41 protein-coding genes are annotated in these 45,131 nt (G+C 73.7%); 16 read left to right on the top strand and 25 right to left on the bottom strand.

Annotated elements, in window-relative coordinates:
- The 15 genes from ABZ479_RS37260 to ABZ479_RS37190 form a co-directional block, all read right to left on the bottom strand.
- A partial coding sequence (locus tag ABZ479_RS37260; RefSeq protein WP_500465693.1) for a flavodoxin-dependent (E)-4-hydroxy-3-methylbut-2-enyl-diphosphate synthase occupies positions 1-587 on the bottom strand: 587 nt, incomplete at its 3' end.
- A gap of 7 nt (positions 588-594) precedes the next feature.
- Positions 595-1,623, bottom strand: coding sequence for an adenosyl-hopene transferase HpnH (gene hpnH, locus ABZ479_RS37255; RefSeq protein WP_500465692.1), 1,029 nt, complete (start codon positions 1,621-1,623; stop codon positions 595-597).
- Positions 1,624-1,628: 5 nt separating this feature from the next.
- Positions 1,629-2,231, bottom strand: coding sequence for a phosphorylase family protein (locus ABZ479_RS37250; RefSeq protein ID WP_499604293.1), 603 nt, complete (start codon positions 2,229-2,231; stop codon positions 1,629-1,631).
- Positions 2,231-4,255, bottom strand: coding sequence for a squalene--hopene cyclase (shc, locus tag ABZ479_RS37245; protein ID WP_500465691.1), 2,025 nt, complete (start codon positions 4,253-4,255; stop codon positions 2,231-2,233). Before shc ends, ABZ479_RS37250 begins: the two co-directional genes overlap by 1 nt.
- A gap of 98 nt (positions 4,256-4,353) precedes the next feature.
- Positions 4,354-5,475, bottom strand: a complete 1,122-nt coding sequence (locus tag ABZ479_RS37240) for a polyprenyl synthetase family protein (protein WP_500465690.1) — start codon at positions 5,473-5,475, stop codon at positions 4,354-4,356.
- Positions 5,472-6,917, bottom strand: coding sequence for a hydroxysqualene dehydroxylase HpnE (gene hpnE, locus ABZ479_RS37235; protein WP_500465689.1), 1,446 nt, complete (start codon positions 6,915-6,917; stop codon positions 5,472-5,474). Before hpnE ends, ABZ479_RS37240 begins: the two co-directional genes overlap by 4 nt.
- 186 nt (positions 6,918-7,103) lie before the next feature.
- The gene (gene hpnD / locus ABZ479_RS37230) at positions 7,104-8,012 is read right to left on the bottom strand and encodes a presqualene diphosphate synthase HpnD (RefSeq protein ID WP_500465688.1); all 909 of its coding nucleotides are present in this window, start codon (positions 8,010-8,012) and stop codon (positions 7,104-7,106) included.
- Between the two features lie 26 nt (positions 8,013-8,038).
- Positions 8,039-8,968 (bottom strand): squalene synthase HpnC, encoded by a 930-nt coding sequence (gene hpnC / locus ABZ479_RS37225; RefSeq protein ID WP_500465687.1) that lies wholly within the window; start codon positions 8,966-8,968, stop codon positions 8,039-8,041.
- Between the two features lie 598 nt (positions 8,969-9,566).
- Positions 9,567-10,361: an ABC transporter ATP-binding protein gene (locus ABZ479_RS37220; protein WP_500465686.1), complete on the bottom strand. Its 795-nt coding sequence runs from the start codon at positions 10,359-10,361 to the stop codon at positions 9,567-9,569.
- Positions 10,354-11,277, bottom strand: coding sequence for an ABC transporter permease (locus ABZ479_RS37215; protein WP_500465685.1), 924 nt, complete (start codon positions 11,275-11,277; stop codon positions 10,354-10,356). The genes ABZ479_RS37220 and ABZ479_RS37215 overlap by 8 nt, the downstream gene beginning before the upstream one ends.
- A 74-nt stretch (positions 11,278-11,351) precedes the next feature.
- Positions 11,352-12,197 (bottom strand): glycosyltransferase family 2 protein, encoded by an 846-nt coding sequence (locus ABZ479_RS37210; RefSeq protein WP_500465697.1) that lies wholly within the window; start codon positions 12,195-12,197, stop codon positions 11,352-11,354.
- 53 nt (positions 12,198-12,250) lie between these two features.
- A complete protein-coding gene (locus ABZ479_RS37205) occupies positions 12,251-13,036 on the bottom strand; it encodes a CDP-alcohol phosphatidyltransferase family protein (RefSeq protein ID WP_500465684.1) in 786 nt (261 codons plus the stop codon).
- Positions 13,014-14,075 (bottom strand): iron-containing alcohol dehydrogenase family protein, encoded by a 1,062-nt coding sequence (locus tag ABZ479_RS37200; RefSeq protein ID WP_500465683.1) that lies wholly within the window; start codon positions 14,073-14,075, stop codon positions 13,014-13,016. Before ABZ479_RS37200 ends, ABZ479_RS37205 begins: the two co-directional genes overlap by 23 nt.
- Complete coding sequence (locus ABZ479_RS37195) at positions 14,063-14,812, bottom strand: phosphocholine cytidylyltransferase family protein (protein WP_500465682.1); 750 nt, start codon at positions 14,810-14,812, stop codon at positions 14,063-14,065. Before ABZ479_RS37195 ends, ABZ479_RS37200 begins: the two co-directional genes overlap by 13 nt.
- Positions 14,809-16,587 carry a DUF5941 domain-containing protein gene (locus ABZ479_RS37190; protein WP_500465696.1) on the bottom strand — a complete coding sequence of 593 codons (1,779 nt, stop codon included), beginning with the start codon at positions 16,585-16,587 and terminating at the stop codon, positions 14,809-14,811. The genes ABZ479_RS37195 and ABZ479_RS37190 overlap by 4 nt, the downstream gene beginning before the upstream one ends.
- A 935-nt stretch (positions 16,588-17,522) precedes the next feature.
- Here ABZ479_RS37190 and galE point away from each other — a divergent pair.
- From galE to idi, 3 genes are all read left to right on the top strand, one after another.
- Positions 17,523-18,509 carry a UDP-glucose 4-epimerase GalE gene (gene galE, locus ABZ479_RS37185; RefSeq protein ID WP_500465681.1) on the top strand — a complete coding sequence of 329 codons (987 nt, stop codon included), beginning with the start codon at positions 17,523-17,525 and terminating at the stop codon, positions 18,507-18,509.
- A gap of 174 nt (positions 18,510-18,683) precedes the next feature.
- Complete coding sequence (locus ABZ479_RS37180) at positions 18,684-19,634, top strand: cation diffusion facilitator family transporter (RefSeq protein ID WP_500465680.1); 951 nt, start codon at positions 18,684-18,686, stop codon at positions 19,632-19,634.
- A gap of 111 nt (positions 19,635-19,745) precedes the next feature.
- A complete protein-coding gene (gene idi, locus ABZ479_RS37175; protein WP_499604273.1) occupies positions 19,746-20,354 on the top strand; it encodes an isopentenyl-diphosphate Delta-isomerase in 609 nt (202 codons plus the stop codon).
- 32 nt (positions 20,355-20,386) lie between these two features.
- On the opposite strand, the gene ABZ479_RS37170 is transcribed toward idi, so the two are convergent.
- Together ABZ479_RS37170 and ABZ479_RS37165 are read right to left on the bottom strand one after the other, a co-directional pair.
- Positions 20,387-20,878, bottom strand: coding sequence for an ATP-binding protein (locus ABZ479_RS37170; RefSeq protein ID WP_499604271.1), 492 nt, complete (start codon positions 20,876-20,878; stop codon positions 20,387-20,389).
- A gap of 211 nt (positions 20,879-21,089) precedes the next feature.
- Positions 21,090-21,698: an HdeD family acid-resistance protein gene (locus ABZ479_RS37165; RefSeq protein WP_499604269.1), complete on the bottom strand. Its 609-nt coding sequence runs from the start codon at positions 21,696-21,698 to the stop codon at positions 21,090-21,092.
- 152 nt (positions 21,699-21,850) lie between these two features.
- On the opposite strand from ABZ479_RS37165, the gene ABZ479_RS37160 reads away from it, so the two are divergent.
- Positions 21,851-22,630, top strand: coding sequence for an enoyl-CoA hydratase/isomerase family protein (locus tag ABZ479_RS37160; protein WP_500465679.1), 780 nt, complete (start codon positions 21,851-21,853; stop codon positions 22,628-22,630).
- A gap of 293 nt (positions 22,631-22,923) precedes the next feature.
- Here ABZ479_RS37160 and ABZ479_RS37155 read toward each other — a convergent pair whose 3' ends face one another.
- On the bottom strand, positions 22,924-23,580 hold the full coding sequence (locus ABZ479_RS37155) for a pyridoxamine 5'-phosphate oxidase family protein (protein WP_500465678.1): 657 nt from the start codon (positions 23,578-23,580) through the stop codon (positions 22,924-22,926).
- Positions 23,581-23,774: 194 nt separating this feature from the next.
- On the opposite strand from ABZ479_RS37155, the gene ABZ479_RS37150 reads away from it, so the two are divergent.
- Positions 23,775-24,656 (top strand): SCO6745 family protein, encoded by an 882-nt coding sequence (locus ABZ479_RS37150; protein WP_500465677.1) that lies wholly within the window; start codon positions 23,775-23,777, stop codon positions 24,654-24,656.
- 77 nt (positions 24,657-24,733) lie between these two features.
- On the opposite strand, the gene ABZ479_RS37145 is transcribed toward ABZ479_RS37150, so the two are convergent.
- A complete protein-coding gene (locus tag ABZ479_RS37145) occupies positions 24,734-25,633 on the bottom strand; it encodes an EamA family transporter (RefSeq protein WP_500465676.1) in 900 nt (299 codons plus the stop codon).
- 118 nt (positions 25,634-25,751) lie between these two features.
- On the opposite strand from ABZ479_RS37145, the gene ABZ479_RS37140 reads away from it, so the two are divergent.
- On the top strand, positions 25,752-26,672 hold the full coding sequence (locus ABZ479_RS37140) for a LysR family transcriptional regulator (protein ID WP_500465675.1): 921 nt from the start codon (positions 25,752-25,754) through the stop codon (positions 26,670-26,672).
- A 35-nt stretch (positions 26,673-26,707) separates the two neighbouring features.
- Here the strand turns inward: ABZ479_RS37140 and ABZ479_RS37135 are convergent, their stop codons facing one another.
- The 5 genes from ABZ479_RS37135 to ABZ479_RS37115 form a co-directional block, all read right to left on the bottom strand.
- Positions 26,708-27,628 carry a DMT family transporter gene (locus ABZ479_RS37135; RefSeq protein WP_500465674.1) on the bottom strand — a complete coding sequence of 307 codons (921 nt, stop codon included), beginning with the start codon at positions 27,626-27,628 and terminating at the stop codon, positions 26,708-26,710.
- A 44-nt stretch (positions 27,629-27,672) separates the two neighbouring features.
- Positions 27,673-29,739 (bottom strand): FUSC family protein, encoded by a 2,067-nt coding sequence (locus tag ABZ479_RS37130; RefSeq protein ID WP_500465695.1) that lies wholly within the window; start codon positions 29,737-29,739, stop codon positions 27,673-27,675.
- A gap of 260 nt (positions 29,740-29,999) precedes the next feature.
- Positions 30,000-30,707 carry a L,D-transpeptidase family protein gene (locus ABZ479_RS37125; protein ID WP_500465673.1) on the bottom strand — a complete coding sequence of 236 codons (708 nt, stop codon included), beginning with the start codon at positions 30,705-30,707 and terminating at the stop codon, positions 30,000-30,002.
- Positions 30,704-31,192: a glutathione peroxidase gene (locus ABZ479_RS37120; protein ID WP_500465672.1), complete on the bottom strand. Its 489-nt coding sequence runs from the start codon at positions 31,190-31,192 to the stop codon at positions 30,704-30,706. The genes ABZ479_RS37125 and ABZ479_RS37120 overlap by 4 nt, the downstream gene beginning before the upstream one ends.
- 119 nt (positions 31,193-31,311) lie before the next feature.
- Positions 31,312-32,952, bottom strand: coding sequence for an ABC-F family ATP-binding cassette domain-containing protein (locus ABZ479_RS37115; RefSeq protein WP_500465671.1), 1,641 nt, complete (start codon positions 32,950-32,952; stop codon positions 31,312-31,314).
- A gap of 115 nt (positions 32,953-33,067) precedes the next feature.
- On the opposite strand from ABZ479_RS37115, the gene ddaH reads away from it, so the two are divergent.
- Both ddaH and ABZ479_RS37105 read left to right on the top strand, forming a co-directional pair.
- Positions 33,068-33,844 carry a dimethylargininase gene (gene ddaH / locus ABZ479_RS37110; RefSeq protein ID WP_500465670.1) on the top strand — a complete coding sequence of 259 codons (777 nt, stop codon included), beginning with the start codon at positions 33,068-33,070 and terminating at the stop codon, positions 33,842-33,844.
- A gap of 89 nt (positions 33,845-33,933) precedes the next feature.
- Positions 33,934-34,899: an acyl-ACP desaturase gene (locus ABZ479_RS37105; protein ID WP_500465669.1), complete on the top strand. Its 966-nt coding sequence runs from the start codon at positions 33,934-33,936 to the stop codon at positions 34,897-34,899.
- 55 nt (positions 34,900-34,954) lie between these two features.
- On the opposite strand, the gene ABZ479_RS37100 is transcribed toward ABZ479_RS37105, so the two are convergent.
- Complete coding sequence (locus ABZ479_RS37100; RefSeq protein WP_500465668.1) at positions 34,955-35,416, bottom strand: GNAT family N-acetyltransferase; 462 nt, start codon at positions 35,414-35,416, stop codon at positions 34,955-34,957.
- 283 nt (positions 35,417-35,699) lie between these two features.
- On the opposite strand from ABZ479_RS37100, the gene ABZ479_RS37095 reads away from it, so the two are divergent.
- The 8 genes from ABZ479_RS37095 to ABZ479_RS37060 form a co-directional block, all read left to right on the top strand.
- Positions 35,700-36,497: a TIGR03084 family metal-binding protein gene (locus ABZ479_RS37095; protein ID WP_500465667.1), complete on the top strand. Its 798-nt coding sequence runs from the start codon at positions 35,700-35,702 to the stop codon at positions 36,495-36,497.
- A gap of 20 nt (positions 36,498-36,517) precedes the next feature.
- Complete coding sequence (locus ABZ479_RS37090) at positions 36,518-38,056, top strand: acyl-CoA carboxylase subunit beta (RefSeq protein WP_500465694.1); 1,539 nt, start codon at positions 36,518-36,520, stop codon at positions 38,054-38,056.
- 13 nt (positions 38,057-38,069) lie between these two features.
- Positions 38,070-39,986 (top strand): acetyl/propionyl/methylcrotonyl-CoA carboxylase subunit alpha, encoded by a 1,917-nt coding sequence (locus tag ABZ479_RS37085; protein WP_500465666.1) that lies wholly within the window; start codon positions 38,070-38,072, stop codon positions 39,984-39,986.
- Positions 39,983-41,185, top strand: a complete 1,203-nt coding sequence (locus ABZ479_RS37080; RefSeq protein WP_500465665.1) for an acyl-CoA dehydrogenase family protein — start codon at positions 39,983-39,985, stop codon at positions 41,183-41,185. The genes ABZ479_RS37085 and ABZ479_RS37080 overlap by 4 nt, the downstream gene beginning before the upstream one ends.
- A 30-nt stretch (positions 41,186-41,215) precedes the next feature.
- Positions 41,216-42,796 carry a 4-coumarate--CoA ligase family protein gene (locus tag ABZ479_RS37075; RefSeq protein WP_500465664.1) on the top strand — a complete coding sequence of 527 codons (1,581 nt, stop codon included), beginning with the start codon at positions 41,216-41,218 and terminating at the stop codon, positions 42,794-42,796.
- A complete protein-coding gene (locus ABZ479_RS37070) occupies positions 42,796-43,545 on the top strand; it encodes an enoyl-CoA hydratase family protein (protein ID WP_500465663.1) in 750 nt (249 codons plus the stop codon). The genes ABZ479_RS37075 and ABZ479_RS37070 overlap by 1 nt, the downstream gene beginning before the upstream one ends.
- Positions 43,533-44,153: a TetR/AcrR family transcriptional regulator gene (locus ABZ479_RS37065; protein WP_500465662.1), complete on the top strand. Its 621-nt coding sequence runs from the start codon at positions 43,533-43,535 to the stop codon at positions 44,151-44,153. The genes ABZ479_RS37070 and ABZ479_RS37065 overlap by 13 nt, the downstream gene beginning before the upstream one ends.
- A 37-nt stretch (positions 44,154-44,190) precedes the next feature.
- On the top strand, positions 44,191-45,131 hold a 941-nt coding region (locus ABZ479_RS37060; protein WP_500465661.1), incomplete at its 3' end, for a hypothetical protein.

Raw genomic sequence — 45,131 nt, 5'->3', positions numbered from 1 at the left:
TGCTTCACCGAGATCTTGATGTCCCGGAAGCCGTGCTCCTCGAACAGCGAGCACTCCCACAGCGCCGACTCCACCAGCGCCTCGGGGGTGGCCTTCCCGTACTTCTCCAGCAGCCGCCGGTCCAGCGACCCGGCGTTCACACCGATCCGGATCGGCACACCCGCCCCGGAGGCCGCCCTGGCGATCTCCTTCACCTTGTCGTCGAACTGCCGGATGTTGCCCGGATTCACCCGCACCGCCGCACACCCCGCGTCGATCGCCGCGAACACGTACTTCGGCTGGAAGTGGATGTCCGCGATCACCGGGATCTGCGACTTCCGCGCGATCTGCGGCAGCGCGTCGGCGTCGTCCTGCGAGGGACAGGCCACCCGGACGATCTGGCAGCCGGACGCCGTCAGTTCGGCGATCTGCTGCAGGGTCGCGTTGACGTCGGCGGTGAGCGTCGTCGTCATGGACTGGACCGAGACGGGGGCGTCGCCGCCCACCGCCACCGGCCCGACCTGGATGCGCCGCGAACGGCGGCGCTCCGCGAGCGGCCGGGCCGGTACGGAGGGCAGGCCGAGCGCAACGGGCTCGACAGCTGTCATCGCGACGTCACTTCCCGCGGTTGCCCGTGACGGTCTCCCGGGTGGCCCTGATGGACTCCTTGAGGGAGGTCATCGTGGCCAGGACGGCGGTCGGCTCGTAGCCGCAGTGCGCCATGCAGTTGGCGCAGCGCGGGTCCTTGCCGCGGCCGTACTTGCTCCAGTCGGTGTCCTCGACGAGCTCCTTGTACGTGGTCACGTATCCGTCGCTCATGAGGTAGCAGGGGCGCTGCCAGCCGAACAGGGAGTAGTTGGGGATCGCCCAGGCGGTGCAGGGGAAGTCGACCTTCCCCTCGAGGAAGTCCAGGAAGAGGGGGCTGTGGTTGAGCCGCCACTTCTTCCGGTTGCCCCCGGAGAAGGCCTTCTTGAACAATTCGCGGGTCTGTTCCACGCCCAGGAAGTGCTCCTGGTCGGGAGCCTTCTCGTAGGCGTACGCCGGCGAGATCATCATCTCGTCGACGTGCAGGTCGTCATTGAGGAAGTTGAGCACCTCGATGACCGTCTGCGGGGTGTCGGTGTTGAAGAAGGTCGAATTGGTGGTGACCCGGAAACCGCGCCGCTTGGCCTCCTTGATCGCCTCCACCGCCTCGTCGAACACGCCTTCCTTCGCGACCGACTCGTCGTGCCGCTCGCGCAGTCCGTCGATGTGCACGGCGAAGGCGAAGTACGGCGAGGGGGTGAACTTCTCCATCTTCTTGCGCAGCAGCATGGCGTTGGTGCAGAGGAAGACGTACTTCTTCTTCGCCACCAGCTGCCGCACGATCTCGTCGATCTGCGGGTGCATCAGGGGTTCGCCGCCGGCGATCGACACCATCGGCGCGCCCGATTCCAGGACGGCTCCCACCGCCTGGGCCACCGGCATGCGCTGCTTCAGCACGCCCGCCGGGTGCTGGATCTTCCCGCACCCCTCGCATTTCAGGTTGCACGCGAAGAGTGGCTCGAGTTCGACGATGAGCGGGAACTTCTCACGCCTGCGGAGCATTTTCTGTTCGAAGAGATAGGTGCCGACCCTGATGGACTGTCGGAGCGGCATGGCCATCTAGCTCACCTCCAGGGGAGCGCAGTAGAGCGGTGCCAATCGAGAAAGGCAGGAAGAAGGTCCCTCAGCACGCGGAAGGCCTTGATCCCCGTGCGGAGCGTGCCGACCCGCACGAGCTCGAACTCGGGCGTGTCGACGACCACACGGGCCGCGGCGACCGGGCGTGGACCCCGGGCGAGCGCGGCCCGCATCATCGCCGCCGACTCCATGTCGACGGCAACGGCACCGGTGGCCCGGAGCGCCGCCCGCTCCGGGCCCCGTACGACGTGGTCCGACTCCGCGAGCCGGCCCACGTGCACGGTGTGTCCCGCCGCCTTGAGGGCGGCGGCGAGTGATTCCCCGTCGTGCGGCTCGTCGGCGACGACCACGTCGCCGGGCCGCATGCCGGGGGCCAGCCCGGCGCAGAAGCCGGTCGTGAGGACCGCCGCACGGTCGAGGGCGGGGTCGCGCAGCGCGGCGGTGACGGCGCGTTCCGCGGCCTGCGGCCCCATGCCCGTGCGGACGAAGGCGACCGGGCCGGCGGCGTGGCTGCGGTCGCCGCCGCGCAGGGCGAACCGTTCCACCCGCAGCGCGCAGACGATGAGCAGAGGTGGGCCGGAAGGCCCCATCAGGCCCCCTTCCGTAGCCCGCCGAACGGCTCGCCGCGCACGTAGCGCCCGAGGGCGGTGAGCGGGAAGACCATCCGGTAGAGGTGGTAGTTGATGGAGAAGTCCCTGGGGAAGCCGGTGCCGGTGAAGTACGGCTCGTCCCAGGACCCGTCCTCCTTCTGGGTCCGGGCCAGCCAGTGCACCCCGCGCCGCACCGCCTCGCCGTCGCGTTCCCCGGCCGCCAGCAGCGCCAGCAGCGCCCAGGCCGTCTGGGAGGCGGTGGACTCGCCCCGCCCGATCCACTCGTCGAAGGAGTACGAGCGCAGGTCCTCGCCCCAGCCCCCGTCCTCGTTCTGCACGGTCTCCAGCCACGCCACGGCCCGCCGGATCGCGGGGTGGCCCGCCGGGAGGCCGGCCGCCACGAGGGCCGGGACCACCGATCCGGTGCCGTAGATGTAGTTGACGCCCCAGCGGCCGAACCAGGCGCCGTTGCGCTCCTGTTCGGCGAGCAGCCAGTCGATCCCGCGCCGGGTGTGCGGGGCGTGCTCCAGGCCGAGGGCGGCCAGCATCTCGACCACGTGGGCCGTGACGTCGGCCGACGGCGGGTCGATGACCTCGCCGAAGTCGCAGAAGGGCAGCCGGTTGGGGAAGGCGCTGGTGTTGTCGGCGTCGAAGGCGCCCCAGGCGCCGTTCTTCGACTGCATCCCGACGTTCCAGCGCACCCCGCGGTCGACCGAGGCCTTCATCCGTTCCGGGTCCGGGTGGTCGACCCTGAGCAGGGCGAGGACGACCTCCGCGGTGTCGTCGATGTCGGGGTAGGTGTCGTTCTGGAACTCGAACGCCCAGCCGCCGGAGGGCAGCCCCGGCCGCTGCACGGCCCAGTCGCCGGACTTGGTGATCTGCTCCCCCAGCATCCACTCCGCCGCCTTGACCAGGGCCGGGTCGTCGGCGGGCACGCCCGCGTCGGCCAGCGCGATGGTGGCCAGGCAGGTGTCCCAGACCGGGGACTGGCACGCCTCGATCATCCGCGTGTCCTTGTCCGGCCATACCGCGAACTCGTCCAGCGCCTTGAGCCCGGCGCGCAGCACGGGGTGGTCGAGGTCGTAGCCGAGCAGGTGGAGCGCGATGACGGAGTACACGGCGGGCGGCTGGATGCCGCCGAAGCAGCCGTCGTTCTCCTGGCGTTCGATGATCCAGCGCGCCGCCGAACGCATCGCGGCCCGCCGCAGCGGGCGCACGCTGACCTTGCGGTAGGCGTGCAGGGCCCGGTCGACCCGCTGGAAGAACCCGTCCCAGCTGGACAGCGGCGCCAGGGGGAGGGACGGGTTGGGCCGCGCGGGGTCGGTGTGCAGCTCGTCGAGGACGAACGGGGCGGGCCGTACCGGCCGGTGGGCGGCCACGATGGTCAGCGGCACGATGGTCTGCCGGGCCCAGCTGGCGAAGGAGTAGATGTTGAGCGGGACCCACTTGGGCAGGTAGATGAGCTCGGGCGGCAGTTCCGGCAGGTCCTCCCAGCGCCACCAGCCGAAGAGCGCGAGCCAGATCCGGGTGAAGACCCGTGCGCGGGCGATGCCGCCGCGCTCGCGGACGTGGGCCGCCGCGGCGGCCATCCACGGCTCCTCCGGGGCGTCGCCGGCGAGCCGCAGCGCGACGTAGGCCTCGACGGTGGCCGACAGGTCCGCGGGGCCGCCGTGGAAGGTGGGCCAGGCCCCGTCCTCGCGCTGCTGGGACCTGATCCAGCGGGCGGCGGCCTCGGTGACCCTCTCGTCCTGGATGCCGAGGAACTGACGGAGCAGCAGGTCCTCGGCGTCCATCGTGACGTTGGTCTCGAGGTCGCCCTTCCACCAGCCGTCAGGATGCTGACGGGCCAGCAGGTGGCCGGTGGCCCGGCGCGCGGCCTCCGCCGCGAGCTCCTCGGTCCGGCCGGTGAGGCCGGGCCCGGCGCCTGACGCCGGTTCCGGGATCGCGCCCGCGGTCTTCGTTCTGGCCGAGGGTGTCCCGCGGGCCGCCTCGCCCCCGGGACCGCCGTCGGTCGTCGCTGTCATGGCTTCCCCTTTGCACAGTCGTTCTGTCTGCGGTGTTGGGGCTGCCGTCGGCCGTCACGCGCGCCCGGCCGGCGACGTACTGCGCTCCAGTTGTGTCGTTACTTCTCGCGAACCACCACGAAATCCGCCAGGCCCACGAGCTTACGGTGAACTTCTCCCGGCATGTCCATTTTGTCGAGTGCGGCGATGGCGGTGGCGTACTGCCGGCGGGCTTCCCGCGAGGTCCACTCCCGGCCGCCGGCCTCCTCGATCAACGCCGCGCGCGTCGCGAACTCTTCCTCGTCGAAGGACTCGATGTCATTACGGTCGGAGGAATCCGCGGCCTTCGCGTCCGCGGCGAGGAGTTCGGCCAGGCGCTGCGAGGCGGAGCCTCCCGCGGCCAGCGCCGCGACCACCGGGAGGGACTTCTTGCGCTGGCGCAGGTCGCTCCAGGTCTGCTTGCCGGTGGCGGCCGGGTCGCCCCAGATGCCGAGCAGGTCGTCGATGGCCTGGAAGGCCAGGCCGAGGTGGTAACCGTACTCCTCCAGGGCGTCGGCGTCGGCCTCGGAGGCCCCGCCGAGCACCGCCCCGATGGAGGAGGCGCAGGCCAGGAGGGCGCCGGTCTTGTTGCCCTCCATCTCCAGGCACTCATCGACGGTGACCCGCTCGCGGTGCTCGAAGGAGATGTCCTGGGCCTGACCGTCGATCAGCTTCCGGGTGGCGGTGGTGATCCGGCGGGTGGCCCGGCCGGCCTCGACGGTGCCCTGCTCCAGCAGGATCTCGTTGGCGAGGGCGAAGAGCGCGTCGCCGACCAGGATGGCCTGGGCGGGGCCGTGCACCTTCCACACGGTGTCGCGGTGGCGGCGCTGCTCGTCACCGTCCATCAGGTCGTCGTGCAGCAGCGAGAAGTTGTGCACCAGTTCCACGGCGACCGCGCCGGGGACGCCCACCTCGGGGGCGGCGCCCGCCGCCTCGGCGGACAGCAGTGCGAGTGCGGGACGTACGGCCTTGCCGCTGTCGCCGTGGGTCGGGTTGCCCGCGGCGTCGATCCATCCGAAGTGGTAGGCGGCGACGGTGTCCATCGGGGGTGCGAGGCGGTCCACGGCGGCGCGCAGCACCGGCGTGGACAGCTCCCGGCCGCGCTCCAGGAGCGCGGTCACGGTCCCTCTGTCGACGCCCGCGGTCATCTGCTCGTTGCCAGCGGTCACATTCTCTCCTCTGGTTGCACTGGTCATGCTCATACCGGCTCCAGGCCTTCGATTGCGAAGGTACGTGGGTCGAAGGGATGGCGGAGGGCGGTCAAAGCTGCTCGGGAGGCCTGCAAACCGCTGCGGACCGCGCTTTCCATCGTCGCGGGCCAGCCGGTGGCGGTCCACGCGCCGGCGAGCCAGACGCCTTCCGCCCGGGTGCGGGAACCCGGGCGGAGGGCGCCGACACCGGGGGCGGGCGCGAAGGTCGCGGTCCGTTCCCTGGTGACGAAGAAGTCCAGTACGGCGGCTTCGCGCGCGGCCGGGAGCAGGCGCTCCAGCTCCGGCAGGTAGCGCTCCCGCAGCTCGGCCACGGGGAGGTCGATCTCCTCCTGGGCCGCCGACTGGGACAGGGCGACGTACTGGCCGCCGCCGGTCAGGCCGGAGTGCTCCGTGCGGTCGAAGACCCACTGCACGGGGCTGCCGAGGGCGGCGAAGAAGGGCTGCCGCATGACCTGGCGGTCGTACACCACGTGGACGTTGAGGATCGGCGCGGTGCCGATGCGCAGCAGCGCGTCCGGGTCGGCAAGGGCGCCGGCGGGCAGCAGGCCGTGGGCCTCCTGCTGCGGCACCGCGAGGACGACGGCGTCGGCGGTGAAGCGTTCGGCGCGCCCCGGTCCGGTCTCGGCCTCGACCTCCCAGACCGGGCCGTCGTCGCCGCGGCCGCCGCCGCCGGACCGTACCGGCTCGGGCGCGTCCGTGCGGGTGAGCGAGGTGACGCGGGCGCGCAGCAGGGTGCGCACGCCCGCCTTGTCCAGGGCGGTGCGGGCACGGTCGTCGTGCAGTTCGCCGAGCGGCCGGGCGGCCCAGCCGATGTCCGCGGCGCCCGGTGCGGAGAGCAGACCGGTCTTGAAGACCTTGGCGGCCAGGGCCAGTGACGCCTCGCCCGCCGTGGCGTTGAGCGTGGCCACGCCGACCAGGTCCCACAGCGCCTCGACGGTCCGGTCCGACTGGCCGTGCTCGCGCAGCCAGGTACCGAAGTCCACGTCGTCGAGCGCCGGGTCGGCGGGGTCGAGCGAGCGCAGCGCGAGCGCGGCCCGCCCGACGGACGCCCGCTCGGCCAGGGACAGGTGCGGGTAGGTGGCCAGGCTCGCGGCGAGGTGCAGCGGTACGGGCAGGCCCGCGCGACGCAGCCGGCCGAGCCGGGGCCGCGGGGTCGCGACGTCCAGCACGGGCACGTCGAGCCGGTCCTGGAGGGTGACCAGGTCGGCCGCGTCGATGCGGTCGAGGAACCGCAGGTAGGCGACGCAGCAGCGCAGGAAGACGTGCTGGCCGTTGTCGACCGTCAGGTCACCGCGGCGGAAGGAGAACGCGAGCCCGCCGAGCCGGGGCCGGGCCTCGAGCAGGGTGACGCGCAGCCCGGCGTCGGCCAGTGCCAGTGCCGCCGTCGTGCCCGCGAGCCCGCCGCCGATCACGACGGCCGTCCGCTCAGCCATGAGTCCTCCCCCGGGTGCCGCCGTGCGAGGCACGGCGCACCATTGCCGACAGTGACGCCTCCGGCACGGCGGCGGTTGCCTCACGGCGGCGGAAAACGCCGGTTTTCCGCGACGCTGCCGCTACCGTGCCGGTTGCGGTGCTTTTGCCGGTGCGGGCGAAGGGGCCCGCGGCCGGTGGAGCGGGTGTCACGCGCGCCCCCTGGCGGCACGACGGGCGTCGAGACCGGCGAGGCCGCGCGCCGCGACGTACGCCTTCTGGTGACCGGGCAGCGACACCCGGCCGCGGAGCACGGCCTCGGGGTCGGCGGCGATGCGCTCCAGGAGGCGGCGGTAGATGCCGGCCATGGCGGAGACGCAGGCACCGCTGCGGCGGTCCAGCATGGGCAGCAGCCGGTACCCCTCGGCGAACAGGGCGCGGGCCCGCTTCACCTCGTACTCGATCAGGCCCGCGAAGTCGGACCCGGGCGGCGGGGTGTCGGTGAGGAAGCCGCCGGAACAGCCGAACTTCGCGAGGTCGTCGGCGGGCAGGTAGGTGCGCCCGTTGGCGGCGTCCTCGCGCAGGTCCCGCAGGATGTTGGTGAGTTGCAGGGCGAGACCCAGGGTGTCCGCGTACTCCGCCGCGCGCTCCCGGCCGGGCGCGCCGGGCAGGGTGCCGAAGACGCCGAGCGAGAGCCGGCCGATGGCGCCGGCGACGCAGCGGCAGTACGACGCGAGGTCGTCCCACGTCTCGTAGGTGTCGCCGCGCAGGTCCATCTGGACGCCGTCGATCAGCTCGTCGAGCCCGCCGAGCGGGAGCGGGAAGCGGCGGGCGGCGTCGGTGAGCGCGACGGCCACCGGGTCGGTGTCGTCCTCGGTGACCGCGCCCTCCTGTACCCGGGCGAGCAGGGCCCGGGTGCCGTCCAGCCGCTGCTGCTTCTCGGGGAGGTCGAGGTCGCCGTCGCCGATGTCGTCCACCCGCCGGGAGAAGGCGTAGAGGGCGGACATGGCCTGCCTCTTGGGGGTGGGTAGGAGCCGGATGCCGTAGGCGAAGTTCCGGGCCTCGTGGCCGGTGACGACCTCGCAGTAGCGGTAGGCCGCGAGCACGGGTCCGGACATGCGATCGGAGCCGTTCACAGTCCGGCTCACCCCTCTCTTCGCAATGTCGACCCCACCTCGCGCAGCAGGCTCAACCTGCCCGCCTTCGGCGGCCCGGGCAGCACGTCGTACCCCGCGTCCGCGATCGCCCGCAGGGCGGCGCGGCCTCCTCCGGCGAACCCGGCGAGCAACAGCCTGAGCCTGCCGTGGACGCTACCCACCAAGGGGGTGCCTTCATTCAGGAGGTCTCGGGCGCGTTCCGCTTCGTACGCAACCAGTGCGCGCACCTGTGCGCCCGCGGTCGCGGCGGTGAGATCGGTTTCGGTGACGCCGAAGCGCTTCATGTCCTCGGCGGGCAGGTAGATACGGTCGCGGCCGAGGTCCTCGGCCACGTCCTGGAGGTGTTCGACGATCTGCAGCGCGGTGCAGATCGCGTCCGAGCGGCGGATCCGCTCGGGGGTCGCGGTTCCGGTGATGCCGAGCACGAGCCGGCCGACCGGGTTCGCCGAGAGCTCGCAGTAGGCGAGCAGGTCCGCGTAGGTGGCGTAGCGGCGGACGGTCTGGTCCTGGCGGTTGGCCTCGACGAGGCCGAGGAAGGGGGCCGGCGTCAGGCCGTGGCGCCGGACGGTCGGCACCAGCGCCCGCAGCAGCGGGTGGCGGATGTCGTCGGGACCGGCGTCGAAGACCCGGCGCAGGTCCGCCTCGAAGGCGTCGAGCATGGCGAGGCGGTCCCCGGCGGCCTCCGCCGGCAGTCCCAGGCGTACGGCGTCCGTGCGGCCGCCGTCAGCGAGGTCCCCGTCGCCGATGTCGTCGACGAGCCGGGCGAAGCCGTAGACCGCCATCAGGTCGGCGCGCCAGGAGCGGGGCAGGAAGAAGGGGGCGACGGGGAAGTTCTCGCGGGCCGCCTTGTCGAGGACGGCACGTGAATGGGGGTCCGGCACCGTGACCGCCCGCGCCTCGGGCTTGAGACCGGTCACCGTGGACGTCCCGGTGTGCGGGCGGTGGGTGCTTTCTCCCCAGGGGTCCACAGAGCCATTTCCGTCACATCCCCCGTTCTACACCGATAGCCCATTACACCCAATTTCGGACACGCCGCTCCTATAATTCCTGCTCCGGGCTGTCCCTGCACTCGAACCGACTCTCCGGACGTATCGCACGAGATCTGGCGATTGAGTACCGCTACAGCTTACGGCGCGGACCCGCTCCGGCGTGCGCCGGGGGGCGGACCGATGTGGATCCGAAAGCAGCAACGCACAAACCGCGGGTTCCCGTCCCCGGTGTCTCGCAAAATCCCGGGAAAATCATCAGCCCCATTCGCCCCGCGAACCGTGCGCCGCGGATGCGCCGGGCGCGCGCCCACTCACTTGGCGTATCCGCGGGGAGCCCGGACGGCGTCCCGGCGCATGGCGACCGGGACGGAGCGGGGGGCGCAGCCGAACGCCGCGCGGGGAGGGGAGAGTTCGCGGGACCTCGGGACCCGCCGCGGCGTACCTGGGCGCCCGGCGGTCGCGTTCCCCGGCCCCGGACGTGCGCCGGCCCGCGCTCCCGGGTGGGGGCGCGGGCCGGCCCGCGGGGTCACTTCGCGGTGAACTCCTCGTACGCCTTCAGGACGACGCCCGTGGGGCCGTCCATGCGCAGCTCGCCCTTCTCCAGCCACAGCACGCGGTCGCAGGTGTCGCGGATCGACTTGTTGTTGTGGCTGACCAGGAAGACCGTGCCGGCCTCCTTGCGCAGCTCGCGGATCCGCGCCTCGGAGCGCTTCTGGAAGGAGCGGTCACCGGTGGCGAGCGCCTCGTCGATCATCAGGACGTCGTGGCTCTTGGCCGCGGCGATCGAGAAGCGCAGGCGCGCCGCCATGCCGGAGGAGTACGTCCGCATCGGGAGCGAGATGAAGTCGCCCTTCTCGTTGATCCCGGAGAACTCGACGATCTGCTCGTAGCGCTCCCGCACCTCGTCCTGCGACATGCCCATCGCGAGGCCGCCGAGGATGATGTTGCGCTCGCCGGTCAGGTCGTTCATCAGGGCGGCGTTCACACCCAGCAGCGAGGGCTGGCCCTCGGTGAAGACCCTGCCGCTCTCTGCGGGCAGCAGGCCGGCGATGGCACGCAGCATGGTCGACTTGCCCGAGCCGTTGGAGCCGATGAGCCCGATCGCCTCGCCGCGGTATGCGGTGAAGCTGACGCCGCGCACGGCGTGCACCTTGCGGACGTTCGGATTGCCGCCCTTACGGGTGACCAGCCGGGACAGGGCGCCGACGGCGCTGCCCTTGCCCGAGCCGGCGCCGTGCACCCGGTACACGATGTGCAGGTCGTCCACGATCACGGTGGGGATGCGCTCGCCGCCCACGGCGGTGTCGTCGTGCTCAGCCACGGCCGTACCGCTCCTCTGCCTTCCAGAAGTACACGAAGCCCCCGACGCCCATGACCACGGCCCAGCCCAGCGCCAGCGCCCACACGTGCGGGGGCAGCTGCTCGGAGGTGAAGCTGTCGATCAGCGCGAAGCGCATCAGGTCGATGTAGACCGCCGCCGGGTTGACGTCCAGGAAGATCTTGACCGGGGCCGGTGCGTGCGCCGCGAAGTGGCTGATGCTGTACATGACACCGGAGGCGTACATCCAGGTCCGCAGGATGAACGGCATCAGCTGCGCGAGGTCGGTCATCTTGCTGCCGAGCCGCGCCATCACCAGCGCCAGGCCCGCGTTGAAGACGCACTGCAGGACGAGCGCGGGCACCACCAGCACCCACGACGGCCCCGGCACCTCGCCGGTCATCAGCACGATCGCCAGCAGCACGAACATCGACATCAGCAACTGCTGCAACTGCACCAGGGTGAAGGCGATCGGCAGGCTCGCGCGCGGGAAGTGCAGCGCGCGGATCAGCCCGAGGTTGCCCGAGACCGCGCGCACCCCCGCGAGCACCGAGGACTGGGTGAAGGTGAAGATGAAGACGCCCGTGACCAGGAAGGCGATGAAGTTGTCGACGCCCCGGTCGGTGCCCAGCAGCAGACCGAAGATGAAGTAGTAGACGGCCGCGTTGAGCAGCGGCGTCAGCACCTGCCAGAGCTGGCCCAGCCGGGCCTGGGTGTACTGTGCCGACACGCGGGCCCGGGCGAACGCCGCGATGAAGTGACGGCGGCTCCACAGCTGCCGTACGTACTCGACGAGGCCCGGCCGTGCGCCGCTGACGGACAGGCCGTACCTGGCCGCCAGCTCGGACGGCGAGGGACCGCCGCCCGCCGGGGGCACTGCGCCCACGGCGACCGCACCGTCGTGCGTTGTCTCGCTCACAGTTGACACTTTCGTCCTCTTGGTGCGCCACGGGCCGGGGCCCGTGGCGCGGGGTCACTCTTCGTCCGAGCTTGTCAGATGATCGGGGGCCGGCCCAGTCGGGCGAGACGCCACACGGTCCGCCACCGCATGGGCCGGCGCGGGCCGCTCGAGGTCGTCCAGCCCTCCCTGAAACCGCCGAACCACGCTCTGAGCGCGGGGCGCGAGGGCCTGCGCAGGAGGGTCAGCAGCAACCACACGCCGAGGTAGACGGGGACCAGGGCCCACGGGAGGTTGCGGCGGGCCAGCCACACCCGGTTGCGGGCCACCATGCGGTGGTAGACCGCGTGCCGGGAGGGGGCGGTCAGCGGGTGGAACAGCACCATGTCGGCGCGGTAGTCGATCATCCAGCCCGCGTCGAGGGCCCGCCACGCGAGGTCGGTCTCCTCGTGGGCGTAGAAGAACTCGTCGGGCAGGCCGCCGACCTCCCGGAAGACCTCCGTGCGCACCGCGTTGGCGCCGCCGAGGAAGGTGGTGACGCGTGAGGAGCGCAGGGGGTCGGAGGCCCGCAGCCGGGGGACGTGGCGGCGCTGGGTGGTCCCTGAGTCCGGGTCGGCGATCCGGAAGCTGACGATGCCGAGCGCGGGGTCCGCGGCGAAGGCCTGGCGGACCAGCTCCCCGGTGTCCTCGTTCGGCAGCAACCCGTCGTCGTCCAGGAAGAGCAGGACGTCCACCTCGCTGCCGCCGGGGCCGAAGGCCTCGATGCCGACGTTGCGGCCGCCGGGGATGCCCAGGTTCTCGGGCAGCTCGACGGACCGCACCCCGGCGGGCAGCTCGGGCAGCGGCGAACCGTTGCCGACCACGGCGACCTCGATCGCCGGGCCGCGCTGCTTGGCGACCGAGTCCAGCAGGTCGCGCAGCTCCTCGGGGCGGTTGCCCATGGTGATGATCACCGCGCCGAGGCGGATCGTTCCGGCCGACGTCCCCACGGCGCTCACCTCAGCCTGCTCGACGCGAGGATCGACACCAGGTGCAGCAGCGTCTGCAGCACAGCGATGGCGGCCAGGAGGCAGACGGCGACACGGGTGAACAGCAGGTCGCCGTGGACGGAGTCCGCGACGCCGGCGGCGAGGATCAGCAGCGAGGCCTCGACGCCGCCCACCAGCCGGTGGAACTTCAGCGCGGCCGCGGCCCTGCGGGCCACCGCCAGGCCGGACGAGCGGGGCACGGAGGCCTCGTCCTGCACGGCGGGCAGGCCGCTGCGGGTGCGGGCCACGTCCACCAGGTCCGTCTCGGCCTTGATCAGGATCGCGCCGAGCGCGGCCAGCGTCCCGAGGAAAGCCCAGCCCCACTGGGTGGTGGCGCCGTCGCGGTGGAAGACGTCGGCCGCGCGCACGCCGAAGCCGACCAGCAGCGCCGCCTCGGACAGGTAGTGCCCCACCCGGTCGAGGTAGACGCCGGTGATCGAGGTCTGCTTGCGCCAGCGCGCGACCTCGCCGTCGACGCAGTCCAGCAGCAGGTACAGCTGGATCAGCAGCGCGCCCGCGACGGCACCGGCGAGGCCCGGCACCAGCAGCGCCGCGCCGGCCGCGATGCCCGCGACGATCATGAGGTACGTGAGCTGGTTGGGGGTCACCCGGCTGTTCACCAGGTGCCGGGTCCAGCGCAGCGAGATCTCGCGCATGTAGATGCGCCCGGCCCAGTGCTCACCGCTGCGACGGTCCTTCAGCCCCGTGGGGTGAACGACCGGCCGCAGCTCAGCTACCGATGGTTTTGGCATAGTCGGCGTATGCGTCCCTGATCTGGTCGTTGGAGAGCCCCAGGTGCTCCAGGATCGTGTAACGCCCGGGGCGGGTCTGCGGAGCGTATGCGACGGCCGTGACGAACTCGGCTTCGGTGAAGCCGATTTCACCCGGCGTGGTGGGCAGCCCGTGGCGGTGCAGGACCTCCGCGAAGAGGCCGGCCTCGTCCTCGGCGCCGCGCAGGAACATGGCGAAGGCTGCACCGATGCCGACCTGCTCGCCGTGGGCGGCGGCCCGCTTGGGGTACAGCAGGTCGATCGCGTGGCTGATCTCGTGGCACGCCCCGGATGCGGGGCGGCTGTCGCCGCTGATCGACATCGCGATGCCGGTGAGCACCAGCGCCTCGGACAGCACGGTCAGGAACTCGTCCTCCCCCGTACCGCCGGGGTGCCGGAGCACCGACTCGCCGGCGGTGCGCGCCATGGCGGCCGCCAGTCCGTCGATCGGCTCCCCGGTCTCGCGGTGGGACAGCTCCCAGTCGGCGATCGCCGAGATGTTGGACAGGGCGTCGCCGATGCCGGAGCGCACGTAGCGCACCGGGGCCTCGCGGATCACGTCGAGGTCGATGACGAGCCCGATCGGGGTCGGCACGCCGTAGGAGCCGCGGCCGTTGTCGTTGTCCAGGGTGGACACCGGCGAGCAGATGCCGTCGTGCGACAGGTTCGTCGCCACGGCCACCAGCGGCAGGCCGACGCGCGCGGCGGCGTACTTGGCGGCGTCGATGATCTTGCCGCCGCCGAGCCCGACCACCGCGTCGTAGCGGCTGCCGCGCATGGCGTCGGCGAGCTTCACGGCACCGTCGATGGTGCCGCCGGCCACCTCGTACCAGTCCGCGCCCGGCAGCGCCGGGGCGAGCCGCTCGCGCAGCACGGCCCCGGAGCCGCCGCTTACCGCGATGGCGAGCCTGCCGGAGCTGGAGATGCGCTGGTCGGCGAGTACGCCCGCCAGGTCGTCCAGGGCTCCGGCACGGATGTCGACGACGACCGGCGAGGGGATGAGCCTCGTCAGTACCGGCACGCGATCTCCCGGGCCCGGTTCAGGTCGTCGTGGTTGTCGATCTCGACCCAGGAGACCTCGCCGATGGGGGCGATGTCGACCTGGAAGCCGCGGTTGACCAGCTCCTGGTAGCCGTCCTCGTAGTACAGCTGCGGGTCGCGCTCGAAGGTCGTCTTCAGCGCGTCGGCCAGGTCGGCGGCGGCCTCGGCCTCGATGAGGGTGACGCCGATGTACTCGCCGGTGGCGGACGCCGGGTCCATCAGCTTGGTGATCCGCTGGAGGCCCTTGCCGTCCGCGGTGATGACCTTCATCTCCTCGTCGGCGAGCTGCTTGACCGTGTCGAGGGCGAGGATGATGCGCTGCCCGTCACCGCGGGCGGCGAGCAGGGTCTTCTCCACGGAGACCGGGTGCACGGTGTCGCCGTTGGCGAGGATGACGCCTTCCTTGATGACGTCACGGGCGCACCACAGGGAGTAGGCGTTGTTCCACTCCTCGGCCTTGTCGTTCTCGACGAGGTGGAGCTTGAGCCCGTACTTGGCCTCCAGCGCGGCCTGCCGCTCGTAGACGGCCTCCTTGCGGTAGCCGACGACGATGGCGGCCTCGGTCAGGCCGACCTCCGCGAAGTTGCCCAGGGTGAGGTCCAGGACGGTGGTGGTCCCCTCACCCGCCGGGTCCACCGGCACCAGGGCCTTCGGCAAGGTGTCGGTGTAGGGGCGCAGTCGCCGTCCGGCGCCGGCCGCCAGCACGAGGCCGATCATGCAGGTCCTCCAGTTTCGTCGTGTACAGCGGGTGCTTGCGAGGACACCCAGAAGCCAATGCTTTCGGTGAGCACCACCACCGCCAGCGCGACGGCGAGAACCGTCAGCGCGACCGTGAAACCCGTGTCGTGCGCCAGGGCCGCGGCCGCCGCGGTGACCAGCAGTGTCCGGCCTTCGTGACCGCCGGCCGCGCGGACCAGACGCCTCGGGGGCGCCCCGGCCCCGCCGCGGATGCGGTACACCGTGTCGTAGTGATGGTAGGCGACCGCGGCCACCAGCCCGAAAGCCGCAGGCAAGGCTCCGTTCACATCGGAGACCGCCGCGAGCACCAGGATGGTGGTGTATTCGGCCGCGCGGAAGACCGGCGGCACGATCCAGTCGAGGGCTCCCTTGAGCGGCCGCGAGACGGCGAGCGCCGACGTCACGGCGTAGCAGCAGGCGGCGGCCACCGGCCACGCGCTGCCGGCCGGGGCCAGCAGGGACGTGGCGATCATCACTGCCGCGCCCAGCAGCGCGGCCGCGGGGACGCCGCGGCCCCGGAAGAGCCGGGTCAGGCCCTCGGCGAGCGGCCCGGTGTCGGCGAGGTCGGCCAGCGCCCGGGCGGCGGCGGCGCCCGAGGGCGTCCTGCGACGCGCGGAGCGCAGCACGCGGCCCACCGTGGTGTAGCAGGCGGCGAGCCCCGAGGCGACGATGAGCACGGCGAGGGTGATGCGCGGCGTGGTCACCGCCGTGAGTACCGCGATCAGCGCCCAGCGCTCGCCGATGGGCAGCACGATCATGCGGCGCAGCCACACCGTCCAGCCGACGCGGTCGAGCTTACGGGAGAGCACCGCGGCGCCGGCCTGCGCGTCGTGGTCGGCCTCGGCGAAGGCGAAGTCCACGACATGGCGGCAGGTCTGCAGCACCATGGCGCCAAGCGCCAGCGCCCAGACGTCGTCGCCGCCGCGGGCCGCGCCGAGGGCGAGGCCCGCGTAGTAGGCGTACTCCTTGGCGCGGTCGAAGGTGGCGTCCAGCCATGCGCCGAGCGTGGAGTACTGCAGCGAGTAGCGGGCCAGCTGGCCGTCGGTGCAGTCCAGGACGAAGGAGGTCAGCAGCAGCGCGCCCGCGGCGACGAAGCCCGGCCGGGTCCCGGTGGCCGCGCAGCCGGCCGCGATCAGGGCCACCAGCAGCGAGGCGGTGGTCACCTGGTTCGGGGTGAGCCCGCGGCGGGCGCACCAGCGCGCGATGTAGCGGGAGTAGGGGCTGATGAAGAAGGTGGTGAAGAAGCCGTCGCGGGACTTCACCGCGCTGCGCAGCCGCACCGCCTCGTCGTCGACGGCGGCGACGGCCGCCGCCGCGGCGGCGCGACCTGGGGCGTCGGCCGGGACGGTCGCGACGAGGACACCGAGCTCGGGACGGTGGACGGGCACGCCGTCCTTGTCCATGCGGGCGGCGAGCCGGTCGGCGAGGGTCTCGCCCTCACCCCCCTCGTCCCCGTTCCCGTTCTCCGCGACGGCCCGCACCAGGGCGGCGCGGGCGGCGGGGCGCACCGAGACGGCACCGGGCAGGGCGGAGGCGTCGAAGCGGGGGTCGGTCAGCCCGAGGCGCAGTGCGTGCACGTGCCCGACGAAGCGCGGGTCGACCACGGCGACGGGCTCGGCCGCGGGGACGGCCCGGAGGCGGCCGGCGAGCGAGGCGGCGTCCTCCGCGGTGACGACCTCGAAGCCGAGCTGCCGCAGGTCGCCCTCGATCGGCGACGACGCGACCCGCGGACCGGTGAGGATGGCGGTCGACAGAAGGACTCATCTCCCTGGACGTGCGTGTGTGCCCGGCGCCTTCCGGGGACGCCGCCGCACGGGTTCGTGACGCACCGCGCGGGGCTGTGTCGGCAGAGGCTATCGGATTCCCGGAAGGCTCCGTTCACCGGCCGTTTCCCCTGCGGTGGGCCACCGGGCGTGATCATCATCGCCGATCGCGGAGGCCCCGACAACGCCCGCTACGCCTCGTATGCGGGGCGTCACGGTGGGTGTCCGTGCCCCGGTCTCCCTCCAGCCTGGAGGGAGCCGCCCGGGGCTTCCGTCGGCCGCGTGCCCTGCCCCGGGGTCCCGCTGACCCTCCCAGCTGACGCCGCGTGCGGCCCGCCCGCTCGGCGGCCGACTACGGCGACGACGCGGACGGCCCCGGCACGAGCCCCACCCGGCGGCTCGCCACCGCCCCCGGTCCTGCGCCTGGAAGCGCGACACCTCCCCCGGGTCCAGCCCCGGCGGCAGCCCAAAGGAGCGGGTCCGCACTCCCGCCGAAGCAGAGCGGCTTCGGGGCGCGCAGAGCCTCCCCTGAGGCGCTGCCGCCGGCGACCGCCCGGAACCAGCACCCCACTGCGGGCCGCTCGGCGAACGCCCACGGCGCCGACGCGGACGGCCCCGGCACGAGCCCCACCTGATCGCTCGACACCGCCCGGGTCTTGCGCCCGGAGCGCGACAGCTCCCCGGGCCGAGGCCCCGGCAGGAGCCCAAGGAAGCGGGTCCGCAATCGCGCCGACGCGGAGGGGTTTCGGGGTGCGCAGCGCAGGGCCTCCTCCCCCCGCAGCGCTGCCGCCGAGCGGCACGTCGCCGGTGACCGGCACCCCGGCGCGCGGGCGGCCCGGCACCGCAGGGAGCCGGGGCGTCGGGTACCGGCCAGGGGGAGGCCCGAGGGGGATGGGGCCGCCGGCGGAGCCACTAGGGTGGCGGCCATGACTTGGTTGATCACCGGCGGGGCCGGCTTCATCGGATCTCACGTGGTGCGGGCGATGAGCAGCGCGGGCGAGCGCGTGGTCGTGCTCGACGACGGCTCGGCCGGTGTGCCGGCCAGGGTGCCCGCGGACGTCCCGGTGGTGACCGGTTCCGTGCTGGACCGGGCCGTGCTGGACGAGGCGATCGCCGCGCACGGGGTCACGGGTGTCGTGCACCTGGCCGCCCGGAAGCAGGTCGGCGAGTCGGTGGAGCAGCCGCTGCGCTACTACCGGGAGAACCTCGGCGGCCTCGGGACGCTGCTGGAGGCGGTGGCGGAGGCCGGCATCGGCCGCTTCGTCTTCTCCTCCTCCGCCGCCGTGTACGGCCTGCCCGACGTGCCGTTGGTGACGGAGTCCACGCCGTGCCTGCCGATCAGCCCGTACGGCGAGACCAAGCTGGCCGGCGAGTGGCTGGTCCGGGCGGCCGGGCGGGCGCACGGGATCTCCACCGCGTGCCTGCGCTACTTCAACGTCGCGGGGGCGGCCGAGCCCCGGCTGGCCGACACCGGGGTGTTCAACATCGTCCCGATGGTCTTCGACAGGCTGACCCGCGGCGGGGCCCCGCAGATCTTCGGGGACGACTACCCCACCCCCGACGGCACGTGCGTGCGGGACTACATCCACGTCGAGGACCTCGCCGACGCCCACCTCGCGGCGGCCCGCTGGGTCGGTGAGCGGGACGGCGCCGCCGACCTGACGGTGAACATCGGACGCGGCGAGGGCGTCTCCGTCCGGGAGCTGATCGACGTCGTCCTGGAGGTCACCGGCCGCAAGGACGTCGAGCCGGTGATCCTGCCGCGGCGCGCGGGCGACCCGGCGAGCGTGGTCGCCTCGTCCGAGCTGATCCGCCGGGAGCTGGGCTGGACGGCGAGCCGCGGGGTCCGCGAGATGGTCGAGTCGGCGTGGGACGGCTGGTGCCTGAACCACCCGGAGGCGCGGGGCGCCTGACCACCGGCGTTCCCCCGCGGCCGTGACGCGGTCCATCGCCGCAGGTCATCACGGCCGACGGCGGTCACCCGTCGGCGAGTTGCCCACGGACGGTGACCGTTGTTCACTGGGCTCGCCGGTCTCCGCGCGCGGGCACGCCGTCGCGCGGAGGGCGTCGGACGGGAGTGTCGGGCGATGGGCGCAGGGCACGCGCACGGCCACGGCCACCCGCACGGGCCGCGGTCGGCGACCACGGGCACGGCGGCCGCCGCGTACCGCGGGCGGCTGCGCACGGCCCTCGGCATCACCCTGCTCGTCCTGGTGGCGGAGGTCGCGGGCAGCGCGCTCACCGGTTCGCTGGCCCTGCTCGCCGACGCCGGGCACATGGCGACCGACGCGGCGGGCCTGGCGATGGCGCTGGTGGCCATCCACTTCGCCAACCGTCCGCCGAGCGAGCGCCGCACCTTCGGTCTGGCGCGCGCCGAGATCCTGTCGGCCGTGGCCAATGCGGTGCTGCTGTTCGGCGTGGGCGCCTTCATCTTCTACGAGGCGGTCCGCCGGCTGATCACGCCCACCGAGGTCGAGGGCGGGCTGACCGTCGTCTTCGGTGCGGTCGGCCTGGTGGCGAACTCGGTGTCCCTGGTGCTGCTGATGGGCGGGCAGCGCGAGAGCCTGAACGTGCGGGGCGCCTTCCTGGAGGTCGCGGCGGACGCGCTGGGCTCGCTGGCCGTGGTCGTGGCGGCGCTGGTGATCCTGGCCACGGGCTGGCAGCGGGCGGACCCGGTGGCCTCGATCCTGATCGGTCTGATGATCGTCCCGCGGACGTGGCGGCTGCTGCGCGAGGCGATCGACGTCCTGCTGGAGGCGGCGCCCAAGGACGTGGACATGGCCGACGTGCGCGCGCACATCCTGGCGCTGCCCGGGGTGGCGGGGCTGCACGACCTGCACGTGTGGACGATCACCTCCGGGATGCCGGTGCTCTCCGCCCACGTCGTGGTCAGCCGGGACGTCCTGGACGCGGTCGGCCACGAGAAGATGCTGCACGACCTGCAGAGCTGCCTCGGCACCCACTTCGACGTGAAGCACTGCACCTTCCAGCTGGAGCCGGTGGGACACGCGGAGCACGAGGCGCGGCTGTGCCACTGAGGGCACGCCACGGCCGCGACGAAGTGTCACCATACGACAACTCGCTGCAACCGCACCGTGCGTCCCCGCGTGAGGCAAACTGAGGTCTTGTCGTCGAAGCAAAGGATGGCCATGCCCACGAGCCCCGCCGCCGACCGGCCCCGCACCCCCGCCGCGGACCCCTCCTCCAACGGTGCCCCGGCACCGATCCTCCTCGAGCTGGTCGACGAGACCGGTGCGACGATCGGCACCGCGGAGAAGCTGTCGGCACACCTGCCGCCGGGGCGGCTCCATAGGGCGTTCTCGGTCTTCCTCTTCGACGGTGAGGGCAGGCTGCTGCTGCAGCGCCGGGCGGCCGGGAAGTACCACTCCCCCGGGGTCTGGTCGAACACCTGCTGCGGCCACCCCTACCCGGGTGAGGCGCCCTTCGTCGCCGCCGCGCGCCGCACCGCCGAGGAGCTCGGCGTGGCGCCCGCGCTGATGCGGGAGGCCGGTACGGTCCGCTACAACCACCCGGACCCCGCGTCGGGCCTGGTCGAGCAGGAGTACAACCACCTCTTCGTCGGCCTGGTGACCGCGCCGCTGGACCCGGACCCGGAGGAGATCGGCGAGACCGCGTTCGTGTCGCCCGCCGGGCTCGCCGCGCTCCGCGCCGAAGGGCCGTTCTCGGCCTGGTTCCCGACCGTGCTCGACGCCGCGCTGCCCGCGGTCCGCGAGCTGACGGGCGACGCGGGCTGGTAGTCCCGCCCGCGCCGGCCGCGCCGGCCGTGCGGTCAGTGCACCAGGCCGGGCGGCAGCGGGAGCGCGGCCCAGATGACCTTGCCGCCGGTCGTCGTCTGCTGGACGTCGCACATCCCGCCCGCCTCCGCGGTGACCGTCTTGACCAGCAGCAGGCCGCGCCCGCCGGTGTCGGCGTCGTCGACCTGGAGGGCCTTGGGCCGGTACGGGTGGTTGTCCTCGACCGCCACCCGTACCCAGTCCACGCCCGCGGCGAACTCCACCGCGATCTCCGGCGAGAGCAGCGCGGCGTGCCGCACCGCGTTGGTGACCAGCTCGGAGACGATCAGCAGCAGGCCGTGCAGCAGTTCCTCGGTGACCGGCACGCCCTGGCGGACGATCAGCTCCCGTACGGCGTGCCGGGCCTGCGGCACGGAGGAGTCCAGTGCGGGGGCGGTGAAGCGCCACACGCCCTCGTACGGGCGCGGGACATCCGGCGCCACCGGGGGCACCGGATCGGGGGGCGGGACGCTCCCGCGTACGTCCATGGCGGTCTTCACCCTCGCATTCGCGCGATGCACCCCGCGGTCCCCACGGGCCGCCCACGGCGGCGGCGGGGTCCGCCTCACGGATCGAGTGTCGGCAGGTGGAGGGCCCACCCCGAGCCGCTGACCGTAAATCCGCATCTTTCGACCACGTCCGACCCGGGACGACCGGACGTGTCGAACCGGTGAACCCTCCTGATCCGGCCGTTCCGGTTCACTGACGCGTCAGCGGGGCGTCCCGGGCATCGGCGACCATGCCGACGATCCGCCGGCCGCCGAGACCGGCGCCGAGCAGTCCGAGCCCGTCGAAGAGCAGCGCCAGTGAGAAGAAGGCGCCGATGACGTAGACGCTGCTGTCCGGCCAGTCGGCGAGGACCAGGATCGCCAGCAGGATGCCGACGGCGCCCTGGATGAGCGTCCAGACCATGTGCGGCCCGCGCACCACCATGCCGCCGAAGAGCCGGAAGATCCCGCCGGTCAGGAAGAGCAGCGCGGCGAACATGGTGAGGGCGGCCGCCGTCTGTTCGGGATTGCGGATCACGACGACCCCGGCGGCGATGTAGAGGGCCGCGACGACCAGGGCGAGCCAGAAGAAGTTGCTGTTGCGGTTCTGCACCGCCTGCACCAGGCCGACGACGCCGCCGACCAGCAGCAGCCAGCCGAAGAGCAGCATCGAGGTGATGGTCGCGAAGCCCACGTAGCACAGCCCGACCAGGCCGCCCACGACCAGGACCGCCCCGAGGGCGGCGACCCAGCCGAAACTGCGCTTGATCCCGGCCTCCGGGGGCTCCGGATGCCTCTTCCGTCCCTTGAACGGTGCCATGGCCGCCGCCTCCTTGCGCTCGTCGGGAGCCAGTCGGGAGCTACAGCTCGTATACCCGATTTGCCGTGGCACGGACCGGGATAGGATCCCCGTCCGGCGGCCTCCGCGATCTCCGCCGCCGGCCGGACGACGACGAGATGAGGGATGCGGGCATGTCCGAGCCGTCCGGACCCGGCCTGGTGGTGCGCACGGTGGGCGCCACCGCCACGGTGACCATCAGCCACCCGGCCAAGCGCAACGCGATGACGGTGGCGATGTGGCGGGAGCTTCCCGCCCTGCTCGACGGCCTCGCGGCGGACCCGGCCGTGCGCGTCCTGGTGCTCACCGGGGCCGGTGACACCTTCTGCGCCGGCGCCGACATCTCCGACCTGCGCGACCCGGCGAGTGGTTCCGGCGCGGCGCAGAGCGCGGCCGTGGGCGCGGAGGAGGCCCTCGCGGCGTTCCCCAAGCCGACGCTGGCCGCGATCCGCGGCTCCTGCGTGGGCGGCGGCTGCCAGCTCGCGGCCGCCTGCGACCTGCGGTTCGCCGCGGAGGGGGCGCGCTTCGGGGTCACCCCGGCACGGCTGGGCATCGTCTACCCGGCGTCCTCCACGCGGCGGCTGGTCGGCCTGGTGGGACCGTCGACGGCGAAGCACCTGCTGTTCTCCGCGGAGCTGATCGACCACGAACGGGCGCTGCGGACCGGGCTGGTGGACGAGGTGCTGGCGGAGGACGCGCTGGACAAGCGCGTCGAGGAGTTCGCGGGGGTGCTGGCCTCCCGTTCGCTGCTGACGCAGGCGGCGGCCAAGGAGTTCACCGCGCCGGAACCCGACCCGGGGCGGGTCGCCCACTGGGCCCGCCAAGCGGAGCGCAGTGAGGAGGCGGCCGAGGGCGTGGCGGCGTTCCTGGAACGCCGCGAGCCGCGCTTCACCTGGACGGTGGGACGCGGCTGAACGCGCCCCGGTGACGCCGGCTCAACGACTCGACACGTGCCCTCCGGGTGTCAGGACCGGTAGCGCATGGCGCGACCGCCGAGCCGCTCCACGACCACCCGCGGGTGGGGCCGACCCGGCTGCCGCGCTGATTGCCCTGGTTCGCCCGGGCCATCGCGTCGTCGTGGACGACGAAGAGCCGTGGGAACCGGCCGATGCGCCGCCTGCGCCGCCGACGAGGACGGTCTCCCGGAGCCGGCGGTGGACATCTGGGACGTCCGACGGCACAGGCCGGGGTCACGGGCTGACGTGGGTCAGCTGCCGGGACCCGGGCCGGTGGGGTCCGACAGGTGTGGAGGCAGGGGTACGCCCGGGCGCAGGGCCGGGTCGGGGACGGGGGTGCCCCGGGTGGTGGTGAGGGGCAGGACGCCCGCCCACACGGGCAGTGCGGCGTCGGGCCCGTCGCCGTCGTCGGGCGGGCCCGTGCGGAGCTTGACCGAGGCCTCGTCGGTGGCCAGCGCGAGCAGGGTCGTCGCGGCGAGTTCGCGACGGTCCGGCCGGCGGGCGTGGTCCCACTGCCCGGGGGCGCACTGCTCGGTCAGCACGCGCAGTCCGTGCAGCTTCTCCTCGGGGTCGGTGACGGTGCGGGGCGTGCCGAGGACCATCGCGCTGCGGTAGTTGACCCCGTGCTCGAAGACGGAACGGGCCAGGACCAGACCGTCGACGTGGGTCACGGTGACGCACACCGAGGCGCCCGGGGCCTGGCGCAGACTGCGGCTCGCCACGGAGCCGTGCAGGTAGAGGGTGCCCGCGGCGGCGTCGTACCCGTAGACGGTGGGCAGGGCCAGCGGCGTGCCGTCGACGACGACGGCGAGGTGGCAGACGAAGCCCGCGGCCAGCACGGCGTCCAGGTCGTCACGGGCGACGCTGCCCTGCTCGCGGAGCCGGCGGTGTCGGGTGCGGTCGGTCACGCGGAGGGTGCGGTCGGGGGCTGGCACGGGCGGGCCTCCGGGGGTCGTGGCTACTGGGCGCCGAGGCTAGCCATCTCGGCATCCCGCCGCCATGCTTTCCGCGGAATCGGTGGCCGCGGCCGTCCGGGCGACGGATTCGGTGTTTCACGGACCCGGGCCTCGGCGACATGCCGACCGGTCGGTAACCTGCTGTCATGACCGCCACCGTCCCCGCCCCCGCGCTGGAACCGCACGCGGGCCGGCGCTGCCACAACAGCCTCAACCCCCTGCACTCGGTCGTGTACTTCTCGCCCGAGTACGACCGTGAGCTCACGGCACTCGGCCTGGAGCGCGGCGCCATGGCCTACTTCGCCGGGCGGGCCGCCCCGCTGGGCGCCGTCGCGGCGGGGACGGTCACCGCCACCTTCTACAACTTCAACCACGCGATCATCGCCCCGGTCATCCCGCGCGCCTGGGACGTCGCGTCCCCGGAGGCGGTCCTCGAGGCCCGGCTGCGCGTCGCGGACGCCGTCCTGACGCGGCTGCTGGGGCCGGAGGTCATCGCCTCCGCCGACCTCGCCGACGCCGCGCGCCTGGCGCTGCGGGCCACCGAGGCCTGCACGCGCGAGGCCAGGCCGCTGTACGCCGCGAACGCGGACCTGATCGTGCCGGAGCCGCCGCACCTGACGCTGTGGCACGCCGCCACCCTGCTGCGGGAGCACCGGGGCGACGGGCACCTCGCCGCCCTGGCCGCGGCCGGCCTGAACGGACTGGAAGCCCTGGTGACCCACACCGCCACCGGCAAGGGCTTCAGCCCCGGCTTCGTGCAGCGCAGCCGCGGCTGGTCCGCCGAGGACTGGGCCGCGGCCCAGGACGGGCTCCGCGAGCGGGGCCTCCTCGACGCGGCGGGCGAGCTGACGGACCGCGGCGTCGAACTGCGCCGCGAGATCGAGGGCGTGACCGACCACCTCGACCGCGCCCCCTACGAGCACCTCGGCGCCGCCGCGGTCGACCGCCTCACCTCGCTCGCCGGCGCCCTCACCCACCGCGTCCTGGGCAACGGCGGCTTCCCCCTGCAGCACTTCGGCAAGGGCTGACGGCACGGCGCACCCCGAGCCTGGGCGCCGTGGAGGCTGTCGACGGGCGGTGTCGACACATCGACACAACACCGGGATCAGGGCGCGGGGGCCGCCGGGGCGGGGTCGGGGTCGGGTGTCCCGCTGCGGGTGACCTCGCGGGCGGGGTGGTCCGCCCGGCGTTTCTCGCCCCGGGCGGCGCCGATCCCGGCGACGACGACCAGGGCCGTCCCCGCCGCCTGCAGACCGCTGGGGACCTGCGAGACCAGCACCATCGCGGCGAGCAGACTGACCGCGGGTTCCATGCCCGCGAGGGTTCCGTAGGCGGTCGTGCCGATCCGCTGGAGGGCCTTCATCTCCAGCAGGAAGGGCACCAGCGGCATCAGGACGGCGATGCCCGCGACCGCCGCCACGACCGGCCACGTGGCGCCCGACACCACGCCAGGCGCGCCGAAGGGCGCGGTGAACACCGTGGCGACGCCGAGGGAGACGGCGAGGCCGTGCTGCGCCGGGAAGCGGCTTCCGACGTGCTGGGTGCCGATCACGTACAGCGCCCAGCACCCGCCTGAGGCGACGCCGAAGAGGACGCCCGCCACATCGGCGCCGCCCTGCCACGGGGAGGTGAGGCACAGGACGCCGACCGCCGCGAGCAGCAGCCAGGCGAGTTCGCGGCGCTGCCGCAGCGAGGCGACGGCGACGGCCAGCGGCCCGAGGAACTCCAGGGCGGTCGCGGTGCCCAGGGGGATGCGTGCGGCGGCCTCCGAGAAGAGCAGCATCATGGCGCCGCTGACCGCGCCGAGCAGGACGACCGCCGCCAGGTCGCGGCGAGGTGCGGCACGCAGCGCGGGCCAGAGCGAGCGGCCGGTGAAGGCGAGCAGCAGCAGCGCGGCGAAGCCGACGCGCAGCCACGTGGTGCCGGCCGGGCCGATGTCGTCGAAGAGCTCCGTCGTCAGGGCGCTGCCGGTGTGCAGCACGGTCATCGCGGCCAGGATCAGCACGGCACCAGGTATGCGGTGCGACGTAAAAGTATGCGGCGGGAACACGGCACCCATTGGATACGGCGCCGGTTGTTTCTGTCCACGAGTCATTGGCGGACGCATTGTTTACGATCGGTGGATGATCGAGACGTCCGGCCAGCTCCCCGACCTCGGCAGGCTGCGCCTGCTGGTGGAGCTGAGCCGCCTGGGCACCATGGCGGCCGTCGCCGAGCGCACCGGGTACGGCACCTCGGCGGTCTCCAAGCACCTCGCCGTCCTGGAGCAGGAGGTCGGCACCCGGCTGCTCACCCCGGTCGGCCGCCGTGTGCGGCTGACGCCGGCGGGCGAGCGCCTGGTCGCGCACGCCGTGGGGATCCTCGCGGCGGTCGAGGAGGCGCGGGCCGAGCTGCGCGGGGAGTCCGGCCCGGCCGGCCGGGTGCGGCTGGCGAGCTTCGTCAGCGCCGTCGAGCCCACGGTCGTGCCCGCGCTCGGGCGGCTGCGCGCGGAGCACCCGCGCGTCGAGGTGCAGTTGTACGAGCACGAGCCGGAGCAGACCCTCGCGCTGCTGCTCTCCGGGGACGTCGACCTCGGCATCGTCTACGACTACAGCCTGGTGCCGCGCCCGGTGCCGGACGGCCTCGGCGCCCGGCAGTTCGCCACGCAGCCGATGGTGCTGCTGCTTCCGGACGGGCACCCCGGCGACCCGGGACCGGGCGGGCCGGTGCCGCTGTCGGGGCTGGGCAGGCTGTCCGGGGCGGGGTGGATCACCAACTCGCGCGGCAGCGACGACGACGAGCTGGTGCAGCGGGTGTGCGCGATGGCCGGCTTCACCCCGCGGATCGTCCACCGGGTCGACAGCCTGCACCTGGTCAACCTGCTCACCGGAGCGGGGCTCGGCGTGGCGCTGCTCGCCGAGTCGGGGGTGGAACGGCAGCGCGACGACGTGGTGACCCGGCCGCTGGACCCGCTGGTGGGCACGCGGCGGCACTTCCTGGTGGCGCGTGCCGGTCAGTGGTCGTGGCCCCCCATCGCGACGGTCGCCCGGCTGCTCACGGGGTGAGCGGGCCGGGCGACCGGTGAACGGGGATCAAGGGGTCAGCGGACGACCCTGACGGGTTCCTCGCCGGATCCGCCGGCGGAGCCCGCCGTGTCCTTGCGGGACGTACCGTGCGCGCAGGGCATCGCCGGGTGGCGGCCGAGCAGCACGACGCCCACCGCGATCGCGGCGAGCCCCGCCGCCTCCCAGGCCAGCGCGCCGGGCGTGACGCGTACGCGGTCGCCGAGGAAGCCGACGCCGCAGGCGATACCGGCCAGCGGCTGGGCGGCGGTCAGCGCGGGCAGCGACATGCGCAGCGGGGCCGTCTCGAAGGCGCTCTGCACGAGCATCAGCCCGGTCAGACCCATGACGACGACGGCGTACGGCTGCCAGTGCACGAGGAGCGAGCCGACGCCCTCGTCCTGGGCGACCTGTCCGGAGATCCGGGTCAGGGCGTCCTGGAGGCCGTACAGCAGGCCCGCGGCGAGCGCGAGGACCGTCGCCTCGGGTGACGGGCGCAGCCGCCGTGCGCAGGCGACCAGGAGCAGCGCCAGGCCGACGACGACGCCGACCACCAGCCAGTGGCGCAGCGCCCCCGCGGGTGGCCCGCCGCCGGAGGGACGGCCGGCCACGATGAACGCCGTCACTCCGAGCGCCAGCAGCGCCACGCCCGACCAGCCGTGCCACCCGAGTCTCTGCCCGGTGAGGCGGCGCGAGAGCGCCATCGCGAACAGCAGGTTGGTCGCGGTCAGCGGCTCGACGAGGGAGACCTCGCCCTTGGTGAGCGCGAGTGCGCTGAGCAGCATGCCGCAGATCATCAGGAGGACGCCGAGCAGCCACTGTGGCATCCGCATGAGGTCCAGCAGCAGTCTGAAGGAGAGGAAGTCGGACAGCGGAGCGCGCTGGGCGGCGAGCTGCTGGAGGACGAAGCCGAGCCCCAGACAGCAAGCGGCCCCCACCCCGAGCAGGAATACGGCCACCTCGTCAACCTCCCGGTGTCGCCGACTGGCCCGACCTTAGCCCCTCACCCGTCTTGATCGCGACGATTGTCCGCCCCTGGTTCCCGGCCGCCGGCGGGCACGGTCACGGCGGGGTGCCCCGTGGTGCCCCCGCCCCGCGCGGGCAGGGGCAGGAGCGCCACGAGGCGGCGGATGAGGTGCAGCTCGGCGACGACGTCGGCGACGGTCTCGCACTCCGGGGCCGCGGGGAGCTCCGGGAAGTCCGTGAACGCGCCCCGGCCGTCCAGGGTGTCGGCGACCGCCGTCAGCGCGGCGACCACCTGGGCTCCCTCGCGGGGCGAGGGACGCGGGGCGCCTTGCTCCATTCGGACGACGCATGCGGTGGTCGCGTCCACGATCCGTTCGGAGGCGGCGACCACCCGGAACCAGTCGCCGTTGCCGCCGTGCCGGGAGGGCAGCTCGGCGGCGAGGGTCTCGGCGGCGGCGCGGGCCTCGCCCAGGGCGCTGTAGGCCGCCCGGCGCAGCACCCTGCGTTCCTCGGGCCGCTCGCCGGCGGGCACGGTCAGGACGTGCTCGAGGTAGTCGCGCGTGCGCCGCTGGGCCACGGCCAGCAGGTGACCGACCCGTGCGGTGGGGTCGGTGAGCCGTGGCAGGTGGCCCACGACGACGACGATGGCGCAGGCGATCGCGGTGTCCAGCAGCCTGGTCAGGGCCGCCTGGGTGTCGCCTCCGACCCAGACGAAGGCCAGCACCATGATGGTGACGGTGGTGGTCTGCAGCGCGAAGTGGCGGGCCGCGAAGGGCAGGAGCGCGCCCGCCACGCAGGCGCAGACCGCGGTCCACCAGATCCCGCCGCCCAGGGGCGCGGCGAGCGCGGCGAAGACCAGGACGCCGAGGACCGTGCCGAGGAAGCGGTTGACGACCCGGGAGAACAGCGGGCCGATGTCGGGCTTCACGAGGAACGCGGCCGTGAGCGGCAGCCAGTACCAGTGGTCCGCGCGCAGGGCCAGGGCCACGGCCGCACTCGCGGTGACGCACACCGCGACCTTCAGTCCGTACTCGCGGCCCACGGGACCGAGGACGCGCCGGCGCAGCATCGGGACCGACCCGCGGGCGGGGAGCGGCGCGGCGTCCTCGGGGCGGTCCGCGGCGGGCACCGTACGGGCGAAGACGGCGGCGGCGTGCAGCATCATGGCGTCGAACGCGGCGCGGGCCGCGGTGGCCGTCCCCGGCGCCGGGAGCGGGCCGGGCGGCGTTCCCGTCCGCACCGCCAGGGCGAGCCGCCGGGGGCCGTCCCCGGTGCGGGGCGGCAGGGGCCGGGCCTCCCAGAGCAGGGCCGCGGCGGCGTCGGTCAGCTCGGTGGCCACGCCGAAGCGCTCCGCGAGCAGCACTTCCTCTGGGCTCGCCGGCCGGCGCAGCAGCCGCCGGCTCAGCCGGCGCAGCCGGACGGCCTCGTCGCCGCGGTCCAGGGCGGCGCTGAGCCGCCGCCGCGCGGCCTCCGCGCCAGGGCCGCCGACGGCGTCGAGGGCATCCGCGAGGGCGTCGAAGATCCGGGCCAGCGAGGCGCGCTCGCCGTCCAGCGCGCCGACCGCCGAACGGGGCGGGCGCAGGACGAGCCGGAGCAGGAGCAGCCAGCCCGCCCCGGCGAGGAAGCACAGCGCCTTGTCAGCGGGGCCGCCGGGCAAGGACAGTCCCATCCCGAGCACGGTGGCTGCCAGCCCCTGCATGGCCGCCCGCGAGCAGACCGGGCCGACCACGCTGACCGCGCCCGAGGCCGCGCCCGCCGCGAACAGCACCGGCAGCACCCACCAGCCGGTCAGGGCCTGCTGCGTCAGGGCCCCCACCAGCACCCCGAGCGCGGCCACGAGGGCGGGCAGCCCGATGTGGACGACACCCGTCCTGCGGGTGCCCGGCAGGTCGTTGAAGCCCGCGAACAGCGCCCCGAGCCCGGCCATCACCCCGATCTCGACGTGTCCCAGCCCGATCCCCACCGCGAGCAGCGGCCCCGCCGCGAGTGCCCCGCGCAGCACGGCCGGCCAGGGCACCGGCCCCCGCTGCCAGCGCAGTGGATGGGCCAGCCAGGACGGCAGGGCGACGGGTCGGCGGCCGGGGCCACGGGGCAGCACGGGCATCCTCACGGGACGAGAACGATCTCGGCGGCGGGCAAAGACACAGGCCGGCGGGGTGTCGCGCCGTCGCCTCCGCTTCCTCAGCCTATCGGCCGCGGCCTCCCCGGTCCGGCCCCGGGCCCTGACGGCCCGCGTGCGGGTCCCCCGGGCCGCGGCTCCCCCGGCCGCCGGACCGGGAGCGGCCGCATCGTCCGGGCAGCCGGCGGTACGGGGGCACAGCCGAGCCGCGGAGCCGCTCCGGCGACCGGCGACCGGCGACCGGCCTAGTAGCGCGTGACCGCGGTCGCGCCCGACTCGGTGCCGATGGCGATGTGGGGGTGCCGGTCCGGGTCGGCCCAGGCCAGGACGCGGCGCATGGCGTCCGCCGGGACGGAGACGCAACCGGCCGTGGCGGCGCGGCCGTTCACGTGGAGGAAGATCCCGGCGCCGCGTCCGCGGACCGGGGCGCGGTAGTTGAAGCCGATGACGAGGGCGTGCGCGTACTGCTTCCCGAAGTCGGCGAGGTGCTCGGACTCCTCGGGGGCGCAGTCCTCGGGCAGGGGTTCGGCCCAGCGGTTGTAGGAGTCCGAGGCGTTGTCCTGGCACCACCAGGAGTCCTCGGCGACCGGCAGGTACCGGGTCGTCGTGCCGGGAGGCGCCGGTTCGGTGCCGAACGCGAACGGCAGGTCGTACAGGCCGGTCGGGGTGGTCGAGGTGTCCTGCACCCGCTTCCCGCCCTCGACGAGGCCGCCCCCGCCGAAGCGGGCGGCCGCGGATCCCGCGGCGGCCCAGCGGCCGTCGCGGCGGTCCCACCAGGTCAGGGTCCCGGTGGTGGCCCCCGGGGAGGCGGCGACGGCGGTGATCAGTTGGGTGCCGCCGCCGGTGTCCGGCATCCGGTCCGGCAGCGCGGGCGGTGCCCAGGGCACCGCTGCCGCCGTGCCGGCCACGACGGCCGGCACGGCGAGGCGGGTCAGTACCGCGCGCAGGCTCAAGCGGGGAGGTGCGCCTCGATGGCGGCGACGACCTCGTCGGCCTCGGGCTCGGTGCGGGGGCGGAAGCGGCCCACCACCCGGCCGTCGGCGGCGACGAGGAACTTCTCGAAGTTCCACTGCACGTCGCCCGCCTGGCCCTCGGCGTCGGCGGTCTCGGTCAGCGCCGCGTACAGCGGGTGCCGGTCGTCACCGTTGACGTCGGACTTCTCGAAGAGCGGGAAGCTCACGCCGTAGGTCGCGGAGCAGAAGGTCGCGATCTCCTCGGCCGTGCCCGGCTCCTGGCCCGCGAACTGGTTGCTGGGGACGCCCAGGACGGTGAACCCGCGGTCGGCATACCGCTTCTGCAGCCGCTCCAGGCCCTCGTACTGCGGGGTCAGACCGCACTTGGAGGCCACGTTGACGATCAGCAGGGCCTTGCCCCGGTGGTCGCCGAGGGAGGCGGGCTCCCCGGTGAGGGTGCGCAGCGGGATGTCGTAGATGCTCACGTCGTTGTCTCTCCTCGTTCGGGCGTGGACTGACCACAGGTCGTCCATTCAACCCCGGTCACGTTGCCGATCTTCCCACGGGAGGGGGCTCCGGGCGCGACCGCGACCGCCGCCCGGCGTCAGTGCTCGGTGACGCGGCCGGCGTCGACCCGGATGCGGCGGGTGGTGCGCACGGCCTCCAGCATGCGGCGGTCGTGGGTGACCAGCAGCAGGGTGCCGTCGTAGGAGGCGAGCGCCGACTCCAGCTGCTCGATGGCGGGCAGGTCGAGGTGGTTGGTGGGCTCGTCCAGGACGAGGAGGTTGACGCCGCGGCCCTGCAGGAGGGCGAGGGCGGCCCGGGTGCGCTCCCCGGGGGAGAGGGTGGCGGCGGGACGCAGTACGTGGGCGGCCTTGAGGCCGAACTTGGCCAGCAGCGTGCGCACGTCGGCGGGGGCCGTGTCCGGGACCTCGGCGCCGAAGGCGTCCATCAGCGACTCGCCGCCGTGGAACAGCTTGCGGGCCTGGTCGACCTCGCCGACGACGACGCCGGGGCCGAGGTGGGACGCGCCCGCGTCGAGGGGCACCCGGCCCAGGAGGGCGGCCAGGAGGGTCGACTTGCCGGAGCCGTTGGCGCCGGTGATGGCGACCCGGTCCGCCCAGTCGACCTGCAGGTCGACCGGCCCGAGGCTGAACTCCGGGCCGCGGCGGACCTCCGCGCCGCGCAGCGTGGCGACGACCGCGCCCGCGCGGGGCGCGGCGGCGATCTCCATGCGCAGCTCCCACTCCTTGCGGGGCTCCTCGACGACGTCGAGCCGTTCGATCATGCGCTGGGTCTGCCGGGCCTTGGCGGCCTGCTTCTCCGTGGACTCCGAGCGCAGCTTGCGGCCGATCTTGTCGTTGTCGGTCGCCTTGCGGCGGGCGTTGCGGACGCCGTGCTCCATCCAGTTGCGCTGCATGCGGGCACGGGACTCCAGGCCCGCCTTGGTGTCGGCGTAGTCCTCGTAGGCCTCGCGGGCGTGCCGCCGGGCGGTCTCGCGCTCCTCCAGGTAGGAGGCGTAGCCGCCGCCGTAGGTGTTGACCTCCTGCTGGGCGAGGTCGAGTTCGACGACGCGGTTGACGGTGCGGGTCAGGAACTCGCGGTCGTGGCTGACCAGGACGGTGCCCGCCTTGAGGCCCCTGACGAAGGTCTCCAGGCGCTCCAGGCCGTCCAGGTCGAGGTCGTTGGTGGGCTCGTCCAGCAGGAAGACGTCGTAGCGGCTCAGCAGCAGCGACGCCAGGCCCGCGCGGGCGGCCTGCCCGCCGGAAAGGGCCGTCATGGGCGTGTCGAGGCCGACGCCGAGGCCGAGCGCCTCGCCCACCTCCTCGGCCCGTTCGTCGATGTCCGCGCCGCCGAGGGCGAGCCAGCGCTCCAGGCCGTCGTTGTAGGCGTCGTCCGCGCCGGGCGTCCCGTCGACCAGCGCCTGGGTGGCCGTGTCGAGCGCGGCCTGGGCGGCGGCCACTCCGGTGCGCCGGGCGAGGAAGGCCCGTACGGTCTCGCCCGGGCGGCGATCGGGTTCCTGGGGGAGGTGGCCGACGGTCGCGGTGGGCGGGCTGAGCCGCAGCTGCCCCTGCTCGGGCGCGCTCAGGCCCGCGAGCAGGCGCAGCAGCGTCGACTTCCCGGCACCGTTGGCCCCGACCAGACCGATGACGTCGCCGGGGGCGACGACGAGGTCGAGTCCGGAGAACAGGACGCGGTCTCCGTGGCCTGCGGCGAGATCCTTGACGACAAGAGTGGCACTCATCAGGCTGCTGATGCTATCGCCCCGCAGGCCCCCGCCCCGCGGCCCGGCCCCACCGCGGCCGCTGCGCACCGCCCGGTGCGGCCGGGGGCCGCCCCGTCCAGGGAGGGAACGTACCGTGCCGAACAGGAAGGCCCTCGTCCGCCCTCCCGGCCCGCGGCTCGCCGAAGGGCTGGTGACCCACCTCGCGCGCTCCCCCGTCGACCCCGGGCTCGCCGTGCGCCAGTGGGAGGGGTACGTGGCGGCGCTGCGCGCCGACGGCTGGCAGACGGTGGAGGTGCCGGCGGCCGACGACTGCCCGGACGCCGTCTTCGTGGAGGACGCGGTGGTCGTCTTCCGCGGCGTCGCGCTGCTGGCCCGCTCCGGTGCCCCCTCCCGGCGCCCGGAGACGGCCGGGGCAGAGGAGGCGGTCACGGCGCTGGGGCTCCGGGTCGAGCGGGTGCGCGCGCCGGGCACGCTGGACGGCGGGGACGTGCTCAAGTCCGGCGACACCGTGTACGTGGGGCGGGGCGGGCGGACCGACGCCGAGGGGGTGCGGCAACTGCGGTCGGCGTTCGAGCCCCTGGGAGCGCGGGTGGTGGCCGTACCCGTCACCAAGGTGCTGCACCTGAAGTCCGCGGTGACGGCGCTGCCCGACGGCACGGTCATCGGGTACCCGCCGCTGGTTGACGACCCGTCGGCTTTCTCCCGGTTCCTTCCGGTTCCGGAGGAGCCGGGCGCGCACGTGGTGCTGCTCGGCGGCGGCCGGCTGCTGATGGCGGCGAGCGCGCCGCGCACCGCGGAACTCCTGGCCGGCATGGGATATGAGCCCGTTTTGGTGGACATCGGCGAGTTCGAGAAGCTCGAGGGATGTGTGACCTGCCTGTCCGTCCGCCTGCGGGAGCCGTACGTCTGACGGCGGGTTGCCTTTTGAGTGGCACCTAACCTACGGTTTCGTAACTTACGATTCCGTAGGCACCCTCAGCGAGCCCTCAGGAGCCCAGCGTGACCATTGCCCCGTCCCAGAGCACCGGATCGGAAGCATGGAGCGACACCAGGCTGCTGTACGCCTTGGAAGAGGTCGTCGAGACCGAGATCAACCGTCACCTGACGGCGGCCAAGGAGTGGATGCCCCACGAGTACGTTCCGTGGAGCCAGGGGCGTGACTTCGACGGGCTGATGGGCGGCGAGGCCTGGGCGCCCGAGCAGTCGAAGGTCACCGAGATCGGCCGGATATCGCTGGTGGTCAACCTCCTCACGGAGGACAACCTTCCCAGCTACCACCACGAGATCGCCACCCTCTTCGGCCGGGACGGCGCGTGGGGCACCTGGGTCCACCGCTGGACCGCGGAGGAGGGCCGGCACGCCATCGTCATGCGCGACTACCTGCTCACCACGCGGGCCGTGGACCCGGTGGAGCTGGAGCGGCTGCGGATGCGTCACATGTCGGACGGCTTCGAGTCCGACAACGCCCACAGCATGCTGCACTCGGTGGCGTACGTGGCCTTCCAGGAACTGGCCACCCGCATCTCGCACCGCAACACCGGCCGCGAGTCCGGCGACCCGTTGTGCGAGCGCATGCTGGCGCGGATCGCGACCGACGAGAACCTGCACATGGTCTTCTACCGCAACCTGCTGGCGGCGGCGCTGCAAATGGCGCCGGACCAGACGATGCAGGCCATCCGCGACGTGGTCGTCGGCTTCCGGATGCCAGGGCACGGAATGCCCGGATTCGAGCGCTCCGCGGCGCGGATCGCCATCGGTGGCATCTACAACCTCCGCATCCACCACGACGACGTGCTCCAGCCCGTGCTGCGGCACCTGAAGGTGCTGGAGACGCCGGGGCTGGGCGCCGAGGGCCTGAAGGCACAGGAGGAGCTGGGCTTCTTCATGGGCGAACTGGACAGCCAGGCCCGCAAGTTCGAGGAGCGCAGGGACGCGCTGCTGGCCCGGCGGGCCGCCCGCGCCTGACCGGCCCGTCCGCACGGTGGGCGCCTCCCTGGAGGCGCCCACCGTCGCGGGGCGGTCAGCCCGCCACCATGGCGACGTCCGCCACCATCCAGATCAGGCGCTCCCCGTCGTGCTCGAACCCGTGCCGGCTCACCATGCCCATCCGCAGGTAGAACCCCTCGGCCCGCGGGTCCGCACCGACCCCGAGCAGACGCGCCTCCAGCGCGACCGCCCGCCGTACCAGGTCGTCCCACAGCAGGCGCCCGACCCCGGTGCCGATGAACGGGCGGTCGACGAACAACAGCCCGATCCCCAGGTAGTCCGCGTGCTCGTTGAGGGTGTAGAAGCCGATGGGCACCCCGCCCCTCGCGGCGACCGTGACGTGCCGTGCGGCGATGTCCGTCGCCTGGAGCCTCGGCGTCACATCGGGGACGTCCGCCACGCGACCGCCCACCCAGTGCGACTTCGACCGCAGCACCAGCGCGTCCAGGAACGGCAGTTCCTCCGGACGCGCCGGGCGGACCACGACGCCTTCCATGCCACGAGCGTGCCAGGGCGGAGGTCGTGAGTCACCGGTTTTCCCGCTCCCCACGTGTGCTGGTCCGGCGGCGGCGCTTAAGCGTGCGCCGGGCTGAGGTCGGTGGGCCGTCGGGCGCCGTCCCGGGGTCTGCGGGGCGGCCCGGAGCAGTCAACCAGGCGGTCGACGGCTTGCCGCCCGGCCCCGTGCGAAAAATCATGCAAGCACGCTTGATTGTTTCCGGTCGCGGTGCCAGCCTGTGACGCGCACGGCTTCGCTGACGCTGCGTCATTCAGGGGGACCCTTGTCCGACCCCACACCCGTACTGGACGACCTTCGGGACGAGAGCGAGGGCCTGGACGCCCTGGTCGCGCCGCTCCCGCAGGACGCCTGGGCGACGCCGACGCCCGCCCCGGGCTGGACGGTGGCGCACCAGATCGCCCATCTGGCCTGGACCGACCGGCAGTCCGTGCTGGCGGTCACCGATCCGGAGGGCTTCGGCTCCGTGGTGGAGAAGGCCGCCGCCGCGATCGGCACCTTCGTCGACGACGGCGCCGCGGAGGGGGCGGCGCTCCCGCCCGCCGAACTGCTCGCGCGGTGGCGCTCGGGGCGGGCGGAACTGCAGGCCGCGCTGCGGGCGCAGCCGCCCGGGACGCGGTTCCCGTGGTTCGGGCCGCCGATGAGCGCCGCCTCCATGGCCTCGGCCCGGCTCATGGAGAGCTGGGCGCACGGCGAGGACGTCGCGGACGCCCTCGGCCTACGGCGTACGCCGAGCGCACGCCTGCGGCACGTGGCGCGGATCGCCGTACGGGCCCGCGACTACGCGTACGCCGTCAACGGGCTGACGCCGCCCGCCGGGGAGTTCCGGGTGGAACTGACCGCCCCCGACGGCACGCTGTGGGCGTACGGCCCGCAGGACGCCGCGCAGCGCGTCACGGGCCCGGCGCTCGACCTGTGCCTGCTGGCGACCCGCCGCCGGCACCGTGCCGACCTGGCCGTGCGCGCCGAGGGCGCGGACGCCGACCGCTGGCTGGACATCGCCCAGGCGTTCGCCGGACCGCCGGGTGCGGGGCGCGCACCGGGCCAGGGAGGAACGGCGTGAACACCGAGAACCGCACGACCATGCTGGAGCGCCTGGCCGAACTGTCGGCAGAGCACGAGAAGGCGCTCGCCGGCGGCGGCCCCAAGTACGTGGACCGGCACCGGTCGCGCGGGAAGCTGACCGCGCGCGAGCGGGTGGAACTGCTGCTGGACCAGGACAGCCCGTTCCTGGAGCTGTCGCCGCTCGCGGCCTGGGGCAGCGACTACCCGGTGGGCGCGTCGCTGGTGACCGGCATCGGCGTGATCGAGGGCACCGAATGCGTGATCACCGCCAACGACCCCACGGTGCGGGGCGGGGCGAGCAACCCGTGGACGCTCAAGAAGGCCCTGCGGGCCAACGAGATCGCGCTCACCAACCGGCTCCCGCTGGTCAACCTCGTGGAGTCGGGCGGCGCGGACCTGCCCAGCCAGAAGGAGATCTTCATCCCGGGCGGCGCGCTCTTCCGCGACCTGACCCGGCTGTCGGCGGCCGGCATCCCCACCGTCGCCGTCGTGTTCGGCAACTCGACGGCCGGCGGCGCGTACGTCCCCGGGATGTCCGACCACGTGATCATGGTCAAGGAGCGCTCCAAGGTGTTCCTCGGCGGCCCGCCGCTGGTGAAGATGGCCACCGGCGAGGAGAGCGACGACGAGTCGCTCGGCGGCGCCGACATGCACGCGCGGGTCTCCGGGCTCGCGGACTACTTCGCGCCGGACGAGCCCGGCGCGCTGCGCACCGCCCGGCGGGTGGTGGCACGCCTCAACTGGCGCAAGCAGGGCCCCGCCCCGGCCGCCGCATACGAGCCGCCGCGCCACGACGAGGACGGACTCCTGGACATCGTCCCCGCCGACCTGAAGACGCCCTTCGACCCGAGGGACGTCATCGCGCGGGTCGTGGACGGTTCGGAGTTCGACGAGTTCAAGCCGCTGTACGGGCCGAGCCTGGCCACCGGCTGGGCGCAGGTGCACGGCTATCCCGTCGGGATCCTGGCCAACGCCCAGGGCGTGCTGTTCAGCGCCGAGTCGCAGAAGGCGGCGCAGTTCATCCAGCTCGCCAACCAGCGTGACGTCCCGCTGCTGTTCCTGCACAACACCACCGGTTACATGGTGGGGCGCGAGTACGAGCAGGGCGGCATCATCAAGCACGGCGCCATGATGATCAACGCGGTGTCCAACTCGCGGGTGCCGCACATCTCGGTCCTCATGGGCGCGAGTTACGGTGCCGGGCACTACGGCATGTGCGGCCGGGCGTACGACCCGCGCTTCCTGTTCGCCTGGCCCAGCGCCAAGTCGGCCGTCATGGGGCCCGCGCAGCTCGCGGGCGTGCTGTCCATCGTGGCGCGGCAGTCGGCGGCCGCCCGGGGCCTGCCCTTCGACGAGGAGGCCGCCGCCGGGCTGCGGGCGATGGTGGAGCAGCAGATCGAGTCCGAGTCCCTGCCGATGTTCCTGTCGGGGCGGCTGTACGACGACGGGGTGATCGACCCGCGCGACACCCGCACGGTGCTCGGCCTGTGCCTGTCGGCGGTCCACAGCGCACCGGTCGAGGGCGCCCGCGGCGGCTTCGGCGTCTTCCGGATGTGAGGAGCACCTGACCGTGATCGCATCAGTGCTGGTGGCCAATCGCGGCGAGATCGCCCGCCGTGTCTTCCGCACCTGCCGCGACCTGGGCATCGCCACGGTCGCCGTCCACTCGGACGCGGACGCCGCCGCCCCGCACGTACGGGAGGCGGACGCCGCCGTGCGGCTGCCGGGGGACGCGCCCGCCGACACCTATCTGCGCGGCGACCTCATCGTGAAGGCCGCCCTCGCGGCGGGCGCGGACGCCGTCCACCCCGGCTACGGATTCCTGTCGGAGAACGCCGGGTTCGCCAGGGACGTCATCGCGGCGGGCCTGACCTGGATCGGGCCCTCGCCGGAGGCCATCGAGGCGATGGGCTCCAAGATCCGCGCGAAGCGGCTGATGGCCGAGGCCGGCGTCCCCGTCCTGGAGGCCGGGCCGGACGACCTGCCCCTGCTGGTGAAGGCGGCGGCGGGCGGCGGCGGCCGCGGCATGCGCGTCGTCCGGGACGCGGCCGCGCTGGAGCGGGAACTGGCCGCCGCCCGTGCGGAGGCGCTGTCCGCCTTCGGGGACGGCGAGGTGTTCCTGGAGCCGTACGTCGAGGACGGCCGGCACATCGAGGTGCAGGTGCTGGCGGACACCCACGGCACCGTGTGGACGCTCGGCGAGCGCGACTGCTCGGTGCAGCGCCGGCACCAGAAGGTGATCGAGGAGACCCCGGCGCCTGGCGTCGGCGACGAGTTGCGCCGGACGCTGCACGAGGCGGCGGAGGCGGCGGCGCGGGCCATCGGCTACGTCGGCGCGGGGACCGTGGAGTTCCTGGTGTCGCCGGACGGCCGGCCGTACTTCCTGGAGATGAACACCCGCCTCCAGGTGGAGCACCCGGTGACCGAGTGCGTCTTCGCGGTGGACCTCGTCGCGCTGCAACTGGACGTCGCCGAGGGCGGGCGGCTCCCGGCCGCTCCCCCGGTGCCGTCCGGGCACGCGGTCGAGGCCCGGCTGTACGCCGAGGACCCGGCCCGCGACTGGCAGCCGCAGACCGGGGTCCTGCACCGCTTCCAGGTGCCGCCGGCGCCGGGGCTGCGGGTGGACGCGGGCTTCGGGGACGGCGACCGGATCGGGGTGCACTACGACGCGATGCTCGCCAAGGTCGTCGCCCACGCCCCCACCCGCCCGCAGGCGCTGCGGCTGCTCGCCGGCGCCCTGGAGCGGGCCCGGGTGCACGGCCCGGTGACCAACCGCGACCTGCTCGTACGGGTGCTGCGCGACCCGGACTTCGCCGCCGGAGGGGTGTCCACGGCCTTCCTGGGACGTCTGGGCCCGGCCCCCGACGGGGGCGAGGGCGCGGCGCGGCTGGCGGCCCTGGCGGCCGCTCTCGCCGACGCCTGCGGCCGCCACCCGCTGGGCGGCTGGCGCAACCTGCCGTCGGCGCCGCAGTCCAAGACCTACCGCGCCGAGCCCGCGGGCGCGGAGCACGAGGTCCGCTACCGGCTCGGCCGCGACGGCCTGACCGCCGAGGGCCACCCGGACGTCCGCCTGCTGGAGCGGACGCCGGAGCGGGTCGTGCTGGAGGTGGCCGGAGTGCGCCGCGCCTTCGACGTCGCGGTCCACGGGGACGAGGTGTACGTCGACGTGCCCCCCGCCTCCGGCAGCGGGCTCGCCCCCGGCTCCCACCGCTTCACCGCGCTGCCGCGCTTCCCCGACCCGGTCGCGCAGCTCGCGCCGGGCTCGCTGCTGGCCCCGATGCCGGGGACGGTGGTCCGCGTCGCGGAGGTCGCCGTCGGCGACAAGGTGACGGCCGGGCAGCCGCTGCTGTGGCTGGAGGCCATGAAGATGGAGCACCGCGTCGCCGCCCCGGCGGACGGTGTGCTCACCGCACTGCACGCCGAGGCCGGCCGCCAGGTCGACGTCGGCACCGTACTCGCCGTCGTCCAGGAGGAGGACTCCCCATGAGCGCCACGCCCGCCGGGAACGGACCGACCGGCACCTTCGACAACGTCCTGCTGGAGAGCGAGGAGCGCCGCGCGCTGCGCAAGGCCGTCTCCGACCTGGGCCGCCGCTACGGGCGTTCCTACTTCCTCGACGCCGTGCGCGAGGGCCGGCACACCGACAAGCTGTGGCAGGAGGCCGGGGCGCTGGGCTACCTCGGCGTCAACCTGCCGGAGGAGCACGGCGGCGGGGGCGGCGGCCTGGCCGAGCTCTCCATCGTGCTGGAGGAACTGGGCGCCGCGGGCTGCCCGCTGCTGCTGCTCATCGTCTCCCCCGCGATCTGCGGCACGGTCATCGCGCGATTCGGCACCGGGGAGCAGAAGCGCCGCTGGCTGCCCGGCCTGGCGGACGGCTCCCTGCGCATGGCGTTCGGCATCACGGAGCCGGACGCCGGCTCCAACTCGCACCGGCTGACGACCACGGCCCGCCGGGACGGCTCGGACTGGCTGCTCACGGGCCGCAAGGTCTTCGTCTCCGGCGTCGACATCGCCGACGCGACGCTCGTCGTGGGCCGCACCGAGGACGCACGCACGGGCAGGCTCAAGCCGTGCCTGTTCGTCGTGGAGCGGGAGACGCCCGGCTTCGAGTTCCGGCCGATCGACATGGAACTGTCGGCGCCGGAGAAGCAGTTCCACCTCTACATGGACGACGTGCGGCTGCCCGCGGACGCCCTGGTCGGCGACGAGGACGCGGGGCTGCTGCAGCTGTTCGCGGGCCTCAACCCCGAGCGCGTCATGACGGCCGCCTTCTCGATCGGCATGGGCCGCTTCGCCCTCTCGGCGGCCGTGGACTACGCCCGCACGCGGCAGGTGTGGAACGCCCCGATCGGCTCGCACCAGGCCATCGCCCACCCGCTGGCACAGGCCCACATCGAACTGGAACTGGCCCGGCTGATGATGCAGAAGGCCGCGTTCCTGTACGACGCGGGGGACGACACGGCGGCGGGCGAGGCCGCCAACATGGCGAAGTACGCGGCGGCCGAGGCCGGCGCGAAGGCCGTCGACCAGGCCGTGCACACCCTGGGCGGCAACGGGCTGACGGCCGAGTACGGGCTGGCCTCCCTCCTCACGGCCTCGCGCGTGGGTCGCATCGCGCCGGTCAGCCGGGAGATGATTCTCAACTACGTCTCGCACCACACGCTGGGTCTGCCCAAGTCCTACTGAGCACGTCCTACCCAGGAGGGGGGAACGGCCATGGCAGAGCCGGCCGTGTTCCACAGCGAGTACCCCGCGGTTCCCGCCATCGACCTGCCGATCCACGAGGCAGTGCTGGGCCACGCCGCCGAGTTCGGCGACCGGCCCGCACTCGTGGACGGGGTGGAGGGCACGACGCTCACCTATGCGCAGCTCGACGCCTTCACCCGTCGCATCGCGGCGGCACTGGCGGAGTCGGGGCTGCGCAAGGGTGACGTCCTCGCCCTGCACAGTCCGAACACCATCGCCTACCCGCCGGTCTTCTACGGCGCCACGCGCGCCGGCGCGGCCGTCACCACGGTGCATCCGCTCGCCACCGCCGAGGAGTTCGCGCGGCAGCTGCGGGACAGCGGCGCCTCGTGGATCGTCACCGTCTCACCCCTGCTGGAGACCGCCCGCAAGGCAGCCGACCAGGTGGGCGGCGTCAAGGAGATCCTGGTCTGCGACAGCGCCGAGGGTCACCGCTCGGTCCTCGACCTGCTGGGCTCCACGGCCCCCGAGCCGGACATCGCGTTCGACCCGGGCGAGGACGTGGCCGCGCTGCCCTACTCCTCGGGCACCACCGGCGTGCCCAAGGGCGTGATGCTGACCCACCGCAACATCGCCACCAACCTGGCCCAGCTGGACCCGACCCTGTCGATGGGACCGGGGCACCGCATCCTGGCCGTGCTCCCGTTCTTCCACATCTACGGGCTCACCGCGCTCATGAACGCCCCGCTGCGCAAGGGCGCCACGGTCGTGGTGCTGCCGCGCTTCGACCTGGAGCAGTTCCTGAAGGCGGTGGCGACCCACCGGGTGCAGGGGCTGTTCGTGGCCCCGCCGATCGTGCTGGCGCTCGCCAAGCACCCGGCGGTCACCGCGCACGACCTCAGCTCGCTGGAGTACGTGCTGTGCTCGGCGGCCCCGCTCGACGCGGAGCTGGCCCGGGCCTGCTCGAAGCGGCTGGGACTGCCGCCGATCCTTCAGGCGTACGGGATGACCGAACTCTCCCCGGGCACCCATGTGGTGCCGCTGGACGCGCGCGACGCGCCGCCCGGCGCGGTCGGCAAGCTGCTGCCCGGCACGGAGATGCGCATCGTGCCGCTCGACGACGAGGACGGCGACGACGGCTCCGGGGAGATCCACATCCGTGGTCCGCAGGTCATGAAGGGCTACCTGGGGCGGCCCGAGGAGACCGCCGCCATGATCGACGACGAGGGGTGGCTGCACACCGGCGACGTCGGCCGGGTGGACGCCGGCGGGTGGCTGCACGTCGTCGACCGCGTCAAGGAGCTGATCAAGTACAAGGGCTACCAGGTGCCGCCCGCGGAGCTGGAGGCCGTGCTGCTCACCGACCCGCGGGTGGCCGACGCCGCGGTCATCGGGGTGGTGGACGAGGACGGCAACGAGGTCCCGAAGGCGTACGTGGTGCCGCAGCCGGGCGCGGCGCTCACCGCGGACGAGGTGATCGCGCACGTGGCGGCGCAGGTCGCGCCGTACAAGAAGGTGCGCCGGGTGGAGTTCACCGACGCCATACCGAGGGCCGCCAGCGGCAAGATCCTCCGGCGTGAACTGCGCGACCGGGAAAGGGGAACGGCCTGATGACCGGCGACGCCGCGGCACCCTTCGTACGGAGCGCGCACGACCGGGGGATCACCACGCTGACGCTGGACTCCCCGCACAACCGCAACGCGCTCTCCGCACGCATGGTCGACGAGCTGTCCGACGCGCTGGCCCGGGCCGCCAAGGACCCGGCCACGCGGGCGGTGCTGCTCACGCACACCGGCGGCACCTTCTGCGCGGGTGCGGACCTGAAGGAGGCGGCGTCGCCGGAGGGGCCGGGGCGGCTCGTGGCCCTGCTGCGGGCGGTCGTGGAACTGCCCAAGCCGGTCGTGGCGCACGTGACGGGCCATGTGCGCGCCGGCGGCCTCGGGCTGCTCGCGGCCTGTGACATCCCGGTGGCGGGTCCGGGGGCGAGCTTCGCCTTCACCGAGGCGCGGCTCGGCCTCGCCCCGGCCGTCATCTCGCTGACGGTGCTGCCGCGCATGGACGCCAGGGCCGCCGCCCGCCACTACCTGACGGGCGAGGTCTTCGACACCGCCGAGGCCGTGCGCACCGGCCTGGTCGCCGCACCGGAGGAGGCCCTGGAGGGCATCCTCGCGGGGCTGCGCGCCGCGTCGCCGCAGGGGCTCGCCGAGTCCAAGGCGCTGACGACCGCGGCGGTGCTGCGCGTCTTCGACCGGGACGCGACGGCGCTCACCGAGCGGTCGGCCCGGCTGTTCGGTTCGCCCGAGGCGGCGGAGGGGATGCGCGCGTTCCTCGAACGGCGGGCCGCGCCATGGGCGCTGTGAGCGCCGGCACCCGTACGCCCAAGCAGGACCGCAGCCGCGCCACCCGGCAGCGGCTGCTGGAGGCGGCCGTCGCCTGCCTGGCCGAACACGGCTGGGCGGGCAGCACGGTGACGGTGGTCGCGGAGCGGGCGGGGGTGTCGCGGGGCGCGGCCCAGCACCACTTCCCCACCCGCGAGGACCTGTTCACCGGGGCGATCGAGTTCGTCGCCGAGCAGTGGCTGGTGGCCCTGCGGGAGCACGCGCACGCCCTCCCCGGCGAGGGCGTGCACCGCACGCACGCCGTGGTCGGCATGGTCGTCGACCTCTACACGGGACCGATCTTCCGGGCGGCGCTCCACCTGTGGGTGGCGGCCGCCAACGAGGAGCAACTGCGGCCCCGGGTCACGGCGCTGGAGGCGCGCATCGGGCGGGAGGCGCACCGGCTCGCCGTGGAGGTGCTCGACGCGGACGAGGCGGTGGCCGGGGTCAGGGAGACCGTACAGGCCACCCTCGACATGGCACGCGGCCTGGGGCTGGCGAACCTGCTCAGCGACGACAGCGGCCGCCGCGCGGGCATCGTCCGCGCGTGGTCGGCGGTCCTGGACGAGGTGCTGCGCCGCGGAATCTGAGTCGCCCGCTGTCGGTGGCCGGTGAGAAGATCGCGGCATGCTGAACGAGGCGGTGTCCGCCGGCGAACTGGGCTTCCTGCTGGGTCTCGTGGACCCGGCGCTCGCCGCGCGTGCGCGGAGCCGGACGGGGGTCCCGGAGGAGGATCCGGAGACGGCCGCGAGGCCACCGGAGCACTCGGTGTGGAGCTGGGGCCGTTGGTTCAACGACATGCCCACGTCGGTGCTCTGGTGGATGCTCCAGGAGGACGATCCCGAGGTCAACGTGGCGGTGTACCACCACTGGCGCACCGACGAGCGGGTGCGGTACGACATCCTCAAGGGCATTCCGTACGGGCCGGATCGCTCCGGTCGTCTGGAGGTTCCGGAGGACCTCTCGGGGTATCCGGCGCCGGAGCTCGCCCTGCCGTCCGGTCCGGAGGCGCTGGTCGCCGCGCTGCGTGCGGTCACGGGCATGTCCGCCGGCCGCGCCGCCGCGCGGATGGTGGGGCGGGACGAGTGGGCGTCGGTCGCCGCGGCCGACCTCGAGCAGCCGCTGCCCGGCTACGCCCGCTGGGCGCTGGCGGTCCGCCCCGACTGCCCGCCGGCGCTGCGCACGCAGTTCGGCACGCACCGCAAGTTCACCAACCGGCTGCGTGACGCGGGGGTCGTGGACGGCCCCGCGGCGTACGCGACCGGCACCCGCCCGGCTCACGATGTCCTGCGCGTCCTGGCCATGGGCCGCTGGGGGTTCCCGCGGCGGTTGCCGGAGGCGGCCGGGGCGCTGCGCCCGCTGGTGCGCACGGAACTGGGGGCGAACACCGAGGCGTGGGCGGTGCTGGTGCAGCTCCTGCCGACGTTCACGGGCACCTTGCCGGAGCTGGTCCGGACGGCGGGGGCGATCGCGGGGGGGGTGCCTCTATGTCTTTCGTCAAGCGAGGCGGGGGGTTCTGGGTTGGTAGTAGGTGCCGTCGCGGAGCATGGCGAACAGGACGCTGATGC

The organism is Streptomyces sp. NPDC005722 (assembly GCF_040630935.1).
GTDB lineage: Bacteria > Actinomycetota > Actinomycetes > Streptomycetales > Streptomycetaceae > Actinacidiphila.
This window is presented reverse-complemented; position numbering and strand designations above follow the sequence as displayed.

Coding starts and splice junctions, on each gene's coding strand:
- hpnH (WP_500465692.1), bottom strand. CDS start 1,623: ATGGCCATGCCGCTCCGACAGTCCATCAGGGTCGGCACCTATCTCTTC.
- ABZ479_RS37250 (WP_499604293.1), bottom strand. CDS start 2,231: ATGGGGCCTTCCGGCCCACCTCTGCTCATCGTCTGCGCGCTGCGGGTG.
- shc (WP_500465691.1), bottom strand. CDS start 4,255: ATGACAGCGACGACCGACGGCGGTCCCGGGGGCGAGGCGGCCCGCGGG.
- ABZ479_RS37240 (WP_500465690.1), bottom strand. CDS start 5,475: ATGAGCATGACCAGTGCAACCAGAGGAGAGAATGTGACCGCTGGCAAC.
- hpnE (WP_500465689.1), bottom strand. CDS start 6,917: ATGGCTGAGCGGACGGCCGTCGTGATCGGCGGCGGGCTCGCGGGCACG.
- hpnD (WP_500465688.1), bottom strand. CDS start 8,012: ATGTCCGGACCCGTGCTCGCGGCCTACCGCTACTGCGAGGTCGTCACC.
- ABZ479_RS37210 (WP_500465697.1), bottom strand. CDS start 12,197: ATGGGCAACCGCCCCGAGGAGCTGCGCGACCTGCTGGACTCGGTCGCC.
- ABZ479_RS37205 (WP_500465684.1), bottom strand. CDS start 13,036: ATGCCAAAACCATCGGTAGCTGAGCTGCGGCCGGTCGTTCACCCCACG.
- ABZ479_RS37195 (WP_500465682.1), bottom strand. CDS start 14,812: ATGATCGGCCTCGTGCTGGCGGCCGGCGCCGGACGGCGACTGCGCCCC.
- galE (WP_500465681.1), top strand. CDS start 17,523: ATGACTTGGTTGATCACCGGCGGGGCCGGCTTCATCGGATCTCACGTG.
- ABZ479_RS37180 (WP_500465680.1), top strand. CDS start 18,684: ATGGGCGCAGGGCACGCGCACGGCCACGGCCACCCGCACGGGCCGCGG.
- idi (WP_499604273.1), top strand. CDS start 19,746: ATGCCCACGAGCCCCGCCGCCGACCGGCCCCGCACCCCCGCCGCGGAC.
- ABZ479_RS37170 (WP_499604271.1), bottom strand. CDS start 20,878: ATGGACGTACGCGGGAGCGTCCCGCCCCCCGATCCGGTGCCCCCGGTG.
- ABZ479_RS37165 (WP_499604269.1), bottom strand. CDS start 21,698: ATGGCACCGTTCAAGGGACGGAAGAGGCATCCGGAGCCCCCGGAGGCC.
- ABZ479_RS37160 (WP_500465679.1), top strand. CDS start 21,851: ATGTCCGAGCCGTCCGGACCCGGCCTGGTGGTGCGCACGGTGGGCGCC.
- ABZ479_RS37150 (WP_500465677.1), top strand. CDS start 23,775: ATGACCGCCACCGTCCCCGCCCCCGCGCTGGAACCGCACGCGGGCCGG.
- ABZ479_RS37140 (WP_500465675.1), top strand. CDS start 25,752: ATGATCGAGACGTCCGGCCAGCTCCCCGACCTCGGCAGGCTGCGCCTG.
- ABZ479_RS37130 (WP_500465695.1), bottom strand. CDS start 29,739: ATGCCCGTGCTGCCCCGTGGCCCCGGCCGCCGACCCGTCGCCCTGCCG.
- ABZ479_RS37115 (WP_500465671.1), bottom strand. CDS start 32,952: ATGAGTGCCACTCTTGTCGTCAAGGATCTCGCCGCAGGCCACGGAGAC.
- ABZ479_RS37100 (WP_500465668.1), bottom strand. CDS start 35,416: ATGGAAGGCGTCGTGGTCCGCCCGGCGCGTCCGGAGGAACTGCCGTTC.
- ABZ479_RS37090 (WP_500465694.1), top strand. CDS start 36,518: ATGCTGGAGCGCCTGGCCGAACTGTCGGCAGAGCACGAGAAGGCGCTC.
- ABZ479_RS37080 (WP_500465665.1), top strand. CDS start 39,983: ATGAGCGCCACGCCCGCCGGGAACGGACCGACCGGCACCTTCGACAAC.
- ABZ479_RS37075 (WP_500465664.1), top strand. CDS start 41,216: ATGGCAGAGCCGGCCGTGTTCCACAGCGAGTACCCCGCGGTTCCCGCC.
- ABZ479_RS37070 (WP_500465663.1), top strand. CDS start 42,796: ATGACCGGCGACGCCGCGGCACCCTTCGTACGGAGCGCGCACGACCGG.
- ABZ479_RS37065 (WP_500465662.1), top strand. CDS start 43,533: ATGGGCGCTGTGAGCGCCGGCACCCGTACGCCCAAGCAGGACCGCAGC.